At 29.5% G+C, this 57,671-nt stretch carries 54 protein-coding genes (1 of these 54 running past the window's edge); 40 read left to right on the top strand and 14 right to left on the bottom strand.

Features of this window, described 5'->3' with window-relative positions; genetic code table 11:
- From EYW44_RS16460 to hutH, 6 genes are all read right to left on the bottom strand, one after another.
- Positions 1-314, bottom strand: partial view of a DUF4197 domain-containing protein gene (locus tag EYW44_RS16460; protein ID WP_132725069.1) — the 5' end (the start) only. 400 nt of this gene lie to the left of the window's left edge; only the first 314 of its 714 coding nucleotides appear in the window; the start codon lies at positions 312-314; its stop codon lies beyond the left edge, outside the window.
- 52 nt (positions 315-366) lie between these two features.
- Entirely contained in the window at positions 367-534 is a 168-nt protein-coding gene (locus EYW44_RS22305; RefSeq protein ID WP_165872251.1) for a DUF5522 domain-containing protein, read from the bottom strand.
- Positions 535-732: 198 nt separating this feature from the next.
- Positions 733-1,077, bottom strand: coding sequence for a hypothetical protein (locus tag EYW44_RS16455; protein WP_132725067.1), 345 nt, complete (start codon positions 1,075-1,077; stop codon positions 733-735).
- Between the two features lie 635 nt (positions 1,078-1,712).
- On the bottom strand, positions 1,713-2,267 hold the full coding sequence (locus tag EYW44_RS16450; protein WP_132725065.1) for a DUF4136 domain-containing protein: 555 nt from the start codon (positions 2,265-2,267) through the stop codon (positions 1,713-1,715).
- Positions 2,268-2,279: 12 nt separating this feature from the next.
- The gene (locus EYW44_RS16445; RefSeq protein WP_132725063.1) at positions 2,280-4,304 is read right to left on the bottom strand and encodes a urocanate hydratase; all 2,025 of its coding nucleotides are present in this window, start codon (positions 4,302-4,304) and stop codon (positions 2,280-2,282) included.
- A 7-nt stretch (positions 4,305-4,311) separates the two neighbouring features.
- Entirely contained in the window at positions 4,312-5,802 is a 1,491-nt protein-coding gene (hutH, locus tag EYW44_RS16440) for a histidine ammonia-lyase (protein ID WP_132725061.1), read from the bottom strand.
- Between the two features lie 77 nt (positions 5,803-5,879).
- Here hutH and EYW44_RS16435 point away from each other — a divergent pair, with 77 nt between their 5' ends.
- Positions 5,880-6,770: a LysR family transcriptional regulator gene (locus tag EYW44_RS16435; protein WP_132725059.1), complete on the top strand. Its 891-nt coding sequence runs from the start codon at positions 5,880-5,882 to the stop codon at positions 6,768-6,770.
- A gap of 38 nt (positions 6,771-6,808) precedes the next feature.
- On the opposite strand, the gene EYW44_RS16430 is transcribed toward EYW44_RS16435, so the two are convergent.
- Positions 6,809-8,974: an alkaline phosphatase D family protein gene (locus EYW44_RS16430; protein ID WP_132725057.1), complete on the bottom strand. Its 2,166-nt coding sequence runs from the start codon at positions 8,972-8,974 to the stop codon at positions 6,809-6,811.
- A 198-nt stretch (positions 8,975-9,172) separates the two neighbouring features.
- On the opposite strand from EYW44_RS16430, the gene EYW44_RS16425 reads away from it, so the two are divergent.
- The 17 genes from EYW44_RS16425 (at position 9,173) to EYW44_RS16345 (ending at position 24,344) form a co-directional block, all read left to right on the top strand.
- Positions 9,173-9,496: a hypothetical protein gene (locus EYW44_RS16425; RefSeq protein WP_132725055.1), complete on the top strand. Its 324-nt coding sequence runs from the start codon at positions 9,173-9,175 to the stop codon at positions 9,494-9,496.
- On the top strand, positions 9,472-10,302 hold the full coding sequence (locus EYW44_RS16420) for a M15 family metallopeptidase (protein WP_132725053.1): 831 nt from the start codon (positions 9,472-9,474) through the stop codon (positions 10,300-10,302). The genes EYW44_RS16425 and EYW44_RS16420 overlap by 25 nt, the downstream gene beginning before the upstream one ends.
- 74 nt (positions 10,303-10,376) lie before the next feature.
- Positions 10,377-13,832, top strand: a complete 3,456-nt coding sequence (locus EYW44_RS16415; protein WP_132725051.1) for a methylmalonyl-CoA mutase family protein — start codon at positions 10,377-10,379, stop codon at positions 13,830-13,832.
- A 213-nt stretch (positions 13,833-14,045) separates the two neighbouring features.
- A complete protein-coding gene (locus tag EYW44_RS16410) occupies positions 14,046-14,666 on the top strand; it encodes a hypothetical protein (protein ID WP_132725049.1) in 621 nt (206 codons plus the stop codon).
- A 179-nt stretch (positions 14,667-14,845) separates the two neighbouring features.
- Positions 14,846-15,325 (top strand): SMI1/KNR4 family protein, encoded by a 480-nt coding sequence (locus tag EYW44_RS16405; protein WP_132725047.1) that lies wholly within the window; start codon positions 14,846-14,848, stop codon positions 15,323-15,325.
- Between the two features lie 35 nt (positions 15,326-15,360).
- Positions 15,361-16,041, top strand: a complete 681-nt coding sequence (locus tag EYW44_RS22495) for a hypothetical protein (protein ID WP_207893806.1) — start codon at positions 15,361-15,363, stop codon at positions 16,039-16,041.
- Positions 16,042-16,076: 35 nt separating this feature from the next.
- Complete coding sequence (locus tag EYW44_RS16395) at positions 16,077-16,631, top strand: nucleoside monophosphate kinase (protein ID WP_132725045.1); 555 nt, start codon at positions 16,077-16,079, stop codon at positions 16,629-16,631.
- Between the two features lie 81 nt (positions 16,632-16,712).
- Entirely contained in the window at positions 16,713-17,558 is an 846-nt protein-coding gene (locus EYW44_RS16390; RefSeq protein WP_132725043.1) for a helix-turn-helix domain-containing protein, read from the top strand.
- 99 nt (positions 17,559-17,657) lie between these two features.
- Positions 17,658-17,993, top strand: coding sequence for a nuclear transport factor 2 family protein (locus EYW44_RS16385; RefSeq protein WP_132725041.1), 336 nt, complete (start codon positions 17,658-17,660; stop codon positions 17,991-17,993).
- A 14-nt stretch (positions 17,994-18,007) separates the two neighbouring features.
- The gene (locus EYW44_RS16380; protein WP_132725039.1) at positions 18,008-18,859 is read left to right on the top strand and encodes an enoyl-CoA hydratase/isomerase family protein; all 852 of its coding nucleotides are present in this window, start codon (positions 18,008-18,010) and stop codon (positions 18,857-18,859) included.
- Between the two features lie 131 nt (positions 18,860-18,990).
- Positions 18,991-20,070 carry a bestrophin family protein gene (locus EYW44_RS16375; protein WP_132725037.1) on the top strand — a complete coding sequence of 360 codons (1,080 nt, stop codon included), beginning with the start codon at positions 18,991-18,993 and terminating at the stop codon, positions 20,068-20,070.
- A 124-nt stretch (positions 20,071-20,194) separates the two neighbouring features.
- A complete protein-coding gene (locus EYW44_RS16370; RefSeq protein ID WP_132725035.1) occupies positions 20,195-21,418 on the top strand; it encodes a GTP-binding protein in 1,224 nt (407 codons plus the stop codon).
- A 79-nt stretch (positions 21,419-21,497) separates the two neighbouring features.
- Entirely contained in the window at positions 21,498-21,965 is a 468-nt protein-coding gene (locus tag EYW44_RS16365) for a hypothetical protein (RefSeq protein ID WP_132725033.1), read from the top strand.
- 17 nt (positions 21,966-21,982) lie between these two features.
- The gene (locus EYW44_RS16360) at positions 21,983-22,480 is read left to right on the top strand and encodes a hypothetical protein (RefSeq protein WP_132725031.1); all 498 of its coding nucleotides are present in this window, start codon (positions 21,983-21,985) and stop codon (positions 22,478-22,480) included.
- A gap of 45 nt (positions 22,481-22,525) precedes the next feature.
- Entirely contained in the window at positions 22,526-22,981 is a 456-nt protein-coding gene (locus tag EYW44_RS16355) for a DUF4174 domain-containing protein (RefSeq protein WP_132725029.1), read from the top strand.
- Positions 22,982-23,135: 154 nt separating this feature from the next.
- Positions 23,136-23,999: an SDR family oxidoreductase gene (locus tag EYW44_RS16350; RefSeq protein WP_132725027.1), complete on the top strand. Its 864-nt coding sequence runs from the start codon at positions 23,136-23,138 to the stop codon at positions 23,997-23,999.
- Positions 24,000-24,344 carry a DoxX family protein gene (locus EYW44_RS16345; RefSeq protein ID WP_243643684.1) on the top strand — a complete coding sequence of 115 codons (345 nt, stop codon included), beginning with the start codon at positions 24,000-24,002 and terminating at the stop codon, positions 24,342-24,344.
- Between the two features lie 83 nt (positions 24,345-24,427).
- Here the strand turns inward: EYW44_RS16345 and EYW44_RS16340 are convergent, their stop codons facing one another.
- Both EYW44_RS16340 and EYW44_RS16335 read right to left on the bottom strand, forming a co-directional pair.
- Complete coding sequence (locus EYW44_RS16340; RefSeq protein ID WP_132725025.1) at positions 24,428-25,636, bottom strand: NAD(P)/FAD-dependent oxidoreductase; 1,209 nt, start codon at positions 25,634-25,636, stop codon at positions 24,428-24,430.
- A complete protein-coding gene (locus EYW44_RS16335) occupies positions 25,633-26,562 on the bottom strand; it encodes a GYDIA family GHMP kinase (RefSeq protein WP_132725023.1) in 930 nt (309 codons plus the stop codon). Before EYW44_RS16335 ends, EYW44_RS16340 begins: the two co-directional genes overlap by 4 nt.
- A gap of 289 nt (positions 26,563-26,851) precedes the next feature.
- On the opposite strand from EYW44_RS16335, the gene EYW44_RS16330 reads away from it, so the two are divergent.
- Positions 26,852-27,034, top strand: coding sequence for a hypothetical protein (locus EYW44_RS16330; RefSeq protein WP_132725021.1), 183 nt, complete (start codon positions 26,852-26,854; stop codon positions 27,032-27,034).
- A gap of 112 nt (positions 27,035-27,146) precedes the next feature.
- Here EYW44_RS16330 and EYW44_RS16325 read toward each other — a convergent pair whose 3' ends face one another.
- Entirely contained in the window at positions 27,147-28,880 is a 1,734-nt protein-coding gene (locus EYW44_RS16325; protein ID WP_132725019.1) for a hydroxymethylglutaryl-CoA reductase, degradative, read from the bottom strand.
- A 149-nt stretch (positions 28,881-29,029) separates the two neighbouring features.
- Here EYW44_RS16325 and EYW44_RS16320 point away from each other — a divergent pair, with 149 nt between their 5' ends.
- The 4 genes from EYW44_RS16320 (at position 29,030) to EYW44_RS16305 (ending at position 34,866) form a co-directional block, all read left to right on the top strand.
- The gene (locus tag EYW44_RS16320) at positions 29,030-31,222 is read left to right on the top strand and encodes a S9 family peptidase (RefSeq protein ID WP_207893805.1); all 2,193 of its coding nucleotides are present in this window, start codon (positions 29,030-29,032) and stop codon (positions 31,220-31,222) included.
- Positions 31,223-31,241: 19 nt separating this feature from the next.
- The gene (locus tag EYW44_RS16315; protein ID WP_132725015.1) at positions 31,242-32,660 is read left to right on the top strand and encodes a peptide MFS transporter; all 1,419 of its coding nucleotides are present in this window, start codon (positions 31,242-31,244) and stop codon (positions 32,658-32,660) included.
- Between the two features lie 22 nt (positions 32,661-32,682).
- Positions 32,683-34,257, top strand: coding sequence for a peptide MFS transporter (locus EYW44_RS16310; protein ID WP_132725013.1), 1,575 nt, complete (start codon positions 32,683-32,685; stop codon positions 34,255-34,257).
- Positions 34,258-34,350: 93 nt separating this feature from the next.
- Positions 34,351-34,866, top strand: coding sequence for a thioredoxin family protein (locus EYW44_RS16305; RefSeq protein ID WP_132725011.1), 516 nt, complete (start codon positions 34,351-34,353; stop codon positions 34,864-34,866).
- Between the two features lie 11 nt (positions 34,867-34,877).
- On the opposite strand, the gene EYW44_RS16300 is transcribed toward EYW44_RS16305, so the two are convergent.
- The 4 genes from EYW44_RS16300 to EYW44_RS16285 form a co-directional block, all read right to left on the bottom strand.
- Entirely contained in the window at positions 34,878-36,911 is a 2,034-nt protein-coding gene (locus EYW44_RS16300) for a ComEC/Rec2 family competence protein (protein WP_132725009.1), read from the bottom strand.
- A 562-nt stretch (positions 36,912-37,473) separates the two neighbouring features.
- On the bottom strand, positions 37,474-38,091 hold the full coding sequence (locus EYW44_RS16295; protein ID WP_132725007.1) for a hypothetical protein: 618 nt from the start codon (positions 38,089-38,091) through the stop codon (positions 37,474-37,476).
- Positions 38,092-38,136: 45 nt separating this feature from the next.
- Complete coding sequence (locus EYW44_RS16290) at positions 38,137-38,370, bottom strand: hypothetical protein (protein WP_132725005.1); 234 nt, start codon at positions 38,368-38,370, stop codon at positions 38,137-38,139.
- A 73-nt stretch (positions 38,371-38,443) separates the two neighbouring features.
- Positions 38,444-38,812 (bottom strand): MotA/TolQ/ExbB proton channel family protein, encoded by a 369-nt coding sequence (locus EYW44_RS16285; protein ID WP_243643683.1) that lies wholly within the window; start codon positions 38,810-38,812, stop codon positions 38,444-38,446.
- A gap of 200 nt (positions 38,813-39,012) precedes the next feature.
- On the opposite strand from EYW44_RS16285, the gene EYW44_RS16280 reads away from it, so the two are divergent.
- The 17 genes from EYW44_RS16280 to EYW44_RS16200 all read left to right on the top strand — a co-directional run bounded on the left by EYW44_RS16280 (position 39,013) and on the right by EYW44_RS16200 (position 57,556).
- Positions 39,013-40,095: a sensor histidine kinase gene (locus tag EYW44_RS16280; protein ID WP_132725003.1), complete on the top strand. Its 1,083-nt coding sequence runs from the start codon at positions 39,013-39,015 to the stop codon at positions 40,093-40,095.
- Positions 40,085-40,795 (top strand): LytR/AlgR family response regulator transcription factor, encoded by a 711-nt coding sequence (locus EYW44_RS16275; protein WP_132725001.1) that lies wholly within the window; start codon positions 40,085-40,087, stop codon positions 40,793-40,795. The genes EYW44_RS16280 and EYW44_RS16275 overlap by 11 nt, the downstream gene beginning before the upstream one ends.
- A gap of 33 nt (positions 40,796-40,828) precedes the next feature.
- Positions 40,829-41,905 carry a diphosphomevalonate/mevalonate 3,5-bisphosphate decarboxylase family protein gene (locus tag EYW44_RS16270; protein WP_132724999.1) on the top strand — a complete coding sequence of 359 codons (1,077 nt, stop codon included), beginning with the start codon at positions 40,829-40,831 and terminating at the stop codon, positions 41,903-41,905.
- A gap of 2 nt (positions 41,906-41,907) precedes the next feature.
- Positions 41,908-42,399 carry a toxin-antitoxin system YwqK family antitoxin gene (locus EYW44_RS16265; RefSeq protein WP_132724997.1) on the top strand — a complete coding sequence of 164 codons (492 nt, stop codon included), beginning with the start codon at positions 41,908-41,910 and terminating at the stop codon, positions 42,397-42,399.
- Positions 42,400-42,437: 38 nt separating this feature from the next.
- Positions 42,438-43,364 (top strand): mevalonate kinase family protein, encoded by a 927-nt coding sequence (locus EYW44_RS16260; RefSeq protein ID WP_132724995.1) that lies wholly within the window; start codon positions 42,438-42,440, stop codon positions 43,362-43,364.
- 3 nt (positions 43,365-43,367) lie between these two features.
- Positions 43,368-44,285, top strand: a complete 918-nt coding sequence (locus EYW44_RS16255; protein WP_132724993.1) for a geranylgeranylglycerol-phosphate geranylgeranyltransferase — start codon at positions 43,368-43,370, stop codon at positions 44,283-44,285.
- Between the two features lie 600 nt (positions 44,286-44,885).
- Complete coding sequence (locus tag EYW44_RS16250) at positions 44,886-47,786, top strand: sensor histidine kinase (protein WP_132724991.1); 2,901 nt, start codon at positions 44,886-44,888, stop codon at positions 47,784-47,786.
- A 2-nt stretch (positions 47,787-47,788) separates the two neighbouring features.
- Positions 47,789-48,400: a response regulator transcription factor gene (locus EYW44_RS16245; RefSeq protein ID WP_132724989.1), complete on the top strand. Its 612-nt coding sequence runs from the start codon at positions 47,789-47,791 to the stop codon at positions 48,398-48,400.
- Between the two features lie 86 nt (positions 48,401-48,486).
- Complete coding sequence (locus EYW44_RS16240) at positions 48,487-49,320, top strand: pseudouridine synthase (RefSeq protein ID WP_132724987.1); 834 nt, start codon at positions 48,487-48,489, stop codon at positions 49,318-49,320.
- Between the two features lie 9 nt (positions 49,321-49,329).
- Complete coding sequence (locus EYW44_RS16235) at positions 49,330-49,794, top strand: GAF domain-containing protein (RefSeq protein WP_132724985.1); 465 nt, start codon at positions 49,330-49,332, stop codon at positions 49,792-49,794.
- Positions 49,795-50,138: 344 nt separating this feature from the next.
- The gene (purH, locus tag EYW44_RS16230; protein ID WP_132724983.1) at positions 50,139-51,665 is read left to right on the top strand and encodes a bifunctional phosphoribosylaminoimidazolecarboxamide formyltransferase/IMP cyclohydrolase; all 1,527 of its coding nucleotides are present in this window, start codon (positions 50,139-50,141) and stop codon (positions 51,663-51,665) included.
- An 80-nt stretch (positions 51,666-51,745) separates the two neighbouring features.
- A complete protein-coding gene (locus EYW44_RS16225; RefSeq protein WP_132724981.1) occupies positions 51,746-52,774 on the top strand; it encodes a rod shape-determining protein in 1,029 nt (342 codons plus the stop codon).
- Positions 52,775-52,782: 8 nt separating this feature from the next.
- Positions 52,783-53,598 carry a rod shape-determining protein MreC gene (mreC, locus tag EYW44_RS16220; protein WP_132724979.1) on the top strand — a complete coding sequence of 272 codons (816 nt, stop codon included), beginning with the start codon at positions 52,783-52,785 and terminating at the stop codon, positions 53,596-53,598.
- Positions 53,599-53,638: 40 nt separating this feature from the next.
- Positions 53,639-54,103, top strand: a complete 465-nt coding sequence (locus tag EYW44_RS16215; protein WP_243643682.1) for a hypothetical protein — start codon at positions 53,639-53,641, stop codon at positions 54,101-54,103.
- Positions 54,100-55,989 (top strand): penicillin-binding protein 2, encoded by a 1,890-nt coding sequence (mrdA, locus tag EYW44_RS16210; protein WP_132724977.1) that lies wholly within the window; start codon positions 54,100-54,102, stop codon positions 55,987-55,989. Before EYW44_RS16215 ends, mrdA begins: the two co-directional genes overlap by 4 nt.
- The gene (gene rodA, locus EYW44_RS16205; RefSeq protein ID WP_132724975.1) at positions 55,970-57,247 is read left to right on the top strand and encodes a rod shape-determining protein RodA; all 1,278 of its coding nucleotides are present in this window, start codon (positions 55,970-55,972) and stop codon (positions 57,245-57,247) included. Before mrdA ends, rodA begins: the two co-directional genes overlap by 20 nt.
- A 78-nt stretch (positions 57,248-57,325) precedes the next feature.
- Positions 57,326-57,556: a transposase gene (locus EYW44_RS16200; RefSeq protein ID WP_132725149.1), complete on the top strand. Its 231-nt coding sequence runs from the start codon at positions 57,326-57,328 to the stop codon at positions 57,554-57,556.
- Positions 57,557-57,671: the final 115 nt, after the last annotated feature.

The following is a 57,671-nucleotide window of genomic DNA, read 5'->3' as shown; positions in this document are numbered from 1 at the left end:
GCAGCTCTATTTAAAGCTTTTACACCTTCATCTGCCAATTTACTTAAACCTATTTTACGTAATCCATCATCAACTGCCTTCAACTCTTTTGGTAATAAAATTTTTACTAATTCATTTTTATAAAAACCATCTTGAGCTGTTAATTTTGAAACTTGATGTTGAATACCGTTATCCAACGCTTGACGTAACCCTGCTCCTATTTGTTGTTGTGTTAAAGCTCCACCAGCTTGGGGTAACTGACTAGCTATTTTTTGTAATTCTGCACAAGCAGTTAATTGAAGCGCTATAAAAGCAATAAAAATCTTTTTGATCATATTAAAAGTTTTATGTATTCTTTTGAAACTATTTACACTGATAAGTCACAGTTTATTTGATAAAACTATCCGTTTTTTTATCATAACCATACGGACAATGTTTACATCCACTCTTACAACAATATCCTCTTCTTAAGTGATACTCCTCTTTAAAAACTCTATACCCTTGTTCATTAACATAATATTCATCTGGAGTAGGCTTTAAAATCTTTTTAATCATATCACAAATATAATTTTATTTATAGTCTCATCCTAAACACAAAAATTAATGTTTTATTTCTAATGAAGATATATTTTAAAAACAAAATCTCAGACAAGAGAATACTCCTTATCTGAGATTTAGATTTACACAACCTGTTTCTAAATTTTCGTTTATGTCTAATAAACGTTACTATTCAAAAAAGAAACTTCTAAAGTTTTATTGCTTAACCATTTTTACTGGTACTACATAAGTTCTTGAACCTATACTAGTATTTAATTTTTTATGATCAAGTCTTCTTCTAATATACTTTTCAACGATTTCCTTATTAAAATCTGTAGCTACTGATAAAACATTAATTTCATTTTTATCATCAACAACTAATTTTACAGTAATTGAAAAATCTCTTTCTAAAACAAAACTAGGCTCTTTAAGCAGCTTTTGTACCGTATTAGAAACTACCATTCCCTCTTTATCATCAATAGGGTTTCCATCTTTAGCATTTGCAATTAATGTACAAAATGCTACCATAATAACTGTTAATACTGTTTTAATTGACTTCATAGTGATTGTTTTTTAGTTTTTATTAAATTTTAATTAATCAATACTTTTTAAAAACTGATTTATAATCGATTACAAATTTATAGTCTAAATTCAGTTTTAATGTTATTCTAATTTTAACAAAACAAACACGAGAAATTTCTCAAAAAAACCATTTTTGCAGTCTTTACAATTGAAAAAAACGCATAAATTTTAAATTTAGCCTTGTTATTTTAAAAATTCAATAGAATTAGCATCATCGAAATAAGATATAATTAAACAATCACACTTTTCATTAGGGAATAAAAAAACGAAACTAAAAATTGAATTTACTAAAAGCTTGTAGTATTTTATTTTAGTAAAAAAAGTATTGCCTTTTTAGAGATATCTTAGTTCTAAAGTAGCAGTATTATCATATAGATAAAAAACCTGAAATCACTGAAAAAAAATCAGTAAGTTAATTTAAAGTTAACAAATAGTTAATTAAACATTAACAGTTAATTACACTTCTTTTTTTGTAAAAATAAATCAAAAAAAGCAGCTTTTTATTGCTTAAAATAAGCAACTACAAAATCATAAAACTACCTGTTATTAGCACATAAAAAAAGCGTTGAATATGTAATTCAACGCTTCAAAAATATGATTTTAAAAAGACCTCCTTATTTTTTTAACTTCATTCCTGGAGGATACTTATCTAAGATTTTCTTTACAAATTCGTTAATACGAGCTTCTTTTCTTTCCGCTGATGTTCTAACTGATAAAGCTCCTGAACCAATACCTTGCCATACTAATTGCTTGTCTTTAGCATCAATAATATCAATAAATAAAGTTCCTTCTGTATATTGATTAACATTTAATCTGTTAGCGCCACCCCACATCCAAGGGTTCCATCCCCAACCGAAGCCAAATCCCCAGCTAACGTTATCATTAATATCTACACGTTCTCTAGATTTGGTAAATAAACTGATTAACACATCTGGATTGGAAGATTTCTGCATTCCTTTAGCTACTAATTCTGCTTCAATAGCTCTTAAAATTCTTTTCTTATCTAAATCAGAAATATCAACTTTATCAATTCCTGGTTTATAAAAGGCAAAAGATTTATAAGCAACAAAATTTGCTTTGGTATCATAATCTGTTGCAACTCTTACTGAACTACAAGAAGAGAGTAATAATAAAAATGCGAATGGTAAAAAGAGTCTTGCTAACTTCATGGTAATTAATTTTTATACGTTATTAAATAAAGCATCATCAACTACATTAGGCAAAGTAACTTTTAGATTTTTTTCTATTTCCATAGCTCGTTTTATAGTAAAAACAGCTTCGTTATTTCTTGCCCAACTTCTCCTTGCAATTCCGTTATTAACATCCCAAAATAGCATTGATTGTAAACGTTTAGATGCTTCTAAAGATCCATCAAGAAGCATGCCAAATCCTCCATTTATAACTTCTCCCCATCCAACACCTCCACCATTGTGAATAGAAACCCAAGTAGCACCTCTAAAACTATCTCCAATTACATTATGAATAGCCATATCAGCTGTATATCTAGAGCCATCATAAATATTAGATGTTTCTCTATATGGTGAATCTGTTCCAGAAACATCGTGATGATCTCTTCCTAAAACTACTGCACCTATTTCTCCGTTTGCTATTGCTTTATTAAAGGCTTTTGCTATTTTAATTCTTCCTTCAGCATCTGCATATAAAATTCTAGCCTGTGAACCTACTACTAAGTTATTCTCTTGCGCTCCTTTTATCCACTGAATATTATCTGCTATCTGTTGCTGAATTTCCTCTGGAGCTTCTTTCTTCATCTCCTCTAATATTTCACAAGCAATCTCATCGGTTTTATTTAAATCTTCTGGCTTTCCTGAAGCACAAACCCATCTAAATGGTCCAAAACCATAATCAAAACACATTGGTCCCATAATATCTTGCACATAACTCGGATATGCAAAAACTTCACTTCCTAATTCAGATTCTTCAGCAGGGCAAAAATCTCCATCTTTATCTTTGTATACCATCGCCCCTGCTCTACTTGCTTCTAATAAAAAGGCATTTCCATAATCAAAGAAATAAGTTCCTTTTTGGGTATGTTTATTAATTAAAGATGCATGCTTACGTAATGATTGTTGCACCTTTTGCTTAAACTTTTCTGGCTCATCAGACATCATATTATTAGCTTCTTCAAACGAAAGTCCCATTGGATAATATCCTCCTGCCCAAGGATTATGTAAAGAAGTTTGATCAGAACCTAAATCAACATAAATATCTTCACTATCAAACTTATACCAAACCTCAACAATGTTTCCTAAATAAGCGATAGAAACTGTTTCTTTAGCTTCTTTAGCTTTCACCACTCTTGCTACTAGCACATCTAAATCATCAATAACCTCATCAACCCAACCTTGAGAATGACGTGTTTTTACTGCCTTTTCGTTTACTTCAGCACATACGGTTATACAACCTGCAATATTTCCTGCTTTTGGTTGCGCTCCACTCATTCCTCCTAAACCAGCTGTTACAAATAAACCTCCTTTTGGCGATTTATTTATTTTTCTAAATCCGTTTAAAACAGTAATTGTCGTTCCGTGTACAATTCCTTGAGGTCCAATATACATATAACTACCAGCAGTCATTTGTCCGTATTGCGTTACTCCTAATGCATTAAATTTCTCCCAATCATCAGGTTTAGAGTAATTAGGAATCATCATACCATTTGTTACTACAACTCTTGGAGCATTTTCATGTGAAGGAAATAATCCCATTGGATGTCCAGAATACATTACCAATGTTTGCTCATCATTCATTTCTGAAAGATATTGCATGGTTAATAAATATTGTGCCCAATTCTGAAAAACACTTCCATTTCCTCCATAGGTAATCAATTCATGCGGATGTTGAGCTACAGCATAATCTAAATTATTCTGAATCATTAACATGATAGATTTTGCCTGTAATGAGTTACCAGGATATTCATTAATATCTCTAGCATACATTTTATAATCTGGACGAAAACGATACATATATATTCTACCGTAATCTTCTAACTCTTGAGAAAATTCTGCTAATAACTCTTTGTGATGTTTCTTATCAAAATAACGTAAAGCATTCTGTAATGCTAATTTTTTCTCATCCGTAGATAAAATATCCTTACGCTTTGGAGCATGATTAACAGTTGTATCGTATTCTTTTTTTGGAGGTAATACCTCCGGAATTCCTTGTTGTATGTGTTCTTTAAATGTCATTCAATTTTTATTTAACTATAAACTGCTCTTCTTTAACCAAATTAATTAATGCGTTAATATCATCTTTCAATACTCTATCCTCTTCTAATTTAGCAACTTTACTTCTAATTAAGCTGAAATTTTCTTCAATAATTACTGAAAAAGTATTTGGACGCCTAAATTCCATTGCTTGAGCAGCATACATAAACTCAATTGCTAATATTTTTTCTAAGTTCCCTAAAATCTGATTGAACTTTCTTCCTGAAATACTTCCCATAGAAACATGATCTTCTTGACCTAAAGAAGTAGGAACACTATCTGCTGAAGGTGGAAAACACAAAGATTTGTTTTCTGTTACTAACGCTGCTGTGGTATATTGAGGAATCATATACCCAGAGTTTAACCCACCTGCTTTAGTTAATAATCTTGGTAAACCATATTTACCTTCCAATAATAAATAACATCTTCTATCAGAAATATTACCTAATTCTGAAACTGCAATCGAAGCATAATCTAATGCCATTGCTAATGGTTGACCATGAAAATTACCTCCAGAAATGGCTTCAGTATCACTTAAAACAATTGGGTTATCTGTTACAGCATTCATTTCTGTTTGTACCAATTCTTTTAAATGATAATATGCATTTCTGGAGGCTCCATGAACTTGGGGAATACATCGCATAGAGTACGGGTCTTGTACTCTACTACATTGATAATGATTTTCTAAATTTTGTGAATCTTTTAAAAACATTCGCATGCGTGCCGCTACTTCTAAGTTCCCTTTAAAAGGTCTTATTTTATGTAACTCTTCTTTAAATGGAGAAGCACTTCCTTGAAAGCCTTCTAAACTCATTGCTCCAGCTAAATCTGCCAAATCCAATAAGTATTCCATTTTTCGTAAGCCTATAATAGCATGCGCTAAAATAAATTGTGTTCCGTTAATTAATCCTAAACCTTCTTTTGCTTGTAGTTTTAAAGGTGCTAGATTATGTTGTTTCAACACTTCTTTTGCTGATACAATCTTGTTATCAATCCAAAATTCTCCTTCGCCAATTAATGGTAAAAAAAGATGTGATAACGGAGCTAAATCACCCGATGCTCCAACGGAACCTTGTTTTGGTACCATTGGTAACAAATCGTTTTCTATAAAATATATAATACGTTCTATTAACTCTAAACGCACTCCAGAATACCCTTGACATAAAGCATGCACCTTACAAATCATCATTATTTTAGATAACTTTTTATCAATAGGTTCTCCAACACCAACCGCATGAGTAATTAATAAGTTTTCTTGTAGCTTACTCGTTTCTTCTGGCGTTATTTGAACATCACACAAAGGACCAAAACCAGTATTAATTCCATACACAGCTTTATCTGAACTTGCCATTTTTTCTACCTTATCTCTACACTCTAAAATATTTTTTTGAGCCTCTTCATCTACAATAGCTTTAAGCTTTCCTTCAGCTATAGAGAGTATTTTGCTAGTAGTTAATATATCTATACCGTATCTAAACATTTCTTTAATTTTCTATTTACAAAGTTATTCTTACTTTTGATAACCTTCAATATCATTTAAATCAACATTCAATAACTATGAGTAATCAAATAGAGTTTCGTCATTTTAAATATTTCTTAGCTGTAGCAGAAGATTTACATTTTAGAAAAGCTGCAGAACGCTTATTTATTTCTCAACCTGGCTTAAGTAGACAAATAAAACAAATGGAAGAAGATTTAGGGATTCAACTGTTTGTAAGACATAATAGGAAAGTACAACTTACCCCTGTAGGTGTTTATTTAAAAAAAGAATTGACTCAGCATTTAAAAAACATAAATTACAGTTTAGAGTATGCCAAATTATTGCAAGAAGGTAAACTAGGTACTTTAAAATTTGGCTATGTTGGTTCTGCTATGCAACACATTATTCCTGAAATATTAGTTCGATTTAAAAAAAATCATTCTGATGTTACATTCAGCTTCAAAGAAATGGACAACCAAAAACAAATAGCACAACTACTTACAAATGATATTGATATTGGTTTTGTAAGATTAGATAGAGCGCCGAGAGATATTGAAATGGCTGCTATTTTAAAAGAACCTTTTTGTTTGGTATTACCTAAAAATCATCCTATAAATAATTCTAATTACAAGAATTTATCACAATTAAAAGATGAACCTTTTATCTTATTCGATCCTTCTTATAGCCCTTCTTATTACGAAAAAGTAATGCAAATTTTTGATGATAGTGGTTTCTCACCAATTATCTCTCACAATACTATTCATGCTGCATCAATTTACAAACTAGTTGAAAATAATTTTGGTTTATCAATAGTTCCAAAATCCTTACAACAAGGTTACGATGTAAACGTAAAATTTATAGAGCTAAATGAAATAGAGCAACGTACTACACTCTCAGTAGTTTGGAACAAACAAAATAGAAATCCCATCTTAAATTCTTTAGTTGAAGAAATAAAAAAAGCATTCTAAATAAATTTAGAGTGCTTTTTTTGTAAAATGTATACTGATTACTTTACTATAATTTGTTTTACTGTTTTATTTCCTTGTGATTTAATATGAAGAAAATAATTACCAGCAGCCAAGGAATTAATATTAAAATTAAGATTATAAATACCTGCTTCTTGCTTTTTATTTAACAATAAAGTATTCACCAATTGTCCTTTAACATTAAACAACTCAACAGTTACTTCTGTTGTATTTTGAATTAAATAATGTACATTTCCTTCTTCACTCATTGGATTAGGATATACTCCCATTACTATTAAACTTTCCTGTGCTTCTTTTTTATTTTCATTATCAAAGTTTAACGGCTGTTTACCATAATTTGATTTAGCGCTTTGAATTGCTTGTCTATTCGTTTCAACAATACCACATCCATTTTTATTTACATAGTATCCTTTATGGTAAAATTCTCCTGAACTAGGTTTGGTTACATCATTAATATAAAACCAATCTGCTTGCACTCTGTTTTCTTTTACATCTAACACAAAATAACCATGTGCATCTAAATCAACTTCTTTAATATGTCTGTTTAATAATCTTGTATAAAACTCTGCAATTCCTGAAGCAATTCCTCCAAAAGCATCTAAATTTTGAGAGGTTACACTAGGCACTACAAATTCAGATCCAATACAATCACCATCATATTTTAAATCTCCAGCAAAAGTACTGTGAATATCTCCCGTTAAAACCACTACATTTTTTATATTATTATTTGAAATATGCTGATATAACTTTTCTCTTTCTTCAGAAAAACCATCCCAAGCATCATTTGTAGGAACTCCCCTATAATTCATCATCATTACTTGATTTCCTATAATTTTCCATGTTGCAGATGAACTTGATAACTTATTTAATAACCAACTAAACTGAGCTTCTCCTAAAATAGATTTATAGGTAGCCTTTTGAGCAGTTTTTTTACTTTTAGTAGCTTTTGCCAATAATACCTCTAATTGCGTTTGATTTTCTTTTGAAGCTAAATTTCTTTTGCCTTCATTTTTATAACTATAAGCTACACTCGCAAATTTGTCAACTACATAATTGAATTCTTCTTCGCTAAGATTTTTAGTATTTATAAAATAAGGAGCAATCTTTTTTATTGCTGATTTTAAATCGGCTATTGTATTTAAAGAACTCTCAGCAATAATTTCTTTTATTTCAGATTTTATTTGCTTTTTAGAAGCAATACTCATTTTATTAGAAGTACCTGCATTTTCTCCTCTTCCTTCTATTCTTGTATCTAACATTAATAAATCAACCAAACCACCGTATGAAAAATCTCTATACAATCTGTATTCTTCTATAGAATTTGCTCTTACAGGCATCCATTCAAAATAAGCTTTATAAGCATTATTTTTTCTTACTTCCCAACTCCCTTCTGTTGCAGGATCGTGATTTTCTGCTCCAAATTTATTTGCATCGTTTGAAAACTCGTGATCATCCCAAATTAAAATAAACGGATGCTGTTGGTGTAATTTTCGTAACATTGGATCTAATCGGTAGTATGAATAACGTACTCTATAATCACTCAAAGTAATCGTTTCATTCTTTGGTAAATGTCCTCTACCAACTTCATCATTATACCCATAACCTCCACTTTCATATTCATATATATAGTCACCTAAATGAATAATTGCATCTATATCAGTTCTATCAGCTAACTTATCATACGCCTCAAAATATCCGTTTTGGTAATTAGAACAAGAAACTACTCCAAATCTTACATTATCTACATTTACTGTTGGTGATGTTCTTGTTTTTCCTATTTCTGATTTTAAATTGAAAGCTTCAAACTGATAATAATAAGTGGTATTCGGATTTAAGTTAGTTACATCAACTTTAACCGTATAATCTTTATTTTCATTCGTTTGTACAACTCCTTCCTTTACAATCGAATTCATTGCACTATCTGTTGCTACTTTCCATGTAACAGAAACCTCAGGAGTGTTTGCAGTAACTCTTGTCCAAATTATCACTGCATCTTTTAAAGGGTCACCTGATGCTACTCCATGATAAAAAGGCGCTAAAGAAGCATTGAAAAAATCAGAAATTTGTTCTGAATTGTTTCTGTTAATTTTAGTAATCGTTGCTGAATTCTTTTGTTGTGATGTAGCCGAAAAAGCACCACATAAAACAAATAATAAAAAGACAAAAAGCTGTTTTGTTTGTTTCATTTTTAAATTAATTTTAATTGGATATTGTTAATATTGGGCGCGAAACTACTCTTTTAACACACAAATTATTATGCATGCATAATAATTAACGAAATGTTAAATCATATAACACTTTAATATTCTTTGCGTCTAAAAACTAACATTAGAGTAACTATTTGTTAATGTGTTTTTGTAAATTCAGAGTATTAAAAATTAAGATTGATTTTAATTTCAAAACATATCGTTCCAAAAGGGTTTAGTGGTATTACTTTATATCCTTTTATTTTTCTTAGATATAAAAATCTTAAGAAGAATAAATTATTGATAAACCATGAAAAAATTCACTTACAACAACAGTTAGAATTATTAATTGTATTCTTTTATATTTTCTACGGATTGGAATGGTTTGTAAAGCTGATAAAGTATAAAAATAGTTATCTTGCTTACAAAAATTTGAGCTTTGAAAAAGAAGCTTATCAAAATGAATCTAATTTAGACTATCTTAAAAACAGAAAAATTTGGACTTTTATAAAATATCTTTAAAAATATTCATCACTTTTTGTGTCTTCGGATCCTTAACCAATTGTAGTTCTCAACAAAAAAAGGACAAAAAAGATAAAGAACAAGCTTTGCCTGTTGAAGAGAATAAGGTTATAGAAAAAGCAGATACTATTATACTGAAAACAACTTCTAAATATCCTGCTTACGTAACTAAAGAATATGTATTGGGTAAATTCGATTACACTAAAAATAAAGACTTTATTAAAATTCCTAAAGAGTTTTCATCTGAAGTAAGGTATTTAAGAAAAGAAGTTTTTGACATGTTTCATAAAATGGCTACCGAAGCAAAAAAAGAAGGTGTTGTTTTAAAAATAGTATCTGCTACAAGAAACTTTGCACATCAAAAAAGAATTTGGGATTACAAATGGACTGATAAATATAAAAAGTATCCTGAAAATGAACGTGCTTTAAAAATTTTAGAATACAGTTCTATGCCTGGTACTTCAAGACATCACTGGGGAACAGATTTAGATATTAATGATTTGGAAGATGAATACTTTTTAAAAGGAAAAGGAAAAAAAGAATACGAATGGTTAGTTAACAATGCCAACAAATTCGGGTTTTACCAAGTATATACTTCTAAAAAAAATGGTAGAACTGGTTATAACGAAGAAAAATGGCATTGGTCTTATACTCCACTTTCTTCTATTTATTTAAAATATTACAATCAACACATTACTAACAAAGACATTACAGGCTTTGAAGGTGCTAAGTTTGCTAGTGATATTGATATGCTAACAAACTATGTAAATGGTGTAAACCCTAAAATATTGAACTTTAAACGCTAAGCTTTTCTTAAATAGTTCTTCTTTTTTTTGAGTTTTTCGTAAATTGCAACACAATATAACAACTAAATTTACGAATGGAACAAATAGCACCGTACAAACCTAAACATAAAGTAAGAATAGTAACTGCTGCCTCTCTTTTTGATGGACATGATGCTGCCATTAATATTATGCGTAGAATTATTCAATCAACAGGAGTTGAAGTTATTCACTTAGGTCATGATAGAAGTGTAGAAGAAGTAGTAAACTGTGCTATTCAAGAAGATGCAAATGCCATTGCTATGACCTCTTACCAAGGTGGTCATAACGAATACTTTAAGTATATGTATGATTTACTTAAAGAAAGAGGAGCTGGTCATATCAAAATTTTTGGTGGCGGTGGTGGTGTAATCCTTCCTGAAGAAATTAAGGAATTAATGGATTACGGAATTACCCGAATTTATTCTCCTGATGATGGTAGAGAAATGGGATTACAAGGAATGATTAATGATTTGGTAAAACAATCTGACTTTCCTGTAGGAGATAAATTGAATGGTGAGGTAAAACATTTACACGAAAAAAATATAGGAAGTATTGCTAGAGTAATATCCTCGGCAGAAAACTTCCCAGAAGTTTCTAAAGAAACAATGGATATTATCCATAAAAAAAATGAAACTTCTACGACTCCAGTATTAGGTATTACAGGTACAGGTGGTGCCGGAAAATCTAGTTTAGTAGATGAACTAGTGCGTCGTTTCTTAATTGATTTTCCTGAAAAAACTATTGGATTAATTTCTGTAGATCCTTCTAAACGTAAAACAGGCGGGGCTTTGCTTGGTGATAGAATTCGTATGAATGCTATTAATAATGAACGTGTATACATGCGTTCTTTAGCTACTCGTCAATCAAACTTAGCTTTATCTAAATATGTAAATGAAGCAGTTGAAGTTTTAAAAGCTGCTGAGTTTGATTTAATTATTTTAGAAACTTCTGGTATTGGACAATCTGATACTGAAATTATTGAGCATTCTGATGCTTCATTATATGTTATGACTCCTGAATTTGGAGCTGCTACACAATTGGAAAAAATTGACATGTTAGATTTTGCTGATTTAGTAGCTATTAACAAATTTGACAAACGTGGTGCTTTAGATGCGATACGTGATGTTAAAAAACAATACATGCGTAATAATAATCTTTGGGATGTACACATGGATGATATGCCTGTATACGGAACAATTGCTTCACAGTTTAACGACCCTGGAATGAATTCGCTTTATAAAGCAATTATGGATAAGGTTGTTGAAAAAACTGGAGCAGATTTAAAATCTAGCTTTGAGATTACCAAAGAAATGTCTGAAAAGATATTTGTAATCCCGCCAGCTAGAACGCGTTATTTATCTGAAATTGCAGAAAGTAACAGAGCTTACGATAAAAAAGTAGATGACCAAGAAAAGGTAGCTCAGAAATTATATGGAATTTTCCAAACTATAATTTCTGTATTAGAAGTCAAATCAACTCAAATAGAGTTATCTCTTTTAACAAAAAACGGAATTGACCAAGACACTATATTTTCTTTAGGTGAAGCTAAAAAAGAATCTAAGATATTTTTAACGCTTCTTATAGATCAATTCGACAAGATCAAATTAAACCTTGACCCTCATAATTGGGAAATTATTTTAAACTGGGCTACGAAGGTTAAAAAGTATAAAGATCCTATTTACACGTTTAAAGTACGTGATAAAGAAATTAAAATTGAAACGCATAGTGAGTCATTATCACACAGTCAAATTCCGAAAGTAGCTTTACCTAAATACAAAGCTTGGGGTGATTTATTACGTTGGAATTTACAAGAAAATGTTCCTGGAGAATTCCCATATGCATCTGGATTATATCCTTTCAAAAGAACAGGTGAAGATCCAACCAGAATGTTTGCTGGTGAAGGTGGACCAGAGCGAACTAACAGACGTTTTCACTATGTAAGTTTAGGAATGCCAGCAAAGCGTTTATCTACCGCTTTTGATTCGGTAACTTTATACGGAAATGATCCAGGACACAGACCTGATATTTATGGTAAAATTGGAAATGCAGGAGTATCTATTTGCTGTTTAGATGATGCTAAGAAATTATACTCTGGTTTCGATTTAAGTCATGCTATGACTTCTGTATCTATGACAATTAATGGACCAGCACCAATGTTACTTGGTTTCTTTATGAACGCTGCTATTGATCAAAACTGTGAGAAATACATCAAAGAAAATGGCTTAGAAGCTAAAGTAGAAGAAAAATTAAAAGAATTATATGATAATAAAGGCTTAAACAGACCTAAATATAATGGTGACTTACCTGAAGGAAATGACGGACTTGGTTTATTACTTTTAGGTGTAACGGGTGATCAAATTTTACCTGCTGATGTTTATGCTGAAATTAAAGCGAATACCTTAGCACAAGTTCGTGGTACAGTTCAGGCTGATATTTTAAAAGAAGATCAAGCTCAAAACACTTGTATTTTCTCTACAGAATTTGCATTGCGTTTAATGGGAGATGTTCAGGAATACTTTATTGAAAAGAATGTTCGTAACTTCTACTCTGTTTCTATTTCTGGATATCATATTGCTGAAGCTGGAGCAAATCCAATTACACAGTTAGCATTAACTTTAGCAAACGGGTTCACTTATGTAGAATATTATTTATCAAGAGGAATGGATATCAATAAGTTTGGACCAAACTTATCGTTCTTCTTCTCAAATGGTATCGATCCAGAATATGCTGTAATCGGACGTGTTGCTCGTAAAATTTGGGCAAAAGCATTGAAATATAAGTATGGAGCTAATCCACGTGCTCAAATGTTAAAATATCATATTCAAACTTCTGGACGTTCTTTACATGCCCAGGAAATTGATTTTAATGATATTAGAACTACGTTACAAGCCTTATATGCAATTTACGATAACTGTAACTCTTTACACACGAATGCGTATGACGAAGCTATTACAACTCCTACAGAGGAAAGTGTACGTAGAGCCATGGCTATTCAGTTAATTATTAATAAAGAATTAGGATTGGCTAAAAATGAAAATCCAATTCAAGGTTCATTTATTATTGAAGAATTAACTGACTTAGTAGAAGAAGCGGTATTAACTGAATTTGATAGAATTACTGAGCGTGGTGGAGTTTTAGGAGCAATGGAAACTATGTATCAACGTTCTAAAATTCAAGAAGAGAGTTTATACTACGAAACTTTAAAGCATACTGGTGAATTTCCTATTATTGGTGTAAATACTTTCTTAAGTTCTAAAGGTTCTCCTACTGTAACACCTCAAGAAGTAATTCGTGCTACAGAGGAAGAGAAATTATTCCAGATAAAAACAAAAGAAAGCTTAAATGAAGCCAACAAAGACGAAGTTGCTAAACAATTAAGTTCAATTCAGCAAGCTGCTATTCAAAATGAAAATATTTTTGATTGTTTGATGGAAGCTGCAAAAGTTTGTTCTTTAGGTCAAATTACCGCTGCTTTATTTGAAGTTGGTGGTCAGTATAGAAGAAATATGTAATTGAAATTGATTACAGATTATAACATCAAAGCAGTTAAAAGGATATTTCTTTTTAACTGCTTTTTTCTTTAAAACAAAGTAAATTCCCCCTGTAACACTCTCAAACATTTCATTGAAAGAATTATCTTTGTTGTAAGCTTGAAACTCTTGATTTAAATCTTTTTAAATTTAGTTTTTACATAACTTTTAACATTAAAAAAACTACTGCTAGAAATGAGAACTTATCCAAAGGACATTAAAAAACTTGAAGAGAAACATAGCTTTAACTTTCCTATAAATCAACAAAAATTGGAGCGTATACAAAGTGATGTTATTTTACGTCACGATATTACTTTTTTATTCTTAAAATCAAGAATATTAAATACTTTAAGAGAGAAAGAAGAATTTAAAAATAGAGTAACTCATGAGTCCTTTTTAGATAAAAAAATTGGCAGTACTGACAGACTTAAAATTTATAATGCTATTAAAAATAAGGTTCATCTATCTGTTCATAAAAAAGGTTCACGATCTTCCTTGTACCCTTATCTTATTTTAGTTGCCTTTCTTATTCCGTGGATTTGTTATTTAATTTTCTTTTCTAAAGAAGAGATAACTGCCTTGTTTTCATTTGCCAATCCTAAACTTTTTGCGCTACTCTTTTTTATTGGAGTGTCAATTGTTACTATTTTTGATTATAAGTTTGGATATTTATTTAAAAATCCCACACCTTACATTGACACAAGAGTTAAAACTATTAGAGAGTTTATTTGTAGTTTAATTAGACAGAATAGAAATGATATTAAAAGTAAATTTGAAATCATTTTTAACAATGATCTTGAGAAGGTGAATCAGTAAGACATATTTTTATTTTTTTTAAGACTATTATGAATACCACATGAGATCTGTTCAATACTCAGAAAAAATATTAAAACAGGATTATTTTATGAGGGGAATTTTATTCGGATTATTAATGATAATATGATAAACAGGAACTAATTCAACCTTAATTAAATCAAATTACAACAACTGTAACAATGAAAAATAAAATCATATTTAAAAACCCTTTAGAAACTACAGACTCTGATATAAAAGACATTGAAGAATTCACTGGTTTTATTCTTCCAGAAAATATAAAGGCTTTCTTTAAATTTTATGCTAATTCAGAAATTATGTTTAATGATAATACTCAATGTTTTTTTGATTTAATTTACAAAGACGGATGGGATACCGATGATGCACTTCAACAAGTTGAATCCCTAAAATCTATAAAGGAAAAATGGGAGCATCGTGGCTACTTAAAACAATTTCAAAAAGAATTTGATGTAAACTCTGAATATGTTGACCATGAAAAACTTTTCCCTTTAATAGAAACATATGGAGGTGCACAAATTTATATAGCTATAGGTGGAGATTATGACGGTAAAATTTTTCACGTTGATAATGGTGATTTTGGATTCTGTTATTTAACAGAATCTTTAGATGAACTTTTGAATAAATGCTATTCCATAGCATAAGAAATATCTGTATTATACTTTTTGCTAGTTAAACAATGAACATTAAAAATTTAAATCCCAACCATTCTTTAAGCGACAAAATAATTAAAGAGGGAAAAACTCCTTTTAAATTATGGCTTGAATTTGAAATATCATGCCCTTGGGATGATATTGAAAATGACTTTGCTAATATTGCTGTTGATACATTAGACGGTAGAAATTATGGAATAAATGTATGGACGTATCAATTTCTTCAAACAGCTATTAATGAAGACAGAGAAAATGGAAATAATTTAAACGGTCTTTATCAAATACCTCCTGACTTATTTGTAAAAGAATTAAGTAGAAATTGTATTGAAAAAACAATAATTAACTTACTAGAAACAGGAAATTTAGAAGAAGTACTCAATATGTCTATTTTTTCATTGAAATACTTACCTCCTTACATTGATAGCATAGACATAGAAGATGATGAAATTGAAGTTCTAATAAATGAACTAAGATTTCAATTACCTGATGACCATATATTACAAAATGAACAATTTGAATTAGCTGCAAAAACAACCAATAGCAATGACTTTATATTTAAAGTAGATAATGAACAAATAGTAGCCATCAACTTAAATTTAAAATCTGATAAAGAATTAAACAAACAGATTACAACCAGAATTTACAATAACGAAAAAGATTTTTGGGATAAAGAAATGAAACAAAACCTCATTGAATTTAAAGCTTAATTAACTCCTCATTTAAAACTCAATTATAAGTTACTATGAAAAACTGTCACATTTTATTATCAGAAAGTTTTACTTATATAAGTTTATTTGAAAAGATACTGGAAAGAAAATTTAACCTGCAAAAAGTTTCTATTAAAGAACTTATCAAAAATAGTTTATCTGATTTATCTGATAACTATCTATCTAAAAAAGTTAAATCTTACATACAATCAGGAGAATTGATTCCTACAGAATTAATTACTAAAGTTCTAATAAATGAAATAGCATCAATTCAGAAAGGAATATTAATCATCGACTATCCAAAAACTAAAGAACAATATTTTCATCTCGAAAAATCACTTGACCAACAAGATATCCAAATCGAAAAGTTATGGATATTACAATTAAATAATATTGATAAAATACTTTCCGAAGAACGAGATGAAAAAACAAGAAAAAGGATAATCGAAAGGTTTGAATTATTGAAAATCAGAAATAAAAAAATTGAAGAAACCGTCAATAAAAACACAACTGTAATTAAAATAAATTTTGATTACTATAAAGACTGGAATGAGGAAGAAATGGAGAAACTTATTAGCAACAATTTATAATACTTCTTTTTAGAAGTTTACCTACTCTCTCCTATTCATTAAAATTATTTAGCTTTGTTTTTATAAAATCCTTCTATATAAATGCCACGTACCATATTTGAAAATATTGTAATTCAAAACTTTCAAGAAAAAATGTCTATCGGCTTTTGTCAGTACACAGCCATTCGTTTTTTTGAAATACTCTTAATTGAAAAAGGTAATGGTGAATTAAATATTAACGGACACAATGTTCCATACGAAGACAATCACATTTTTATATTTATTCCTAATGATAAATATAACTTCGAAATAAAAACTCCAACCACAGTATCTGCAATAAAATTTTTAAACAGCTTTTTCGGTAACTTTTCTTTACAAGATGACACCTCACAAGAAAAAGAATGGTTTAAAAAAATTGAAACTATCTTCTACAGTGCAGACAGAGTTAAAAACATAAATCTAGATTCTGAATCAGAAAAAAACAGTTTCTTAGCGCTATTCAATGTTCTTTTTAATGAGTACAATAATAAAAACTTAAAAAGCGAACTTATTCTAAAAGCGACATTACATTCTATACTTCATATAATTTCAAGAAATGTAAATGTAGCTACCGTTAAAAAAGAAACTTCTAAAATTCAGGATATTGTAAACTACATTCATTATCACATTCATGATAGTAGTATGCTTTCCAATAAAATGATTGCTGCTGAATTCAATATTGCTGAAAACTATGTAGGACAATATTTTAAGAAACAGATGGAAATCAGCTTAAAAAAATACATTCTTAATTACAAAGTTAAATTAGCTGAAACCCGTTTAAAATATACCAATTTTACTATTTCAGAAATTGCCATAGAACTAGATTTTACCGACAGCAGCCACTTAGATAAAACATTTTTATCATACAAAGGAATGACAGCTAGTAACTACAGAACTAGCCAAAAATAACCTCAACTTCGTTTTTTACTAAAACATCTTTTTTTCTTACTAAATAGTAGGTGCACCTCTAAAATAACTTTGCAACGTAAAGTTTAATAAACACCTATTATGAAAAATCCACAAAATGTATTTGAAAGCCACATGAAGGCTGTCGATACTTTAAATCCAGCAAAAGTTCTGGAAGACTACACGGATGATGCTTTGTTTATAACTCAGGATAAAACCTACAAAGGTTATGAAGAAATACTAGAATTCTATGAAGCTTTTCTTCCAAAATTTGAAGGTTTTGAATTCAATACTATCAAACAAGAAACAAACGACAACATCGTCTACTTTGTTTGGAATGGAGAAAACACACACATAAATGTGCAATTAGCCACCGATACTTACATTATTGAAGAAGGTAAAATTAAACAACACACATTCGCAGGAATTATTAATTAAAATTAGAATAAATTATGGACTACAAGAATTTTCAAACATTTACAGCTGAACAAAAAGGCGGTATTTTATATGTAACAATTAATTTTGGACCAGTTAACGTTCAAGGACAAGAAATGTTAGCAGATTTAAGCAGCCTTTGTTTACGTTTAGAGCGTGACAGAAGCGTTAAGGTTGTGGTATTTCAATCTTCTAACGAAGGTTATTGGGTATGTCACTACGACACAAACTTATTAAGAGACATGTCTGAAGAAGTTGTGCCTAGAAACGAAGTTAAATTACTTGACTTACAAGCTGTTTTAGAAAGATTAAGCAACGTACCACAAGCTACTATTGCAAAAATTGAAGGTTTTGCCAGAGGTGGTGGTCATGAAATGGCATTGGCTTTAGATATGCGTTTTGCTACAAGAGGTAAAGCTAAATTTATGCAAATGGAAGTTGGTATGGGAATTTTACCTTGTGGTGGTGGAGCTTCTCGTATGGCAAGACAAGCAGGACTTGGGAAAGCTTTAGAAATTATTTTAGGTGCAAGAGATTGGGATGCTGATGAAGCTGAAAAATTTGGTACAATTAACAAAGCTTTAAATGCTGATGAAATTGGTCCTTATGTAGATACTTTAGCGGAACGTATTGCTAAATTCCCTGCAGAATCAATTGAAGCATGTAAGCGTGCTGTATATGCATCTATCGATTTACCAATTGCTGACGCTTTAAAAGAAGAAGCATACCAATTATATCAGGCTACTAGTAAAACTCCAGCTATTAAGCGTTTTACAATTGCTGATGAAAACGGTGCTCAATTTGATCATGAAAACCAAAAGAATTGGGAAAACATGTTAATCGATTTACAAGAAATTCAAAGAGATTAATTCAAATTAATATTTAAAGATGCTCTTATCAGAAGAGCATCTTTAAACACCTACTCCTCTTCTTTTCTAAAAAGAGGAAATATTTTCAATACATCCTATGTAGTAAAAGCTACTGTAAAACAAAAGTAATCATGTACACAAAAAAGAATTATACCATTAAACGAATGCTAAGTTGGACCCGAAGATATATTTATATTTTCCTTTTAACATCTATCATTCCTGTAACTCTATATGAACTTTTAGATTGGAAATGGTTGCACTTACCATGGTTACCTATAGGACTTGTGGGTACTGCTTTAGCTTTTATTATCGGATTTAAAAACAATGCTTCTTACAATCGTTTATGGGAAGCCAGAAAAATATATGGAGGTATTGTAAATGCTTCAAGGTTATTCGCTACTATGACCAATGATTTTATTACAAATGAGTTTACCAATAACAAAAAATCGGACGCTGAGTTTTTTCAAATAAAGAAAACAATCATCATGAGACATGTAGCTTGGATGACTTCTTTAAGACATGCTTTAAGAGTAAAAAAGCCTTGGGAAACTACCTACAGTAATAAATCGGACCAAGAGGTGATGAAAAAAATGCATATTCAGGAATATGAATATACTTTATCAGAAGAATTAGATGATTATTTAAATTCAGAAGAAAAGCAAGAGGTACTAAGTAAAACTAACAAACAGGCAGCTTGTTTAAAATTACAATCAAATCATTTTAAAGAATTAAAATTAGCAGGTTTAATAGATGATTTCCGTCATATGGAGTTTAAAAAGATGATTGAAGAGTTTTTTACACTTCAAGGAAAAGCAGAGCGTATTAAAAACTTTCCTTATCCAAGACAATTTGCAACTCTAAACCTATTTTTTGCATGGATTTTTGTAGCACTACTTCCTTTTGGGTTAATGAGTGAATTTGATAAAATTGGTCAATCATTATTGAATTATGAAAGTCAAAGTACCATTCAAAATATTATTGCTAATAATTTTGTTTGGCTAATCATTCCTTTTAGTATTATCATTTCATGGATTTTCTTTACCATGGAACGTATTGGCGATGTTTCTGAAAATCCTTTCGAAGGAATTGCTAACGATGTACCAATTACCACCATTTCTAGAGGTATAGAAATTGACATTAGAGAAATTATAGGAGATCATAAAAATGATATTCCTAATCCTCATCCAGAGTATGAACATACACAAATGTAACGTATTTCAATCCCTTTCTTAGTTTATCAATATCTCTTCCTTACCTATAAACTTCCATTAAAGCAATCAAATTGCATTAATAAAAGTTTATAGGTAAATTTGTATTCACAAAAAACTAGCAGAGATGAATAAAAAACTACCAGTAACAGTTTTAAGTGGTTTTCTTGGAGCAGGAAAAACTACTTTATTAAATCATGTATTACACAACAAACAGGGATTAAAAGTAGCTGTTATTGTAAATGACATGAGCGAAGTAAATGTTGATGCAGCATTGGTGAAAAGTGAAAATACACTATCTCGAACTGAAGAGAAATTGGTAGAAATGAGTAATGGTTGTATTTGCTGTACATTACGAGAAGATTTGATGGTAGAAGTTGAACGATTGGCTAAAGAAGATCGTTTTGATTATTTACTTATTGAAAGTACTGGTATTAGTGAGCCTGTACCTGTAGCTCAAACTTTTTCTTTTGTAGATGAAGAAAACGGAATTGATCTTTCTCGTTTTAGTTATATTGATACGATGGTTACTGTGGTAGATGCTTTTAACTTTTTTAAAGACTTCGGTAGTCCAGAAACTTTAATCGATAGAGAGTTAACAAATATTGAAGGTGATTTTAGAACGATTGTTAACTTATTAACTGACCAAATAGAGTTTGCCAATGTTATCATTTTAAATAAAACTGATTTGGTTAGTAAAGATCATCTTGGTGTTTTAAAAGCTGCTATTCAAAAATTAAATCCTTCAGCTAAAATATTAGAATCTAGTTACAGTAAAGTAGCTCCTAGCGAAATTTTAAATACTGGATTATTTGATTTTGAAGAAGCTGAACAAAGTGCTGGCTGGATAGAGGAATTAAATAAAGAAGAACATACACCAGAAACTGAAGAATATGGTATTGGTTCTTTCGTATACCGTAGTAAAAAACCATTTGATCCAGAACGTTTTTGGAATTTTATACAACACCAATTTCCTGATAATGTTATTCGTAGTAAAGGATTATTTTGGTTATCATCTAGACCAGAACAAGCTTTGGTTTGGGGACAAGCTGGTGGTTCTTTAAAAGCTGATAGTGCTGGTGTTTGGTGGGGAAGCATGTCTTATGAAACCCGAAGTAACAATTTAACTTTCATTGAAAATCAAGATATCATTGAAGAAAATTGGCACAAAGATTTTGGCGATAGAAAAAATGAAATTGTATTTATTGGTCAAGATATGGCTGAAGAACAAATTAGAGAAAATCTTGATGTATGCCTTTCTACTGATGAAGAGTTAGCTTCTGGAAAATGGAAAAATGGTTATGATGATAACTGGTCTATTGAAAGAGTGTATGCTTACGATGATGAGTAATTGACAAAAAATTATATAAATTTACAATAGAGAAACAAAATTGTTTCTCTATTTTTATTTCGCCTATAAAAAACTAGATATGAGAAAACTAATTTTGCTATTATCCATTGTAATATCTTTTTATGCATGTTCAAATAATGATAATTGTTGTGTTAATATAGATACCAACATCACCATTAAATATTTGAATGAAGAAGGTAAAAACTTATTTGAAATTGAAAATGGTTATAAAGAATCCGACATTAATATTTACCATAAGATTAATGGAGAATGGAAAAAGTTTTACGATAATAAATTAGACACTCCAAAAGGCATTTCAGTTATTGAAACTGAAAATGGAACATTATTGTCTCTTTCTCCGAGTTTAACAACAGATCAGAATAGCTATTCTGAAACAAAAATTGAATTCTCAAATACTGATGCAGATATTGTAAAAGCAGCTATTGAAAATAGTAATAACAATACGATTGTTACCAAAGTTTGGTACAATGATATTTTAAAATGGGATACTTCTAATACTAATAGAACCATTGAAATAGTTAAATAATAGTATTTGATTTTAAAATGGAAGAAATTGGAATTGAAGCTAAAGTAGAAAGAATTGAATTAGTTAAATTCATTCATTCTTTATTCTCTCATAAGCAATTAATCAATTGGGAAGGAAACTTTGAAAAAACATTCGTGTTTGATGGAAATAAAAACTCTGAAATCAAAGATACAGATGAAGTTTTTTCTGCTTTTGCTTTACAAATTGAAAAATATAAAAGTGAATTCCCTACTGTAATTACGTTATTAAGAACTGATGAGCTGCACTCTGAACACAGAGCATTATTTTTAGCATTAAAATTATCAGAAAAATTTAACTGTAAAACGATCATTAGTGCTCCCAAAGAACTAGCAAAACACCCTTATGTTTCATTAATTATTGATAACGGAAAAATATTTGAAGCTGATGATGAAGGTACTTTCTGGGGTGATGGTGTTGGTACTGAAGTAAAAATTATTAAAGAGATAAAATTTAAACATTATAACTTTGATCCATCAGGAAACATAATACTTTAAAATTAATTAATTTTATAGAACATTTTACTGTAAACTTAAAATTCCATGAACATTAAATTATCAATACAGCTAATAACACTTATAATTACATGTGCTATTACTACAAAAGTTACTGGACAAGATTTAAAAAAGCACAAATGGAACAATCGAATTTTGATTATTAAAACTACCGACCAAAATTCTATCAAATACACCAAACAAATAAAAGAATTTACAAACTTAAATACCGAATTAAAAGATCGAAAATTTGTTTTGTATTGGATTACCAACAATAACTTTTCTGCCGTTAACTATTTAAATGAAAAACTAAACTATTCTAATAAAATAACTGAAAGGTTTGCTAAGAGAACTCTTAATAAAAAAGAGCCTTTTGAAATTATTTTAATAGGATTAGATGGAAGAAAAAAACTCAAACAAACACAAGTGCTAACTAAAGAACAACTTTTCTCAATTATTGATGCTATGCCAATGAGAATTAATGAAATGAAGAATAAAAAATAGCTTCTCTCCTTTTTTAGAAAAAATAACTTCTAAATTTTAACACTAACTTTCTTCAAAAAAACACAAAGCTAAATGGAATAATTATTCCAAATTAGTATCTTAGTATTATCGTTTAAAAGAAAAAACTACTTAGTTCCCTATTAAATCAATCAAAATGAAAAAAAACATTTTAATCACTGGTACATCTACTGGTGTTGGATTTGAATCTGCTATTTTATTTGCAAAAGAAGGTTTTAAGGTTTATGCTAGTATGAGAAACCTTGAAAAGTCTAATACATTACAACAAAAAATAACAGAAGAGAATCTTAATATCGAAATCATACAACTGGATGTAACCGATAACAATTCTATAGAAAAAGCTGTAGATTATATTACAGTTAAAGATGGTAAAATTGACGTTTTACTTAATAATGCAGGAGCAGGATTTGCCAAAACATTAGAACAATCCTCTGAAGAGGAAATAAAATGGGTTACTGATGTAAATTATTTTGGTGTTATAAGAACTACAAAAGCTGTTTTACCAAAGATGCGTGAAGCTAATACAGGACATGTTATTAACGTAACATCTGTTGGAGGTCTTGTTGGACAACCTTTTAATGAGTTGTATTGTGGTGCAAAATTTGCTGTTGAAGGTTTTACTGAAGCGCTTGCTTCGTATGTATCACCTTCATTCGGAATTAAATTTTCTATGGTAGAACCTGGAGGTATTGCAACTTCATTTATGGAAAATGCTGTGGCAAAAACAGTCAATAATAATGGAGAAATGGCCACAGGTGATTATGCTCCTATTTTTCAGAAATATTTAGAAGGAGCTCAAAGTAGAGCCACAAGTGAAAACACCTCTCCCTATCAAACTGGAAAAGAAGTTGCTGAAATAATTTTAGAAGTCGCTAAAAATGAAAATCCACCTTTAAGAATTCGAACTTCTGAATGGGCTGAAAACATGTGCAATTTAAAAACCAAATCCGATCCAGACGGTACTCAATTAGTAAATCAAGTAAAAGAATATTTTTTATAAATGATGTATTTAATTTACTGTATTTCTACATTTATTCTTGCTACTTTTTTAATGTTAAGTTCTTACATGTACTTTTTTAGTGAAAGCACTATAAATGGCTTAAAAGACTTGGGATTTCCTAATTTTTTTAGAATTCAATTAGGCGTATTAAAAATATTTGCTGTAATTACTTTTCTTATTCCCAAAACCCCGAATATTATAAAAGAATGGACATATGCAGGAATCGCTTTTTTCTTAATTACAGCTTTAGTAGCACACATTGCTCATAAAGATTCAATAGTTAGTACGTTTGCTGTACTTGTACTATTCTTTATCTTAGGTATATCGCACTATTCTATGTTTTAGGATAATGGTACATTTAAAATTTAAAAAAATATCGACAACTAGAAATTCTTTAGTTTTCGATATTTTTTCTTTAGATATAATAACTATTCACTAATTGCACTGGCACAGATAAAACCTCCAGTCCATGCATTTTGAAAATTAAATCCGCCAGTTACAGCATCAATATTTAAAATTTCTCCCACAAAAAACAAATTAGAATGTAATCTACTTTCAAAACGTTTGAAATTAATCTCTTTTAAATCGATACCACCAGCAGTAACAAACTCTTCCTTAAATGTAGTACGCCCATTAGCATTGAAAAGTCCATTAGTAAGTTCATTTGCTAATTTCTGAAGTTGTTTATTACTTAAATCTCCCCAATTTTGAGTTTTATGAATCTGTGCAGCAATTACCAAACGTTCCCATAAACGTTTTGGAATTTCTGAAAAAGGCGATTTTACAATCAATTGTTTTTTAGCTTGCTCTTTTTTTAGCTGAGTTAATTTTTCTGTAATACTATTGATATCTTGTCCTAACCAGTTTACTCTAATATTATATTGATAATTTTTATCGGCCAAAATACGAGCACCATATGCCGATAATTTTAAAATTGCTGGTCCACTAAGTCCCCAATGCGTAATTAATAAAGGACCTGAATTCTCTAATTTAGTATCAACTAGTTTTACAGCTGCATTTGGTACAGATAATCCAAGCAAATCTGTTAATCTAGGATCTTTAATATTAAAAGTGAATAATGAAGGAACTGTAGGAATAATTGTATGCCCTAAATCATTAGAAAATTCCCATATTTTTTTACTACTTCCAGCTGCAATCACTAATTTATCTGCTATAAATTCTTTTTCCTTTGTTGTAACAATCCATTCTTCTCCATTGGGTTTAAATGAAGTAACCCCATGATTAGTTAAAACCTTAATATTTAATTTTGAAACTAACTTTTGAAAACAATCTATAATAGCTTGTGAGGTATTTGCTTCTGGAAAAACACGATTATCTACTTCTATTTTTAAAGGAACTCCCCTATTTTCAAACCATTCAAAAGTATCACCAGTCATAAATTGGTGAAATGGTCCTAATAATTCTTTCTTTCCCCTCGGATAAAATTTAACCAACTCTTTTGGTTCAAAGCAAGCATGTGTTACATTACATCTTCCTCCTCCTGATATTTTAACTTTTTGCAAAACATCTTTACCTTTCTCTAAAATAGTAACATCTAAATCCGAATTTTGTTCTTTAGCGTTAATCGCTGTAAAAAAACCAGCTGCTCCTCCTCCAATAATTATTACTCTCTTCATAAAATCATTTCATTATAAGATAGTACTGTATCAAATCCCTTTTCGTTAAAATAAGTAGGTGTTTTCTTGTTACCTGTAGCTAAAATAAAATCTCCTCCCCATGCTCCAAGACTTTTAACTTCACCAAAATAATCAGAAAACAATCTATCTTTCACTGGTTCTAATTTAATTATAGAACTGATAAGCTTCTCGTGTTCAACAATAATTTTATTTAAATCTACAGTATTATTGGCTTCTGAAAAAGCTTTAGTTAATTCTGATATACTATTAATTTCTGTCTGAATATTTGCATTATTCTTTCTGTACTGAGCTATTCCTTCTCTACTATTTTGTTTTTGATTTAAGTAAACAAAAAATAATTCATCTTTAAAAACAGGATTAAAATCAACTGTTTCTACAATTGGCTTTTTATTTTGTAGCTGATAAAAAATAGGAGAATTATTCTGAGCACAAGCAATATCATAACCACTTCCCGAAAAAGCATTCCAAAGTAAATCAAACGGATTTACCTTAGCCCAAGAAGCTATATTATTAATTAAAGTAGAAGAACTTCCCAATCCCCAATGTTGAGGAAAACTTAAATTTGTTTTTACTACAAAACCATGATCTACCTGTAAAAACTCAGGATTCATTTTTCTTGCCTCTTCTAAAATATTCAATAACGTTTCCGCAATCATTTCTGAACTTCCTTCTTTATCAGAATTAAATGTAGCAGATGTTAAGCGTAGCTTAGATAAACTAAAAGAAGCTTCAAACCAACAATTTCCTTCGTCAGTAAAGCTTCCCCAAATTAATTCAGGCTCTTTAATTGATTCAATAACTAAATCTTGTCCATATTTTGTAGGAACTGCCAATGAGGTTGCTCCATCTAAAACTACATATTCCCCTGTTAAAAGTAGTTTTCCGTTTGAATAATGTTTTTTCAAAATAAATTATCTGCTAGATTAATAGATGAATTAACAAAAAGCATTGTTTCTTGATAGCTTAATTCGACAAAAGTAAAAATTAAAAAACAGTTTTATAACCTATATCTATATAATCTATTTTTCATTGGTAATCTAAATCATCAATTTGTAATAACATTGAAAAATAATTGAACTATAGAAGAAAAAAAATGAAACTACGTATTAACATTTTTTGATTTTAAAGAACATAATAATGAATACTTCAAAAAAAGGTATTCAAATTCATATTATTAATCAATAAACAAAAATTATGTTAAAAAACATTTTAAATTTAGGAAACGTGGTAGAAATGTCAAAAAATCAGCAAAAAACGATAACAGGAGGTTTGTTACATAAATTAGGATCTAATCCAGATCCAGATCTAATTACAAATTGTGCAGATGATCCAGCGCATCATTGTTGTGTTGAACCTCAGGCTTGCGAGCATGAGTAATTTATAATACATAAGCTATTAAAAAAATCGGAGTAAATGTGATTGACTCCGATTTTGTTTTGATAATTTTATTTTATTATAACCTCTCGACTGCGCTCGAGGAGACATTTTTTCACACTAACCCAAACTGCTTAAAATGATGCGTAAAATGTTTTACTTGAAACTTTTTCCAGTACTCAAAATCTAACTCACCAAAGAAAGGGTGTACCACTGTTCTTTTAGGTTCTTTTTCAAAAACTTCAAAAAACACATTTACTTGATTAATCAAATCATCAATAGCTTCATTTATGGAAGAAAATTGTAATGCCACTGGATTTTCAGATAAAAATGATGCTCTGAAACCAACTTGTAACTCATTATCTGTATTTAAAAACGGTTTTCTTCTTGCTGACTTTTCATCTGAAACAAAAACATCAACCTTCCAGTTTCCATTAGCTATTTGCGTTACTGCACTTAAATGTTCAATCATCTGTTGCGCATTCATCGTACCAAAAGCAGGTTTCATTTCATTATTTAAGGTAGCTAATTGTTTCTTAACTTCATCTTCATTTGCAAAATCTACCCAATTAACTTTTGGCTTACGCAACGATTTAATTTTTTCAACTACAGCACTATGAGAAACAGTTCTACTTTCAAAATACGAACTAATTGTTTCTTTCTCTTCATTAGTTGCGTTATGTTGATTTAAGATATTCATCAAATGCATTTTCATATGTCCATGCTGAATACCTTTAGTTGTCAATGCTCGTAAAGCTGCAAAATTTTGCGCCAATCCTGCTGCTGCAATAATTTGCATTAAAGTTCTTGCACTTGGTTTTTGCATCATATCTAACGATAGTTTAGCCATTGGATGTAAAGCTGTAAGACCTCCAACCGTTCCTAAAGCTAATGGAATTTCAATCCAAAATCTAAAAATACCGTCTTTCACTTCACAGTGTGTCAAACTAGTATATTGCCCATCTCTAGCAGCATATGCATGCGCACCAGATTCTATCGCTCTAAAATCATTACCTGTAGCTAAAACTACTGCATCAATACCATTCATAATTCCTTTATTATGCGTTACCGCTCTGTAAGGTTCTATTTCGGCTATTTTAACAGCTTGTTCAAATTTATGTGCAAACTTTTCAGGATTCTCTCCTCCTAAATCTTTTACAGGACAACTTACTTCAGCTTTGACTATACATTCAGGAACATAGTTTGATAAAATGCTCATCACAATTTCTATATCTTCCTTTTGAAACTTTTTAGCAATTGTTTCCAAACAAGAATTTATAAAATTCGCTCCCATGCTATCCTTTGTTTCAAAAGTAACATGAAGCTGATAGTAATTCTCTAATTTATCTGTTTTATCAACTAATTCAATATCTAAAATACCTCCACCTCTTTTTTCCATATTTTTTGTAATGGAAGCTGTAGCTGCGTATAGTTCTGTTTTATTTTGATTAAAATATGATTCTAAATCACTTTTTTTTCCAGCATATAAAAAATGAACTTGTCCAATTTTTGTAGTACTAATTACAGTTGTTTTAAAACCTCCTCTGGTACTCCAATATTTAGCGACCTTAGAGGCTGCTGCCACTACAGAGCTTTCTTCTACTACCATAGGAACTACATATTCTCTGTTATTAATAACAAAGTTTGGAGCAATACCGTAAGGCATGTAAAAATTGGTAATTGTATTTTCTATAAAGTCATCATGTAACTGTTGTAGTTTCTCATCTACATTCCAATATTGCTTTATAGTTTGTATAATTTCAGGTTGATTGTTAAAATAGTTTTCAGCCAACCAATCTATTTTTTCTTCTTTAGTAAGTTTAGAAAAACCAGAAATAATCTTCGACATTCATCTTGTTTTTATAGAAAACAAAGATAATTCTTTCAAAGTAATAAGAATTTTTAAATGCACTTTTCTGTTAATTTTGAGTAAAATTTATTATTTTTTCGTAAACTTGGCAGTCGTTTTGTTAAATCAACAAATAAATTATTTACTTCATGAAAAAATTATGCTTTTTAGCAATTTTTGGGATATTATTATCCATTAATGGTCAAACAAACTCTACTTCAACGACCGGTAAAAAACAAATAACTTTAGAAGAAATTTGGAACGGAACATTTTCTGCGGATAGAATGAATGCTTTAAATTCTATGAATGGGGATTTTTATTCATTGTTAAACGTTGATTATGCTACTAAAACTACTACTGTAGATAAATATAGTTATACTACACAACAAAAAGTAGAAACTATTGTAAGTAGTAAAGATTTATATGATGTACCTTTCTTTAGCTCTTATTCTTTTAATAATGACGAAACAAAATTATTATTAGGTACCGACTTTCAAAAAGTATATCGTCATTCTTACAAAGGAACTTATTATGTATACGATATAAAATCAAAACAAGTAACATTAATTGGCAAAGGAATACAAGAACCTACTTTTTCTCCTGACAGTAAAAAAGTAGCTTACGCTAAAGAAAATAATTTATTTGTTAGAGATTTAGAAAAGAACAGCGAAGTTAAAGTTACTAATGATGGTAAAATAAATGCTATTATTAATGGTACTACTGATTGGGTTTACGAAGAAGAATTCGGATTTGTAAAAGCTTTTGATTGGAGTAAAGACAGTAACTATCTTGCTTTTTTACGTTTTGACGAATCTGAAGTTGCTGAATTTTCAATGAATGTTACAGGAAACCAGTTATATCCTTCAATGAATACATTCAAATACCCTAAAGCTGGAGAAAAAAATGCAAAAGTTTCATTAAATCTTTTTACGGTTGCTGATAAAAGTGTTAGTAAAATTAATTTAGATGGTTATGAATATATTCCTAGAATTCAATGGACAAAAGAAGCTACTGTTTTATCTTTTACCACTTTAAACCGTCATCAAAATGATTTAAAATTGTATTTCTACGATGCTAAAACAAAAAGCAAAAAAGTAGTTTTAAACGAAACTGATAGCGCTTATGTTGACATACAAGACAATCTTACTTTTTTAGATGATAATAGCTTTATTTGGACAAGTGAAAAGGATGGTTTCAATCATATTTATCACTATGATAAAACTGGAACTTTAAAAAATCAAATTACAAAAGGAAACTGGGATGTTACTAATTACTACGGATTAAACACTAGTAACTCTAAAATTTACTACCAATCTGTAGAAAATGGTTCTATTAATAGAGGTGTTTATTCAATTAATTTAGATGGTACTGATAAAAAATTATTAACTCCTAAAAGCGGACAAAGTAGTGCTTCTTTTAGTAAAAACATGAATTTCTTTATCAACACATACTCTTCTACTACACAAGTTCCTGTGTATGCTTTATACGATGCAACTGGTACAAAAATAAAAACTCTTAAAGATAACTTAGAGTTACAAGTAAAATTAAATGGTTATCAAATGAGTAAAAAAGAGTTTTTTACTTACAACATTAATGGTAACGATTTAAACATGTGGATGATTAAGCCTGCAAATTTTAATCCTTCTAAGAAATATCCTTTATTAATGTTTCAATATTCAGGTCCAGGATCTCAGCAAGTAGCAAATCGTTGGAATGGAAGTAATGATTATTGGCACCAAATGCTAGCTCAAAAAGGAGTTGTAATTGTTTGTGTTGATGGTAGAGGAACTGGTTACAAAGGAAGAGACTTTAAAAAAGTAACTCAAAAAGAATTAGGTAAGTTTGAAGTTGAAGATCAAATTGCCGCTGCAAAGTTTTTTGCAAAAGAATCTTATATAGATGAAAACAATATTGGTATTTGGGGATGGTCTTATGGTGGTTTTATGAGTACTAATTGTTTATTAAAAGGAAATGATGTTTTTACTATGGCTATTGCTGTAGCTCCTGTTACGTCTTGGCGTTTTTATGATACTGTGTACACAGAACGTTATATGACTACTCCACAAGAAAATGCAACTGGATATGATGAAAATTCACCATTAAACCATGCTGATAAATTAAAAGGTAAATATTTAATTGTACATGGTTCTGGTGATGATAATGTTCATCAACAAAATACAATGCGTATGATAAATGCTTTAATCGAAAACAACAAACCTTTCGAAATGGCTATTTATCCTGACAGAACTCACGGAATTTATATGGGGAAAAATACAAGATTACACTTATACAATAAGATGACTGATTTTGTATTGAAAAATTTAAACGTAGATAAAAACTAAAACTAGATAATACTATACAATGAAAGATTCAGTAATTAAACAAAAAGAAATTTTAGGGCATCCGGCAGGGCTTTATGTCTTATTTTTCGTAGAAATGTGGGAACGCTTCTCGTATTACGGAATGCGTGCTATTTTAACTTTATTTTTAGCAGCTCCGGTATTACTCGGAGACCCTCAATCAGGCTACGGATGGTCGAATGCTGAAACACTATCATTTTATGGTACTTATACTATGTTTGTTTATCTAACTTCTATTCCTGGAGGTTGGATTGCTGATAAATTTATTGGACAGAAAAAAGCCGTGATGTTAGGTGGATTATTACTTTGCGCTGGTCACGGTATTTTAGCTATTGATGCACAATGGGCATTTTTTACTGGTCTTGTGTTAATTGTTATTGGTGTTGGTTTTTTAAAGCCTAACATTTCTACAATGGTTGGTGGTTTATATAAGCAAGGAGATGATAGAAGAGATAGAGGTTTCTACATCTTTTACATTGGTATCAATTTAGGTGCTTTTTTAGGTGCTTTAATTGTAGGTGCTGTTGCTGCTAAATGGGGATGGCACTACGGATTTGGATTAGCAGGTATTGGAATGGCTTTGGGTCAATTAGTATACATGTTTGGTTTAAAATATTTAGAAGGAGTTGGTGATTTTTTAGGAAAAAGTGACTCTCCTGATAAAGAATTAATGAAAAAACCTTTAACCGCTGTAGAGAAAGATAGAATGTTAGTTATGTTCTTATCATTCTTAATTATCATTGTTTTCTGGGGAGCTTTTGAGCAAGCTGGTGGTTTAATGAGTTTATACACACAACAAAAGACAGATAGATTACTTTCTTTCTCATTACCTTTTATAGGAAATGAAGTCCCAGCAGCCGTTTTTCAATCAATTAATGCCTTTTTTATTATTGTATTAGGTACTGCTGTAGGTGCTTTTTGGTATAAGTGGGGAAGATCTGGAAAAGAATCTTCTTCTTTATTCAAAATGGCAATTGGAGTTATTATAATGGCTTTTGGTTTTTTCTTTATGAGTAAAGCTAGTATGGAAGTAGTTATGGACGGTGACCAAATAGTTGAAAAATCAGCAATGATATGGTTAGTACTTGCTTATTTATTTCATACTATTGGAGAATTATGTGCTTCACCAGTAGCATTATCTTTTATTACAAAATTAGCGCCAGTTAAATATGCTTCTTTTATGATGGGAGCTTATTTTGCTGCTACAGGTTTAGGAAACAAAGTAGCTGGATTTGTTGGTGAATTGTCTGAAGGAGCAGGAGAATTTCAAGTGTTTACAGGAATTGCTATTTTCTGTACATTATTTGGATTATTAATATTAGCAATATTGAAACCATTGAAAAGATTGACACATGGTGCTGAAGATATTGCAGGAACAAAAAATGAAGAAGCTGAAGGTTTTGAAATAGCTGATAATTAATACTAAATATAATTTTACATAAATGAATACAGATATAGAAAACTTATTTAAAGATAAAGTATTAGGACATCCTGCTGGATTGTTTGTGCTTTTTTTTACAGAAATGTGGGAACGTTTTTCTTATTACGGAATGCGTGCCTTATTTGTTTTATTTTTAATAAGCTCTGTCACTGATGGAGGGTTTGGATGGGCAAAAGCTGATGCATTGTCTCTCTATGGTACTTATACGATGGGAGTATATTTGACTCCTGTTTTTGGAGGACTTATCGCTGATAAATTATTAGGTTACCGATGGGCAGTTATTATAGGTGCTCTTATCATGACCTTAGGACATGCTGCTATGGCTGTTGAAACACCATTATTCTTTTACATAGGTATTGGATGTTTAATGGTTGGTAATGGTTTATTTAAGCCAAACATGACATCGATAGTTTCTAACATGTACAAGAATCACGAAGAAAAGAAAGATGGTGCTTACTCTATTTTTTATATGGGAGTAAATGCTGGTGCCTTTTTAGGTATTATGCTTTGTGGATATATTGGAGAAAACTATTCTTGGTCTTGGGGATTTGGTTTAGCTGGTATTTTTATGTTTATTGGAATGTTACAATTCTATTTTACTCAAAATATTTTTGGTAGCATTGGATTAGCGCCTAAGAAAAAAGAACAAATTAATCTGAACACTATTGGTAAAGACGGAGATCAAGGTTTTGTTGAAGAAATTGAAGAAGAAAACACTTCTTCAAAAGTTGTTTTTGACAGAATGATTGCAGTAGGTGTTTTCTGTATTTTTACAGTATTCTTTTGGGCTGCATTTGAACAAGCAGGTGGATCTATGACTATTTTTGCTGAAGAGTATACTAAAAGAGTTTTAGATGGTACTTCTGGTACGTTATTTAAATATATTGATGCTTTACTTACTATTTTACCTTTAGGTATCATCACCTATGTTTTATATCTTTTATACAAAAAAACGTTTGCTAAGTTTGCTTTAGGTAATATTATTCTTTCTATTAGTTTTATTATTATTTGGGGAATTGTAGCTTGGAAAATCAATAGAGACTTTTCTCAAGAAAGTGTGGAAGTACCTGCTACTTGGTTTGGTATTTTAAATTCTTTATTCATTATTACTTTAGCACCTTTATTCTCTAAATGGTGGGAAAGTAAATACAACATGTCTGGTCCTTTAAAATTCGGATTAGGATTACTTTTATTAGGTTTAGGTTTCGGATTTTTATCAATGGGATCACAAGGAATTGTTGCTGGTGAACCTGTTGTAAAAGTTAGCATGTTCTGGTTAATCGCTGCTTATTTATTCCATACAATGGGTGAATTATGTATTTCACCAGTAAGTTTATCATACATAAGTAAACTTGTACCAGCTAAATGGATTGGTTTTATGTTTGGTGTTTACTACTTATTTATTGCAATGGGTAATAAATTAGCAGGTACTGTAGGTAGTTATATCGAAGAAATAGAAAAAGCATATTCTATTTCTGGTTTCTTCTTAATTTTTACAGTAATTCCAATTGTAGCTGGATTAATTATAGCAGGTTTAAACCCTATAATGAGAAAGTTAATGCACGGTGTAAAATAAAAATAATCACTTTATTTATAATAAATTAACCTATCAAACAAAATTTGATAGGTTTTTTTGTAAATTTGGAATACTTATTGAGACTTACGTAGTATGAGAAATATTTTTTTAGTAGCTGTTTTCATTTTATCAGCAATATCGGCAAAAGCACAAGACGTAAACTGGTTATCTTTTGAAGAAGCCATAAAATTAAACAAAGCAACACCAAAACCAATCTTAGTAGATTTATATACTGACTGGTGTGGTTGGTGTAAAAGAATGGATGCTAGCACATATAAAAATGATGTGATTGTAAAATACATTAACGATAACTTCTATGCTGTAAAAATGGATGGTGAAGGCAAAAAAGATATTACTTTTAAAGGAAAGACTTTTAAGTTTGTTCAACAAGGTAGAAGTAAGTATCATGAATTAGCTGCAGCTATTATGAACGGAAAAATGAGTTATCCTTCTACTGCATTTTTTAATGCTGAAGAACAAATGATTCAAGTTGTACCTGGTTACTTAGACAAAGTAAAGTTTGAAAAAATATTAGCTTACTTTAGTGGCGAAGCATACAAAAGCACTCCTTGGGCAGATTTTGAAAAGAATTTCAAGAGTTCTTTATAAACGATAAAGAATTAATATTTCATAATATAAGCACCATTTTCACCTGTATAGTGAAATGGTGTTTTTCCTTTTTTACAGGTTTCCTTCCATTGCTTTACATAGCTTTTATAATTACTTCCATCTGCAACAATTTGATCAGGACTTACCTCTTCTAAAAATCTACTCAAATTTATTTTTGGTGAGTGCTGTAATACAACAATCGTTTCTTTCAATTTCTTTTTTGGATAAACACCTAGACTATCTATAAACAATACTGTTTTAGTTTCAATATTTAAAACTGAATAGTCTTTCGACTCAACTACTAAGGTTTGAGCTTTTCCATTCATAAAACTAAGTAACATTTTATCTTTTTGTATTGTTTCTTGTTTATCTGACTTTCTAATAATTTTTAACGAATCATTCTCCCTTATACCCACTAAACTTTTTCTACTTTTATGAAAAACTATGAATTCTTTTGTTTCTTGGTTTTCATAGGTATCCTTGAAAGAAACTATCTGAATAAAAAGTATTGAACTTAAAAAGTAAATTATCCATTTCGCTTTTTTATCCTTGAAAAACTGATACAGTGAAATAATACACAAATACCATACAATTATTCCTAAAAATGATACTGATATTTGCTTTAACACAAAAAACTCTTGATTACCTATCCAACTGACAATAACATTCATCAGCTTTATAATAAAGCTATATAATGATACAAACAATGTAGGCAAATAATTTATTAGAGATAAAATGATAATGAAAAAACCAAAGGTTAAAATACTCCCCAAAAAAGGAACTATTAATAAATTAGACAACCAAAATAAACTAGGGAACTGATGAAAATAATACAAACTCAAAGGTAGTACTCCAACCTGAGCTGCTAAAGATACCGAAGTTAACTCTAGCCCCTTTCGTAAAAAATAATTTTTAGGCGTTACAACCACATGAAAGAAAATAGGCTGTAAATAAACTATAGAAAATACAGCGAGATAACTTAACTGAAAACCTACATCAAATAAAAACATCGGATGTATTAACAACAAGAAAAACATCGAAGAAATTAAAGAATGTTCTGACGCATTTTCTCTTTTCAACAATTCACCAAAAGCCACAAACGAAAACATAGTAACACTCCTAACTACAGAAGTGGCTAACCCCGTTAAAAAAGCAAACATCCATAAAACAACTATTACTAAAACAGTCTGTATTAACTTACCTTTATTCAGATAACACAAAGGTTTTGTAAAAAATAATAACAACATATACAATATACCTATATGCAAACCAGAAATTGCTAAAATGTGAATTGCTCCTGCATTTATATAAGTTTCTGTTAGCTCTTGTGATATGTGTTGTCTATCCCCTAGTAAAATAGCATTAATAATAGCTAACTCATCTTTTAAAAACTTTTCTTCGAACAATCTTTTTTGAATTTTTTCTCGAATACTTAACGCTAAACTTTGTAAAGAATTAGCACTTCCTTCTAAAATTTTATAATCGTTACTCTTTAAATATATCTGATGGTAAATACCTTTTTTATTTAAATAATCTTTGTAGTCAAATTGATTGGGATTTAAGGGTGATCTTACCTCTTGAAGTAAAGATGTAGTAACTATCAGATCGTTAATTTTCGGTAAATCTGACAAGGAATCTTTCTGGATGCTCAAAATAACTTCACCTGAGGTCAAATTATCACCTACTCTTTCCACTAAAGCTTCATATCTCGAACTAAACGTATTGGATTTAATCTTTTTAAAAATCTTTAAAACAACTCCAGCATCTTTTTCATAAAAATTAAGGTAATAGTCTTTTTTATAAGTTGGATTAGAATGATACGTAGCAAAAACTCCAATCAAAAGAAAAACTAAAGAAACTAATATTTTAAAGGATGTTTGCTTTTTTAAAAGATGAGTAAAAATTAATACAATAAAGAAGATTGCTTGAACAACAAAGAAAACATACAATTCATAACTCCACAAACCGATGTAAAACTCTATTAAAATACCTGCAATTAAGCACAGCAATAAATGGAAAGGTATATACCTTACTAACTTTTTCATAACACAGCTAAGTTATAAAAACTTTGCTTTACAAAACAAAACTAGTTAGTTTTTAATATTCTAGAAACACAAAATATTATACAAACGTTTTTTTAGTGTAAGTAATCTAGAATAAATACGGTTCTTCTCTTTATAGCAAAACAAAAAAGTGATTTAATTAAAAAATTAAACCACTTAAAAGTAAAAAATATTTGGGATTATTTATCAATCTCTACTATTAAAAGAGACCAATGCTGTTTTACCCTAACTTATAACGAATAATTTTACAATTATTTCATTATCAATTACGGTTTTTATTTTGTCTAGTAAAACTGTTGATTGTTATTCGAGAAAAATCTTAGCTCTTTTTCTTCAGAATGCTTCTTATTGTGAATTGATAAAAGAAAGAAAACACTCTTGTTCTTTTCGTTTTTCATTTTTTGGGATTATAATTTGCTGCAAATATAATGCACATTCAAATCAATACCATAAACTTTAACTTATACTAAATTATCAAAGGTTAATTAAATTATTGCTACTACAAACCTGCTTGACTTTTTACAACGAGTTATGTTTTTAAAGTTTAGTAATTCATAACTGTACCATAATACAACAACTGAAATGTTTTAACATCTAACAATAAATAATTCATAGCCATCATCATTCCATAATTAGATTTGTCGTAAAACAAGTAATCGAAATAACTAATTTTATCCTCATTATGATAAAAATCGGCATTTGTTTTAAAATGTTCTTCGTAAAAATTTTCTAACTGAGATAATCTGTGTACGTTGATTCTTTTGGAGTGTATATATAAACTATCAATTTTAACTCTTAAAGAATCTCCTTTGATAGTTAACCCCCCACTTTCCTTAAAAATGAGGTTTTTGTAATGATTTTTATCTAGTAAATCATATAAAACCTGCTCTCTATTTACCTCTTCTTGAGTATTTTCTATGTACTTAGTGATGTTGTTGGATAATCTATTTAACTCTCCAATCATAACTTTAGTTTTCTGAAACATTAATGGCTTCTCTTCAGCCTGTTTTTCAAAAAACTCAGTTCTACCTTCAATAACATCACTGCTAATTTTAATAGCTTTTTCTATGGAGTAATGAGCTGTATATGTGTTGTATTTGTGCTGAGCACTTAATGAAAAGCTAAATAAAAAAAGGGGAATAAAAAACTTTTTAAACAACATACACATTTTGATAAAGAAACTAAATATACAATTTAGTTTTTTAAATTATGCTAAAACTCCTCTATGAGGTTTTAAAGCATCTCTATATGTTTTCATATTTACCTCATCTACAATAATAAAAGCAATGGTATGCATTTCATTAACAGTTTCATGATTCACTTCATGATAAGGTAAATTGTCTATTTGAGTAAACTCTTTTAAATGAATACAATGATGTTTTGCTGTTTCTAATGCATCTGGACCTTTAAAGTCCCAAATAAGTTTTATCTTTCTGTTCAAGGTATCTCTTTTTAGACCGCTAAAATACCTAATTTAAAAACAAGGGGATGTTCCCCTTGATTCTTTTTCGCGTTTACTTTTTCTTTAAAACCAAAATAATAATTCCTAATCTAGCTATTAAAAAGGCAAACATTCCAAAAACAGGAGATAACAACCCTACTTTTAATCCACCTGCTATTACCTGACTACTTACATCATTTGCTATGGAAATAGCATCAAAAGCACCTATCAAACCAATCATCATTCCTAAAAAACCCCATACCAAAGCTAATAAACCAACATGCGATATCAAATCCTTAAACTTTCCGTTTTCATCACCTTTCAAAAAAGCATATACGGTTAAACCAATACAAATTAGTAACATTAATAATATTGGATAAGAGTTACCTGAGCCTGCTTCACTCATTCTATCTGAAAGCTGTCCGAATAATAAAAAAATCATAGTTCTTAAAATTTAAAAGTTAATATGCCTCAAATCTATGTTACCTTTCTGCAAGCTTTAAATAAAATCGACCACTTACCTATTCAAAACATAAAACTACCAATTTTTGAATACTTTTAGCAAATACGTAGTTTAGCTATTAAAATGAGTATTCTGTCGCATTTTATGCTGGTTAAGATAAAAAAATCGATATTGCATTAATGGTTTCATTTAAATCAATTATTAAAACATTAGGCATACTCACTATTCATATATTATTTTGGATAGGTGTTTACTTTTTCTATACTTATTTTTTAGGATACGGTACCAGTAACATTGCTTATGTAAACAAGTTTTCATTGTTTTTAATGCCTATTACAATATGTATTAGTTATTTTTTTCTGTATTTCCTTATCCCTAGATATTTACTTCAAAAAAAGTTAGGCTTATTTTTTCTTTACACCGTTTATACTTTTATCATCTCTTCTTTTTTTATTGTTTTATCTATTTTATATGGTATTGTTTTTTGTCATCATTTAACTACAAACAATGCTTCTCCGTTAACCAAAACATTACCTTTTATAATTTTTAGTGTGTATTTTATTGTTTTGGTAGTAATAATTCTCGGACTTTTAATTCATAATTATAAATCGACAATTAAAAATGAAGATCTAAAAAACAAATTTCTAAAAACTCAACTTCAATTAAAAGAACAAGAATTACGCTTTTTAAAAATGCAAATCCACCCACACTTCTTGTTTAATACACTAAACACTTTGTATGGTTTTGCTTTGAAAAAATCGGACACTGCTCCAGAAATGATTTTAAAACTATCCAACTTATTAGATTATATTTTATATCAGGTTGAAAAACCTTTTGTGCTGTTGAAAAATGAAATACAACACATTGAGGATTATATTACCCTTGAAAAAATGCGTTTTCATGATACTTTAGATGTTTTTTTGAATGATCAAACACCTAATAAAGATATTGAAATAGCTCCTATGCTACTAATTCCTTTTATTGAAAACAGCTTTAAACACGGAACTATTATAAATGGGAAACTAACTGTAAAAATTAACATAAGTCTGATTGATAATTTATTAATCTTTTCAGTTCAAAACACTTTCAAAAAAACGCATAAAACTTCTGAAGGAATTGGATTAGAAAACATTAAAAAACGATTAAATATTGTGTATCCATCTCCTGCACATTCTCTGTCTATTACTAATGATAACGATGTTTTTAAAATTTTACTAAAAGTGCAAACCGACCAATTAAAATCTATAAAAAATGGACACTAATATTAACTGCATTATTGTTGATGATGAGCCAATGGCTAGAGAAATTATAGCTTCATACATTCAAAAAATTCCTCAGTTGACATTAATTAAATCGTGTTCCAATGCTATGGAAGCTTTTAATCTTTTGAATACACAACAAATAGATTTATTGTTTTTAGATATTAATATGCCAGAAGTATCTGGTTTATCTTTAGCGAAATCGGTTAACAAAAAAACTAAAATCATTTTTACAACTGCTTACAGAGAGTATGCTGTTGATGGTTTTAATTTACAAGCAGTTGATTATTTGTTAAAGCCTATTGCTTTTGATCGTTTTTTACAAGCCATCAATAAACTATTTGAAATTTCTAATACTAAAAGCAATACTCCTGCTCAAGAAAACGCGCTCAATAATTTCATTTTTGTAAGAGCTGACAGAAAAATGGTTAAGATTAATTTTGAAGAAATACTTTATATAGAAAGCTTAAGTGATTATATCAAAATTCATACGATCAATAAAACAATTACTACTAGAGAAAGTATTAGTAATATAGAAACTAAATTACCTTCGTTTAGCTTTTTAAGATCTCATCGTTCTTATATAGTTTCCATTTCAAAAATAACTTCTTTCACTAATGAATATATCGAAATTAACAATAAAGCCCTACCTATTAGTAGAAGTTATAAAGAAAGTGTATTACAAAAATTAGCTGAAATGTAAGCTAAGCTTTATATTTACACCAAATTTTTGACTTTGAATACTGCAGATTTTATACCAAATAATTTTAATTTTTCAATTGAAAAGGCTTCATACAAATGGCAAACTCCTAGCAATATTGCATTGGTAAAGTATTGGGGAAAAAGCAATCCTCAAATACCAAAAAATGCCTCTATTAGTTTTACCTTAAACAATTGTCATACAATTACCTCTATTGACTTTGAAAAAAAGGATTCAGAAGGAATTGAGTTTGAAATTTATTTTGAAGGAAATAAGAAAGAAGAATTTAAACCTAAAATAACTACTTTTTTTGAACGAATTTTAGAATACTGTCCATACATCTCAGCTTATAAAATGTTCATTAATTCAGAAAATTCTTTTCCTCATAGTAGCGGAATTGCTTCTTCTGCAAGTGGTATGAGTGCCATAGCTATGTGTTTACTTAGCTTAGAGAAAGAATTAAATCCTAATATTTCTGAAGATTTTGTAAAACGTAAAGCTTCTTTTTTAGCTCGTTTAGGATCTGGAAGTGCTAGTAGAAGTATTGAAGGACCTTTAGTTGTTTGGGGAGAACATCCTGAAATTCCTGAAAGTTCAAATTTGTATGGTGTGCAATTTCCTTTTGAAGTGGCTCCTATTTTTAAAGAATATCAAGATACTATCTTATTAGTTGATAAAGGAGAAAAACAAGTATCTAGTACTGTTGGTCATAACTTAATGTTTGATCATCCCTATGCAGAAAATCGTTTTAAGCAAGCAAATGATAATTTAAATAAATTATCTAAAATACTACAAGAAGGTGCTATTAAAGATTTCATTACTTTAGTAGAAAGTGAAGCACTAACATTACATGCCATGATGTTAACAAGCCAACCTTATTTCATTTTAATGAAACCAAACACCTTAAAAGTTATCAATGAAATTTGGGAATACAGGGCTGCTACAGGTAGTAATATTTGTTTTACTTTAGACGCGGGAGCAAATGTACACGTATTATATCCGAAGAACGAAAAAGATACTGTACAATCATTTATAGAAGAAAAATTATCTCAATACTGTCAAAACAATCAATTTATCAATGATTATGCTGGTTTAGGAGGTACTAAAATATAACCATGAAAAAAATAGTCTTTATCGCATTCTGTTGTTTCTTTTTATCAACATTGGCAACCAATGCTCAAAAAATTTGGTACACCAAAGATCAAAAAGTAACACAACAAGAAAATGCTACCTACTACAGAGCTAATCCTAAAAAAGTTCGCAAAGGGTATTTACTTAAAGATTATTACAAAAATGGGAACCTTTACATGAAAGGATTTAGCTATAACAAAGTGTTAAATAAAGAAGAATTTCATGGTAAGGTTATTTTTTATTTCAATAATGGAAATCCTAGCACCGAACTCAATTATAAAAATGGAGTTTTAAATGGTGTTAAGAAAATCTATTATGAAACTGGCGAATTAAAATCGACCATACGTTACAAAGACGGAAAACAAGAAGGTGTTTGGAAAACTTTCTACAAAACTGGTAAAATTAAAACCAAAGGAAAGTACTTAAATGGTGAAAAGGTAGGGGTTTGGAAAACCTTTTATAAAAATGTTTATTAATTATTGATTATCTTTGTAAAAAAGATAGATTTCTGAAAATGAAGGGACCTTTATTCTACGCAAAAATATTACTCTTTGGAGAGTATGGAATTATTAAAGATTCGAAAGGATTGGCAATACCATTTAACTCTTACAAAGGTGCTTTAAAAACAGCTCAAAACTTATCTGGTGAAGCTCTAAAATCAAATGAAAGTTTGAAGCGTTTTTGTGATTATTTAAATAATTTAGATACACAATTAGCTTCTTTCGATTTGGAAAGCTTTAACAAAGATATTGATGCTGGAATGTACTTCGATTCTTCTATTCCTCAAGGGTATGGAATTGGTAGTTCTGGTGCGCTAGTTGCCTCTGTATATGAGAAATATGCAAATAATAAAATAACGGTTCTAGAAAATTTAACAAGAGATAAATTACTTAAACTAAAGGAGATTTTTTCTTTAATGGAATCTTTTTTCCACGGAAAAAGCTCTGGTTTAGACCCTTTAAATTCATATTTAAGTCTACCTATTTTAATCAACTCTAAAGAAAATATTGAGGCTACTGGAATTCCTTCTCAAAAGGAAGGTAAAGGTGCTGTATTTTTATTAGATTCTGAACAAATTGGTGAAACAGAACCGATGGTTACTCTTTTCATGAATAAAATGAAAAATGAAGGTTTCAGAAAAATGCTAAGTGAAGAGTTTGTTACCTACACAGATGCTTGTATTGACGATTTTTTAAAGGGCAATGTTAAGTCTTTATTCAAAAACGTTAAATCTTTATCTAAAGTAGTTTTAACTAACTTCAAACCAATGATTCCGAATGCTTTTCATAAAGTTTGGGAGAACGGATTAAAAACTAATGATTACTACCTAAAACTATGTGGTTCTGGTGGTGGTGGTTATATTTTAGGTTTCACCGAAGACTATGAAAAAGCTCAAAAGAGTTTAGAAAATTATAAATTAGAACTTGTCTATAGATTTTAATCTATGAGCAACACCTCGCGCAACTCTTTATTTGTTAAGTTACTTAGCTTACTTTCTGTTGTAAGAGGATATAATATTATGGTATTAATAGCTGCACAATATTTAGCAGCTATTTTTATTTTCTCTAAAGAAAAATCTTTAAAAAATGTATTACTAGACTGGCATCTACTCTATTTAGTTATTGCTACTGTTTGTGTAATTGCTGGAGGATATATCATTAATAACTTTTACGACGGAAAAGCAGATAGAATAAATAAACCTATTAAAACAGGACTTGACAATCAAATCAAACAAGAAACCAAGCTATCTCTATATTTCTTTTTAAATTTTGTTGCATTTGCCTTTAGTACTTTTGTTTCTTTTAAAGCAATTATTTTTTTTTCGGTATACATATTCGGTATATGGTTTTACTCACATAAACTTAAAAAATTCCCGTTAGTTGGTTTAATTTCAGCAACAATATTAACTATTCTACCTTTTTTTGTAGTTTTTGTGCATTTCAAAAACTTTTCTAAAGTTATTTTTATTCATGCTACATTTTTATTTCTAATAATTATGATTAGAGAATTAATTAAAGATTTAGAAAACATAAAAGGTGCTATTGCTAATAATTACAATACTTTTCCTGTAGCTTACGGAGAAAAAAAGACAAAACAATTTATCATTTTTTTGATTGTTTGTACACTGGTACCTATTTTCTTTTTATCAGATTATCCAGCAATAGAATACATGAAATATTATTTCTATTTAGCTTTAATAACTCTTTTATTTATTGCTTTAAATGTTTGGAAAGCATTTCAAAAAAAACAATATCAATTACTTCACAACGTACTAAAAATACTCTTGCTTATAGGTGTTTTTAGTCTTTTGCTAATTGATAAATCTCTTTTACTAGATAAAATAATTGACAAACTACATTAAAATATAAAACTCGAATACCTAGAGAATGGTATTCGAGTTTTCAAAACCTACTTTATAATCCCTTAAATAAAGTATACTTTAATGTCTTTTTTGATGAGCTTTATAAAAAATCGCCTAAAATAATTTAGACGATTTTTGTTTTCTAATCCCCTTTCTATCGTTTAACATAAAACTTTCTCAATCGTAAACAAAAATTCGAAATCTTAAAAACGAACATATTGAGTCGATTTTATGTAACATAAAAATCGTGAAATTAAACAAGTACTTAAAATTAGCTCACAATAATAAGTATCATCTAAATTGTTTAAGAAACCAAATGAACAGGCTTCTCTTTATAAACTATTATTTTTTTACTTTTTTTGAAATGTGTTTTACAAACCCCACATTTATAAGTTGGTTGAAATAGCAATATTTTTTGTATTACACTTCTTTTATTCTTTCTAATCAGTTTTGAATCACAGCTTGGACAAACCATCTCCCTTATTCTTTTTATGTTAATAATCCCCTAAAAACAAAGTTAATATCTAAATTCTATCATCACTCACCCGTTTTGGGTGATTTTTATTTATATTGTTTTGTTGATATTTGTATAAGTAAATTATGACCCCCTTTGATATAAAAAAACATATAATAACTTTTGTATGCTGTTTACTTTGTTGGCATAGTATTTCTCAAAAAATACTTTTTAAACATTACACTACAGAAAATGGCTTACCAGATGATACCACTTATCAAATAATTCAAGACAACAATGGGTTTATTTGGATTGGTACTGACACTGGTATATCTAAATTTAATGGACAAAACTTCATTCAGATTTCAGATCAAGAACTTACTTCTAATTATGTAATAGATATTATTGAAACTAAAAAAAACAATGAATTTATTTTAGCTACCTGGGGTGGTGGTATACACTATCTTCAAAAAGATAGTATTTATAAGCCCAATATAAAAAATGATCAATTCACAAAAGTGAATCAACTATACCAAATAAATGACTCTTTGGTATTAGGCGCTTCAAACTTTATGCAATACATGTATAATTTAAAAAGCAAAACATTAAAATATTACAGCTTAGTTTACAATGACTCTATAAACAAAGTTTCTTTACAAGAAAACGCTAGAACTTTTTTTAATAAAAACTTAATAATTTCAGATGTCAATTTATACAAAGACAAAAACAATGTATACATTTTTAGCTCTGAAATAAATGACCCAGGCATAGCTTCTTTCCCTGGTGTTTATAAATTAAATTCAGAAAAACTTAAAAAAGTAAACATCCCTGCTTTAAATGACAAAATAATTCAATCTTTTCTAAAGCAAGGAAACACAACCATTGCTACCTCTTTTAACTCTTTATTTCTTTTTCATAATGGAGCATTAACTTTTGAAGAAAACTTAGACTTAAAAGAAGGAAAGGTGATACAAACACTTTTAATAGATGACAAATTATACTTTGTTTATAGCTTTAAAAATGATGGACATAGAACATTATTTTCTTATAATTTTACTGACAAGCAACTCTTAAATCTTTCTGAGAAATTACAAATAAAAAGTCATGTTTCTGATATTTTAATTGATAATGATCATAATATTTGGGTGACTACCTATGGACAAGGTGTATTTCAAATTTTAAATAATAACAATCTATTTTTAGACAACTCATCTTTTTACAATCCCGATCTACGAGATATCGTTGAAATTGATGATAATATTTTTATAGTTTCAACAAACATTATATATAATCTTAATCCTGAAGGTAAAATATCATCTATTAGAACTCCTTATTTTACAGAATCGCTATATACAGACGCTAAAAACAACTTGTACAGTATAATGCCTTCTACAGGTGACCAAAGAAGATATAAAGCTGAAATAGGTAATACCATCATTAGAAATATTGGAGGAAAGAAATTTATCTTCAACTATAAAAATCATACCATTGATATTTCGGGAAATAAATATCGTTTTATTGAAAATGATAAGGTAATTTATTCTGATTATTTTAATAAAAACATGTTCAGAAAAGCCAAGAGTGCAATTTTATACAAAAACAAAATTCTTGCTAGCTTTGACAATCAAGGTATTTACGAACTTAATTTAGACAGTAAGAAAACTAAACTCTGGGATAAATCTGTTGATTTAAATGTAAAAAATTACTCAAATATTTTAGTAAAAAAAGACACTTTTTGGATTGGGTCTAACAATGGTATTTTTAAAGTAACACCAGAAAAAACAACTCATTACACTAAAGAAGAAGGTTTAACCAGTAACAATATCAATCATTTATATTTTGATAAGCATGGAGTTTTATGGATTGCAACTCAAAAGGGATTAAATGTTTTATACAATAATCATTTTTATGTAATAGAAAAAGAAACTGGACAAAAATCTACTTCAGTAAAAAAAATAACAGAATTAAATAACTTTATTTATGTTGCTGGTAATAAAGGATTATTTAAGTACGATAACACAGTAAAGTTCTCCCCTACAAACAATACAACCTTATTAATAAAACAAAAAGAAGAAACGTTTAATTTAGAAACCATCAACTTTACAAACCCTAAATCTATTAAAATAGCCTATAAACTTAATAGTGATCCTTGGGTAATTACTTCTAACAATCAATTAAACTTTAACAATAACAAACAAGGTAATTATAAAATTCAATTTAAATACAAGGATAATTTAAGTGATTGGAAATATTCTAAAACTTATACATTTAGTATAAGATACCCTTGGCATCAGCAAACCTCATTTTATATAATTATCATAACACTTTCATTAGGTTTTTTAATCTTACTACTTGGTAAAGGACTTAAAAAAAGTATTCTTAACAATAAAATGCTTGAAAAGAGTATTGAAGAAAAAGAGCAACTAGAAAAAGCTTTAAAAGAAGTTCGTAAAAATGTTGCCAGAGATTTTCACGATGAATTAGGTAACAAATTGGCTAGCATATCTATATCCTCTGGATTGTTAATTGATGATACTTACCAAATAGATGATAAAAAAAGAGAAAAGAAAATACAACAAATAAAAAACGATGCTGATTACCTGTATCACGGTATGAAAGATTTTATATGGTCTTTAGATCATAAAAATGACGATTTACAACAATTACAAGTATATTTAAATGACTTTGGAGAAAGTTTGTTTGAAAACACTAAAATTTCTTTCTATTCTTCTCATAACTTAAATGAAAATCAAATTGTACTACCATATTACTGGAGTAAACAATTGGTATTGATTTTTAAAGAAGCAATGACAAATGTTTTAAAACACAGTAAAGCTTCAAAAGTAGAGTTAGACTTCCATTTTGACAAAAATGAAGTAATTATTTCATTAAAAGATAACGGAATTGGTTTTTCAGAAAAAGAAATCAATAGAATTAATGGAATCAATAATATGAAAGATAGAGCTAAATCAATAGAACAACAATTAACAATCAATTCCTCAGAAAAAGGTACTCTAGTAACTTTTGAAGGGTATTTAAACAACTAGAAATGAGCAAATACAAAACCATTATAATTGAAGACAACGAAAGCATATTAGAAGCCTTTACTGATATTGTTAATTCTTCTAATAACTTCAGTGCTATTGGTTCTTTTACTTCTGGCGAAGAAGCAATCTCTTTTATAGAAACTAAAGAAAAGCCAGATCTTATGCTTGTTGATATTCAATTATTAGGTATAAATGGAATTGAAACCATAAAAAAAGTAAAGAAAAAACATCCTAAGATTCTTCCAATTGTTATTTCTGTTCACGAAAACTCAAAATATATTTTTGATGCCTTATGTGCAGGCGCTGTTGGTTATCTTAATAAAAATACTTCACCCAAAGAATTAATAAATGCTTTAGAACAAGCACATGCAGGTGGAGCACCTATGAGTAGTAATATTGCAAGAAAAGTTGTAGAGTCTTTTCAATCTCCTCAACAGAAAGAACTTTCTGAAAGAGAAAATGAGATTTTAAATTTATTGGCAAAAGGAAAAAGCTATGCTTCTATTGCTGATGAATTATTTTTATCAGTAAATACGATAAAAACCCATACTAGAAACATTTACGAAAAACTTCAGGTGAATAGTAAAAAAGAAATCATAGAAAAATACGGATAAAACAATAACATACAATGTTTTAACTAAAAACTCATTTATAAACTAAAAAATTAGAGTATATTTGCGCCCACTTTAATTTTTTACAAATGAATAAAAATAACTCGTCGAGAGGACGACAAGCTGGGCGTAACAGCAATCCTCCACAAAAGAAAAGAAATTTTTCAAAAAGTAAACCAACTTCAAACAATAAACAATCTAGTCAAAAAGAATCTACTGGAATTAGATTAAACAAGTTTATTTCAAATTCAGGAGTATGCTCAAGAAGAGAAGCTGATACCTATATAGAACATGGAAGTGTTACTGTAAACGGTAAACTTGTTACTGAAATGGGATATAAAGTGCAACCTGATGATGCTGTTCGTTTTGATGGTACTTTAATTTCTATTGAACAAAAAAGATATGTGTTATTAAATAAGCCTAAAAATTACATTACTACAATGGAAGATGACCGAGGTAGAAAAACTGTAATGGAATTGGTAGGTAATGCGACTAACGAGCGTATATATCCTGTAGGTAGACTAGACAGAAATACTACTGGGTTATTGTTATTTACTAATGATGGTGAATTGGCTAAAAAATTAACACATCCAAAACATAATGTTCGTAAATTATACCATGCCTCTTTAGATAAAAAACTTACATTAGCTGATCTTAATAAGTTAAGAGGTGATGTAATTATCGAAGGAAAAAAAGTTTTCATTGATGCTGTTTCTTATGTTCAAGGTGAAAAGAAAACAGAAGTTGGTATAGAAATTCATTCAGGACGTAACAGAATTGTTCGTAAAATTTTTGACCATTTTGGGTATCATGTTGTAAAACTTGACCGTGTAATTTTTGCCGGACTTACTAAGAAAAATTTACCTAGAGGTAGATGGAAAGAATTAACACAACAAGAGGTTAACAACCTTAAAATGCTTTAACTATAAAAAATGGATATAGAAAACATAAAAAACAAAATTGACGCTATTATTGCTGAAGATAATTCTATTGAAAACACTTTACAGCAAATTTGTGATTATTTAAAAGGTGAAATATCTTATTACGATTGGGTAGGTTTTTACTTTAAAAATGGTGATAAAGAAGAATTAAAACTTGCGCAATTTGCTGGTGAACCTACAGACCATACCATAATACCATTTGGTAAAGGTATTTGTGGACAAGTAGCTGTTAGCAACGAAAACTTTGTAGTACAAGATGTTTCTGAACAAGACAATTATATTTCTTGCGGATGGAAAGTAAAATCTGAAATTGTAATACCTATTTTCATCGATGGTGAAAACATTGGTCAAATAGATATTGATTCTCATACTGTAAACCCTTTTACAGACGCAGATGAACAACTTTTAGAGTACGTTTGTAAAGAAATTGCTGTTTTTATGCAAAAAACCGCATAATTACTTGGTTTTTAGGTTTTTTTAATTAGATTTGTAAAAGTTATTAACAATTTTTGCTAAAAACTTTAATTCCCTAAAAATGAGTAAGCAAATTCCCAATTATGAAAGCTTAGGAACGAACACCAAAGCTGACAAGTTGACTTTACTGGAAAAAATAGCTTCTTGGGTAAGAGACTTCCTAGAGAACGCAGAGTAATAAGTCAATAAAGAAAACACAATAAACCGAAAAAGCTTTTAAGTTGTTAACAAGTTTTTTCGGTTTTTTTATTGTTAATATTCCTCTCATATTTTGCTCTACTTTTGAACATTTAGTAAATTTGCGCGCTCAATAACAACACAACAAAATGAGCAATACAAAAAAAATTAAGTCTGCACTTATTTCCGTTTTTCATAAAGATGGTTTAGAACCAATAGCAAAAAAACTTGATGAATTAGGAGTAACTATCTACTCTACTGGAGGTACAGAAGCCTTTTTAAAAGATTTAGGTATAGATGTAGTTCCTGTTGAATCAGTAACTGATTACCCATCTATTTTAGGAGGAAGAGTAAAAACGTTACACCCAAAAGTTTTCGGAGGAATTTTAAATCGTCAAGAAAATGAAAGCGATGTTGCTCAACTTGAAGAATTTAATATTCCTCAAATCGATTTAGTAATTGTTGATTTATATCCTTTTGAAAAAACAGTAGCTTCTGGAGCAAGTGAACAAGATATTATTGAAAAAATAGATATCGGTGGTATTTCACTTATTAGAGCAGCAGCTAAAAACTTTAAAGATACCTTCATCGTTTCTTCGATGGAACAATATGATGGTTTCTTAGAGTTAATTTCAGCAAATAACGGAGAAACAACTTTTGGTGACAGAAAAAAATATGCAGCTAAAGCATTTAATATTTCTTCACACTACGATACTGCAATCTTTAATTACTTTAACGAAGAAGAAGTTGCATACAAAGCAAGTGAAACAATTTCTAAGACTTTAAGATATGGAGAAAATCCTCATCAAAAAGGTTATTTCTTTGGAGATTTAGAAGCGATGTTTGATAAACTTCATGGAAAAGAATTAAGTTACAATAACTTATTAGATGTAGATGCTGCCGTAAACTTAATTAACGAGTTTAAAGGAGAGTTACCAACTTTTGCTATTTTAAAGCACAATAACGCTTGTGGTTTTGCTCAAAGAGAAACTGTTTATCAAGCATATGTGGATGCTTTAGCAGGTGATCCAGTTTCTGCCTTTGGTGGTATCTTAATCACAAACACGAAAATAGACAAAGCTACTGCTGTGGAAATCCATAAATTATTCTGCGAGGTTGTTATTGCTCCTAGTTATGATGATGACGCCCTTGAAGTTTTAAAAGGAAAGAAAAACAGAATTATTTTAATTCAGAAAGAAGTAGCATTAGCTGAACAAACTGTTAGAACAGCTTTAAATGGTGTGTTAGTTCAAGATAAAGATAACAAGACAGATTCTGTTGAAGATTTATCTTACGCTACAAACTTAAAACCTAACCAAAACGAACTAGATGATTTATTATTTGCTTCTAAAATTTGTAAGCATACCAAATCAAACACAATTGTTTTAGTAAAAAACAAACAATTATGTGCTAGTGGAACTGGACAAACAAGTAGAGTTGATGCTTTACGCCAAGCAATAGAAAAAGCTAAAAGTTTTAATTTTGAATTAAATGGTGCTGTAATGGCAAGTGATGCTTTCTTCCCTTTCCCTGACTGTGTAGAAATTGCAGATAATGCTGGTATTAAAAGCGTTATTCAACCTGGAGGTTCAATAAAAGATGAATTAAGTATCAATTATTGTAACGAGCATAATGTATCAATGGTATTTACCGGAACAAGACACTTTAAACATTAATGATTAAGACCTTTTTTCTTCCATTTTTTTTGTTAGATTTGTGAAGAAAGACACATTACTTACTTTAACAACGAAAATTTATGGGATTTTTTGATTTTATGACGGAAAATATTGCAATCGATTTAGGGACTGCAAATACGTTAATAATTCATGATGGCAAAGTAGTAATCGATAGTCCTTCCATTGTCGCAAAAAATATAATGAGTGGAAAAATAATTGCAATTGGCGAAGAAGCCAGAAAAATGCAAGGTAAAACTCATGAAAATATAAAAACTATTCGTCCATTAAAAGATGGAGTAATCGCAGATTTCCATGCTTCGGAAGAAATGATTAAAGAGTTTGTGAAACAAATTCCTGCAATCAGAAAAAAAATCTTCCCTCCTTCTCTTCGAATGGTAATATGTATTCCTTCTGGAATTACAGAAGTTGAGAAAAGAGCCGTTATAGACTCAGCTCGACATATGAATGCAAAAGAAATATATCTAATCTACGAACCAATGGCAGCAGCCATTGGTGTAGGTGTAGATATCATGGAACCTAGAGGTAACATGATTATTGATATAGGTGGTGGTACAACAGAAATTGCTGTTATAGCATTAGCAGGAATTGTTTGTGACCAATCTGTAAAAGTTGCAGGTGATTTATTCACAAGTGATATTATGTATTACATGAGAACACAGCACAACCTTTATGTAGGTGAAACTACCGCTGAAAAAATGAAAATACAAATAGGTGCTGCTACGGAAGACTTAGATGAAGCTCCGGAAGATATGATGGTACAAGGTAGAGACCTTTTAAGTGGAAAGCCTAAACAAGTACAAGTATCTTTTAGAGAAATTGCCAAAGCATTAGATAAATCTATTTTAAGAATTGAAGATGCTGTTATGGAAACTTTATCTAAAACACCTCCTGAATTAGCTGCTGACATTTACAACACTGGTATTTATTTAGCCGGAGGTGGATCAATGTTAAGAGGATTAGATAAAAGATTATCTAGAAAAACAGATTTACCTGTATATGTAGCAGAAGATCCTTTAAGAGCTGTAGTAAGAGGTACTGGAATCGCTCTTAAAAACTTAAACAGATTTAAACCTGTACTAGTTAACTAAATCTTTTTATGCAACAATTAATTTATTTCTTACAGCGATACAAGTTTGGGCTGTACTTCCTTTTGTTGCTTTTAATTTCACTTGGCTTAACTATAAGCAACCATAGTTTTCATAGAAGCAAGTTTGTAAGTTCTACCAACAGTATAACAGGTGGGATTTATGAAAAAGCAAATTCTATTGATAGTTATATGAACTTAAAAAGTGAAAATAAATTATTAATAGAAGAAAACCTACTTCTAAAAAATGAGTTGAACAAGTATAAATCATTATTAGATACTGTTTATAAACAAAATATTGTTGATACTTTATATCAACAGAAATATGAATTAATTTCTGGTAGCATTATAAAAAACCAATTTCACTCTTCTTATAACTATTTAACAATTAATAGAGGAGAAAAGAATGATATTAAAACTGAAATGGGAGTTATCAATCATAAAGGTATTATTGGTATTACAGATAACTCTTCTACAAACTATGCCAGAGTCCAATCCATTTTAAACAGAAATAGTAAAATAAACGCACGTTTTAAAAATAGCACTCATTTTGGTACACTAACTTGGGATACCAAGAGTTATAATATTGTACAATTAGTTGATTTACCTAAACAAGCTGTTTACAGTGTTGGAGATACAATTATTACAGGAGGTAGATCAGCTATTTTTCCTGAAGGTATACCTGTGGGAACTGTGTTACAAAAAAACACTACAACTAGTATTGATGTTGAATTATTTAATGATATGAGTAACGTTAGAAATATCTATATCATCAAAAACTATCACAAAGAAGAAATTAAAAATATAGAGAACCCTACAAATGAATAGAAAAACTTTTTACTTTTCTTTTTTATTTTTCTGTTTAATATTGATACAAGTATTAATTTGTAACAATATTAAAGTTTTCGGATATGTGAATCCGTATATCTATATCGCTTTCATCTTTGTATATCCTTTTAAAAAGAATCGATTTGAGATCTTATCATTAGCTTTTTTACTTGGTTTATGCATAGACTCTTTTTCTAACTCAGGAGGTGCTCATGCCTTTACTACCACATTCATAGCTTTTTTACGTCCATATTTTTTTAGAATTATTTTTCAGAAAACAGACGTAGATTACGAGTTTTTTAAGTTAAATCAAGAAGCTTTTGGTAAAATTTTCAATTTTACTGTAACTTTAACCTTCATACATCACTTTATTCTATTTTCTTTAATTAACTTTAGCTTTGACAACTATCTTAGAGTCTTATCTAACACTTTTTTATCGGGGGTATTTTCACTAGTTGTTTATTTTTTAGGAAATTTTATTTTTAGCAGAAAACAAGAATCTTGAAACGTAATTTTTTATTAATGTTCTTAATAGCACTTGTTAGTGTTATTTTTATTGGACGACTTTTTTATTTACAGGTTATTGAGGGAGGAAATACCAACCCAATAAATAGTGCTACTGTAAAAATTGAATATGACTATCCTGAAAGAGGATTTATTTATGATCGAAACGGTGATTTACTGGTTGCTAATCAGGTATCTTATGATGTTATGATTATACCAAAAGAGGTTACAACATTAGATACACTAGAATTTTGCTCATTACTTAAAATATCAAAAGAAAAATTTACATCTAAACTCATAAAGTTTAAGAATCCTAAAAAACATGCTCCTTGGTTACCAGATGTATTTATAAGTCAAGTAGCCAAAGAAGACTATGCATATCTTCAAGAAAAACTGCATAAGTTTAATGGTTTTTATATTCAAAAAAAAATCATCAGAAATTATCCAGAAAAATCTGCGGCAAATATTCTGGGTTTTTTAGGAGAAGTAAACGAATTACAAGCTAAAAAAAGTGACTATTACAATAAAAGAGATTTAATAGGAAAGTCGGGAGTAGAAAAGTACTACGAAGAGAAATTGAGAGGTGTAAAAGGTAAAAAACACTTTAACAGAGACAACCTAAATAGAGTAACAGGAGCTTATAAAAACGGAATATTTGATACGTTAGCTGTTGCTGGACATGACCTAACATTAACTATAGATAAGGATTTACAAAAATATGGTGAACTATTAATGACAGGAAAAAGAGGAGGAATTGTTGCTATAGAACCTGCTTCTGGTGAAATTTTAGCTTTAGTTACTGCTCCAAGCTACGACCCAAACTTACTTGTAGGTAGAAAAAGGCCTATATATTCCACTATACTTTTTAACGATTCAATTAATAAACCAACAATTGATAGAGGCTTACAAGGAGTATATGCTCCAGGATCTCCTTTCAAAATTTTTAATGGTTTAATTGGATTACAAGAAGGTGTTATTGACAAAAACTCTGCTGTATACTGTAATGGTGGTTATAGATATGGTAAAAGAAAAAATGAATATATGGGATGCCACTGTGGTATTTATGGCAGACCAGTTCGTTTAAAAACAGCTATTTCCAAATCTTGTAATAGTTATTTTGCTGAAACTTATAGAAAAATAATTAATAAATATAAAAACACGAAAGTAGGGTTTGAAAGTTGGAGTAACGAAATAAAAAGTTTTGGCTTAGGAAATTATTTAGGATATGATTTACCTGTTGGACAAAAAGGTTTAGTTCCCAATACTGCTTATTATGATGCTAGATACAACTTTGGTTGGAGAGCTACTACAAACATATCTAATGCTATTGGTCAAGGAGAAATATTAACAACTCCTATTCAACTAGCCAATGCTACTGCTGCAATTGCCAATAGAGGTTTTTACTTTACTCCACATATTGTAAAAAAAATCAAAAGAGAGGAAAATATTGATGAAAAGTTCACTACAAAGAAACTAACTTCGGTTAGCCCTGAACATTTTCCTGAAGTAATTGAAGCCATGCACGAAGTTTTTAAAACAGGTACTGGTAAATATAGCCAAGTAAAAGGTATTGATATCTGTGGTAAAACAGGAACTGTAGAAAATTTTGCCAGAATAGATGGTAAAAAAACTCAATTGAAAGATCATTCTATATTAATTGCTTTCGCTCCTAAAGAGAACCCTAAAATAGCCATGGCTGTTTTTGTAGAAAACGGGGGTTATGGTTCTACGATAGCTGCTCCTATCACTAGTTTAATGATTGAACAATATTTAAACAAAACAGTTGTTAGAAAAAATATTGAGCAGCGAATGATCGATTTAAGCTTACAAGAAGAATACGATAAATTAATACCTAAAAAAGATAGCATTGCGCCAACAACAGAATAACATATTTGCCAATATCGATTGGTTTTCAATCATCTTATTTTTTATTTTAGTCATTTTTGGATGGATGAATATTTATGCTGCATCCTCTACAAATACTGACGGAGAAATCTTAAATTTTTCTACAAGATATGGTAAGCAGCTAATTTTTATTATCCTTACCATTCCATTAATTATTTTAGTACTGTTCCTAAACTCCAAGTTTTATGAACAGTTTTCTAGTTTACTCTATCTTTTTTCCATACTTGTATTAGCTGGAGTACTTGTTTTTGGTAAAAAAATCAATGGTGCTACATCTTGGTATAACTTTGGAGGTATTGGTTTACAACCTTCAGAATTTGCAAAAGCATTCACTGCACTAGCACTGGCTAAATTAATGAGTGATAGACAATACAACTTAAAACTAATAAAAAATCAGGCAAAAGCTTTCTTTATTATCTTTTTACCTGCCTTTTTTATAGCATTACAACCAGATATGGGGTCCGTTTTAATCTACTTTTCTTTCTTTTTTGTTTTAAATAGAGAAGGATTAACTCTAAAATATTTCATTCTAGGTACTACTACGACTGTTCTTTTTTTGCTAACAGTGTACTTTGGAACTTCTTTAGTTTTAATAGGTACAATATCATTTTCAACCTTAATTTTAGCCTACATCATTTATCGTAATAAACAATTCTTACGATTCAACTGGCCTATTATATTAGGTTCTTATGTTGCTTTAACTTTATTTATCATTATCGTAGGATATTCTTATGAAAATATCCTAAAACAACACCAAAAAGATCGTTTTGACTTATTAGTAGGGAAAATAGAAGACAATAGAGGAATTGGTTATAATACTTATCAGTCTGAACAAACAATTAAATCTGGTGGATTTACAGGTAAAGGCTTTTTACAGGGAGATAGAACTCAAGGAAATTTTGTTCCTGAACAAGACACTGACTACATCTTTAGTACAGTTGGAGAAGAATGGGGCTTTTTAGGCACTACTCTAGTGATTATATTATTTGCCACACTATTGTACCGAATTATTTATCTAGCAGAAAACCAAACTAACAAATTCTCTAGAATATACGGTTATGGACTCGCTTCTATATTATTTTTTCATGTAGTTGTAAATATAGGAATGGTTATAGGTTTACTACCTACAATTGGTATACCCCTACCCTTTTTTAGCTATGGAGGCTCTTCTCTTTGGGGTTTTACCCTACTTCTATTCATCTTTATTAGACTAGATGCACATAAGAAATATGATTATTAATTATTCTTGATGACATTAAAGTAAAGAAAGTAACTTTCTTTTCCTTTGTTTTATATGATTTAATAGTTTTTTAAAGCTATTAGAGCAGCATTTAAGCAGTGGAAGAATCAGGTTTTTAAAGCCTTTAATATTGTAGCTAGTTCAATAAATTTTAATTATCAATCAACACTCAATTATTTTGATAATCGAAGTACAAACGTTTCTGCAGAATCTTTTAATGCAAAAATAAAAGCTTTTAGAGCGCAGTTTAGAGGCGTAAGAAATGTAGAATTCGGATCAATCCCAAAAGTTGTGTGTGAATTGAAATAGAATGTTGATTTTTGTAAAAAATAGATTATTACTTGGAATTATCACTAGAGGTTTTAAAATTTATACTACCAGAGTTATTAATTACACATTTTGATTTAACCAAACATGAATTAAA

The organism is Tenacibaculum sp. M341, from assembly GCF_004337695.1.
Taxonomy (GTDB): domain Bacteria; phylum Bacteroidota; class Bacteroidia; order Flavobacteriales; family Flavobacteriaceae; genus Polaribacter.
This window is presented reverse-complemented; position numbering and strand designations above follow the sequence as displayed.

What these genes read in the sequence shown, in the direction of transcription:
- EYW44_RS22305 (WP_165872251.1), bottom strand. Translation starts at nt 534, where the DNA reads ATGATTAAAAAGATTTTAAAGCCTACTCCAGATGAATATTATGTTAAT.
- EYW44_RS16455 (WP_132725067.1), bottom strand. Translation starts at nt 1,077, where the DNA reads ATGAAGTCAATTAAAACAGTATTAACAGTTATTATGGTAGCATTTTGT.
- EYW44_RS16450 (WP_132725065.1), bottom strand. Translation starts at nt 2,267, where the DNA reads ATGAAGTTAGCAAGACTCTTTTTACCATTCGCATTTTTATTATTACTC.
- EYW44_RS16445 (WP_132725063.1), bottom strand. Translation starts at nt 4,304, where the DNA reads ATGACATTTAAAGAACACATACAACAAGGAATTCCGGAGGTATTACCT.
- hutH (WP_132725061.1), bottom strand. Translation starts at nt 5,802, where the DNA reads ATGTTTAGATACGGTATAGATATATTAACTACTAGCAAAATACTCTCT.
- EYW44_RS16435 (WP_132725059.1), top strand. Translation starts at nt 5,880, where the DNA reads ATGAGTAATCAAATAGAGTTTCGTCATTTTAAATATTTCTTAGCTGTA.
- EYW44_RS16430 (WP_132725057.1), bottom strand. Translation starts at nt 8,974, where the DNA reads ATGAAACAAACAAAACAGCTTTTTGTCTTTTTATTATTTGTTTTATGT.
- EYW44_RS16415 (WP_132725051.1), top strand. Translation starts at nt 10,377, where the DNA reads ATGGAACAAATAGCACCGTACAAACCTAAACATAAAGTAAGAATAGTA.
- EYW44_RS16410 (WP_132725049.1), top strand. Translation starts at nt 14,046, where the DNA reads ATGAGAACTTATCCAAAGGACATTAAAAAACTTGAAGAGAAACATAGC.
- EYW44_RS16405 (WP_132725047.1), top strand. Translation starts at nt 14,846, where the DNA reads ATGAAAAATAAAATCATATTTAAAAACCCTTTAGAAACTACAGACTCT.
- EYW44_RS22495 (WP_207893806.1), top strand. Translation starts at nt 15,361, where the DNA reads ATGAACATTAAAAATTTAAATCCCAACCATTCTTTAAGCGACAAAATA.
- EYW44_RS16395 (WP_132725045.1), top strand. Translation starts at nt 16,077, where the DNA reads ATGAAAAACTGTCACATTTTATTATCAGAAAGTTTTACTTATATAAGT.
- EYW44_RS16390 (WP_132725043.1), top strand. Translation starts at nt 16,713, where the DNA reads ATGCCACGTACCATATTTGAAAATATTGTAATTCAAAACTTTCAAGAA.
- EYW44_RS16385 (WP_132725041.1), top strand. Translation starts at nt 17,658, where the DNA reads ATGAAAAATCCACAAAATGTATTTGAAAGCCACATGAAGGCTGTCGAT.
- EYW44_RS16380 (WP_132725039.1), top strand. Translation starts at nt 18,008, where the DNA reads ATGGACTACAAGAATTTTCAAACATTTACAGCTGAACAAAAAGGCGGT.
- EYW44_RS16375 (WP_132725037.1), top strand. Translation starts at nt 18,991, where the DNA reads ATGTACACAAAAAAGAATTATACCATTAAACGAATGCTAAGTTGGACC.
- EYW44_RS16370 (WP_132725035.1), top strand. Translation starts at nt 20,195, where the DNA reads ATGAATAAAAAACTACCAGTAACAGTTTTAAGTGGTTTTCTTGGAGCA.
- EYW44_RS16365 (WP_132725033.1), top strand. Translation starts at nt 21,498, where the DNA reads ATGAGAAAACTAATTTTGCTATTATCCATTGTAATATCTTTTTATGCA.
- EYW44_RS16360 (WP_132725031.1), top strand. Translation starts at nt 21,983, where the DNA reads ATGGAAGAAATTGGAATTGAAGCTAAAGTAGAAAGAATTGAATTAGTT.
- EYW44_RS16355 (WP_132725029.1), top strand. Translation starts at nt 22,526, where the DNA reads ATGAACATTAAATTATCAATACAGCTAATAACACTTATAATTACATGT.
- EYW44_RS16350 (WP_132725027.1), top strand. Translation starts at nt 23,136, where the DNA reads ATGAAAAAAAACATTTTAATCACTGGTACATCTACTGGTGTTGGATTT.
- EYW44_RS16345 (WP_243643684.1), top strand. Translation starts at nt 24,000, where the DNA reads ATGATGTATTTAATTTACTGTATTTCTACATTTATTCTTGCTACTTTT.
- EYW44_RS16340 (WP_132725025.1), bottom strand. Translation starts at nt 25,636, where the DNA reads ATGAAGAGAGTAATAATTATTGGAGGAGGAGCAGCTGGTTTTTTTACA.
- EYW44_RS16330 (WP_132725021.1), top strand. Translation starts at nt 26,852, where the DNA reads ATGTTAAAAAACATTTTAAATTTAGGAAACGTGGTAGAAATGTCAAAA.
- EYW44_RS16325 (WP_132725019.1), bottom strand. Translation starts at nt 28,880, where the DNA reads ATGTCGAAGATTATTTCTGGTTTTTCTAAACTTACTAAAGAAGAAAAA.
- EYW44_RS16320 (WP_207893805.1), top strand. Translation starts at nt 29,030, where the DNA reads ATGAAAAAATTATGCTTTTTAGCAATTTTTGGGATATTATTATCCATT.
- EYW44_RS16315 (WP_132725015.1), top strand. Translation starts at nt 31,242, where the DNA reads ATGAAAGATTCAGTAATTAAACAAAAAGAAATTTTAGGGCATCCGGCA.
- EYW44_RS16310 (WP_132725013.1), top strand. Translation starts at nt 32,683, where the DNA reads ATGAATACAGATATAGAAAACTTATTTAAAGATAAAGTATTAGGACAT.
- EYW44_RS16305 (WP_132725011.1), top strand. Translation starts at nt 34,351, where the DNA reads ATGAGAAATATTTTTTTAGTAGCTGTTTTCATTTTATCAGCAATATCG.
- EYW44_RS16300 (WP_132725009.1), bottom strand. Translation starts at nt 36,911, where the DNA reads ATGAAAAAGTTAGTAAGGTATATACCTTTCCATTTATTGCTGTGCTTA.
- EYW44_RS16295 (WP_132725007.1), bottom strand. Translation starts at nt 38,091, where the DNA reads ATGTTGTTTAAAAAGTTTTTTATTCCCCTTTTTTTATTTAGCTTTTCA.
- EYW44_RS16285 (WP_243643683.1), bottom strand. Translation starts at nt 38,812, where the DNA reads ATGATTTTTTTATTATTCGGACAGCTTTCAGATAGAATGAGTGAAGCA.
- EYW44_RS16280 (WP_132725003.1), top strand. Translation starts at nt 39,013, where the DNA reads ATGGTTTCATTTAAATCAATTATTAAAACATTAGGCATACTCACTATT.
- EYW44_RS16275 (WP_132725001.1), top strand. Translation starts at nt 40,085, where the DNA reads ATGGACACTAATATTAACTGCATTATTGTTGATGATGAGCCAATGGCT.
- EYW44_RS16265 (WP_132724997.1), top strand. Translation starts at nt 41,908, where the DNA reads ATGAAAAAAATAGTCTTTATCGCATTCTGTTGTTTCTTTTTATCAACA.
- EYW44_RS16260 (WP_132724995.1), top strand. Translation starts at nt 42,438, where the DNA reads ATGAAGGGACCTTTATTCTACGCAAAAATATTACTCTTTGGAGAGTAT.
- EYW44_RS16255 (WP_132724993.1), top strand. Translation starts at nt 43,368, where the DNA reads ATGAGCAACACCTCGCGCAACTCTTTATTTGTTAAGTTACTTAGCTTA.
- EYW44_RS16250 (WP_132724991.1), top strand. Translation starts at nt 44,886, where the DNA reads ATGACCCCCTTTGATATAAAAAAACATATAATAACTTTTGTATGCTGT.
- EYW44_RS16245 (WP_132724989.1), top strand. Translation starts at nt 47,789, where the DNA reads ATGAGCAAATACAAAACCATTATAATTGAAGACAACGAAAGCATATTA.
- EYW44_RS16240 (WP_132724987.1), top strand. Translation starts at nt 48,487, where the DNA reads ATGAATAAAAATAACTCGTCGAGAGGACGACAAGCTGGGCGTAACAGC.
- EYW44_RS16235 (WP_132724985.1), top strand. Translation starts at nt 49,330, where the DNA reads ATGGATATAGAAAACATAAAAAACAAAATTGACGCTATTATTGCTGAA.
- purH (WP_132724983.1), top strand. Translation starts at nt 50,139, where the DNA reads ATGAGCAATACAAAAAAAATTAAGTCTGCACTTATTTCCGTTTTTCAT.
- EYW44_RS16225 (WP_132724981.1), top strand. Translation starts at nt 51,746, where the DNA reads ATGGGATTTTTTGATTTTATGACGGAAAATATTGCAATCGATTTAGGG.
- mreC (WP_132724979.1), top strand. Translation starts at nt 52,783, where the DNA reads ATGCAACAATTAATTTATTTCTTACAGCGATACAAGTTTGGGCTGTAC.